Raw genomic sequence first — 56961 nt, forward strand, 5'->3', positions numbered from 1 at the left:
GGAAAGTGTGCCGATCATAGAGGCTGACGGGAGGCCCTATCCAGCGGCGCCGCCGGGCGGCGCGGGGCGGTTCTGCGTGATGACGCGTCGTCGGCCGCGGCCCGGGTGAACGTTTCTGAGTGGTAGTGAGCGCACGGTGCTCCTCATTGATCGTCTGTGACATTCCGTAGCCACGCTCCGAACGGCCGGTGTCACCGGCTTGCCGCACCGCTCACTCGTGTGGGGCAGCGGAACAGGGCGTTGATCTGACAATCACCTCAAGGTGGACGAGATGGGATCAATCCACCACCGGAGGTCGATGTGCCGCGACAGCAGACACCCGGGGGAGTGGACCGCTCCCGCATGCGCAGTGCCGGAGCGGCACTCACCTCGCTGACGGCGCTCGCCGCCATGTCGCTCGTCGCCGGGCCCGCCGTGGCCGTCCCCGGGACCGACCCCTGTGCGCTCACCCGCACGGCGGCCCACCACTCCCTCGGCCTGGACACCTGGAACGGCGCCTACCCGAAGCCCGAGCGCACCCTCCGCGCGGTCATGGTCTTCCTCTCCTTCCCGGACCACAGCCCGGCCCAGGCGCCCGCGGCCATCGCCGCCGACCACTTCCCGGCCACGAGCGAGTTCTTCGAGCGGGCCTCGTACGGCCGGTTCCGCCTGGAGCCGCACCCGGAGAAGCAGTGGACCCGGATGCCCCGGCCCTCCACCGCGTACGGGATACGGCGCGACTGGGCGCCGGAGGACCGGGCGGCCTACGTGCGGGACGCGGTCGCCACCGCCGACCCCCACGTCGACTTCTCCCGCTACGACGTCGTCTACTTCGTCGCCGACCCCGAGGCGCCCGGGGTGGACGCCGACGCCACGAAGGTCGTGAACTTCGACCGCCCGATCCGCGCGGACGGCACGGACCTGCGGCGGATCGTCACGGTCTTCGAGCGCCACCCGCCGGACCGCAACGTGTTGGCCCACGAGACGGGCCACGTCTTCGACCTCCCCGACCTCTACCACCGGCCGACGGACGGCAAGGGCGACTGGGACACGTACGTCGGGGACTGGGACGTCATGGGCAGCCAGTTCGGCATGGCCCCGGACCTCTTCGCGTGGCACAAGTGGAAGCTGGGCTGGCTGGACTCCGCCCAGGTGGACTGCGTGCAGTCGGGCTCCTCGATGCACACCCTGCAGCCCCTCTCCCAGGCCCCGCCGAGCGGCGGCACGGGCGGCACCCGGCTCGCCGTCGTCCGTACGGGCCCCGGCAGCGCCATCGCGATCGAGGCCCGCGGCTCCGCCGGCAACGACGGGGGCACCTGCACGGAAGGGGTGCTGGTCTACCGGGTCCGCAACGAGGCCGCCTCGGGCGGCGGCCCGATCGAGGTGCTCGACGGGCACCCGCGCACGGAGGCCTGCTGGGACCGCTCGGTGTACCCGCCACTGGCGGACGCGCCGCTGGAGGTCGGCGAGACGTACACGGTGCCCGGGGAGCGGATCACGATCGAGGTCGCGGACCGCACCCCGTCGGGCGCGTACACGGTGAAGATCACCACGTAGCGGTCCGGCTCCGCAGGAGCGCACGAAGAAGGCCCCCGCTCCGAGGAGCGGGGGCCTTCTTCCGTCTGTGCGCCGCCAGGGACTCGAACCCCGGACCCGCTGATTAAGAGTCAGCTGCTCTAACCAACTGAGCTAGCGGCGCCTGCTGACGTCGTAGACATTAGCATCCGGATCGGCGGAAGGAAAAATCGATACCCGCAGGTCCGTGAGCGGGTCGGTGCGCGGGTCCGGCCCGGGCCGGGGCGTGCGGGCGGCCCGGACGAAGGCCCACAGCAGCGCCTCCGGCCCCGGCAGCCACGGCGCCCGGGCATCGGGCGCCACCAGCCACCGGGAGGTCCCGGGCGCGGCGGCCAGCGGCGGCACGGTGACGGCGTCGCCTAGGCCGTGGCACAGCGGCGCCGGAGCGGCTCCGCAGCCGCCCCACTCCTCCCAGGCGAGCAGGGCGGGCAGCCGCTGGGCGGTGCCCGGGGCGGCGAAGAGCAGCAGCCGGCCACGGTGCACGGCGACCGGGCCGGAGCCGGGGCCCTCGGTCCACAGCAGGTCCAGGACGCGGCGACCGAGGACGAGCGGGACGTTGACGACGTCGAAGGCGGTTCCGCACGGCAGCGCGGCGGGCGAGGCGGGCCGGGCCTGCCACAGGGCGAGGGTGCGCTGCGGTCGGGCGGAGGCGGAGGCGAGCCAGGCGGCGCCCTGCGGGGTGACGTGAGTGGCGGGTGCGGTGCGCGTGTCGGGGGAGGGGCAGCCGGGAGCCGTCGTCATCGTCGTCATGCCCCAGGTCTACTGGCCGTAGCGTTCCGGTCTCCGGGAGTTACCGAAAACCGGGACAGGGCGGGGCGCGCTGGGGTATGTTGCGCCCCGCATATGCCAGATGCGCGGCCACGGTGCCGTACCGCCGTCCCGTACCGCCGCCCCTCCGGGGCTCGGTCGGCGGTCGTCCGGGCCGCGGCTCAGGGCCCCTCGGCGCCGGCCCCGCGCTGGAGGGACTCGCCGAACTCGATCATCTTGCGGGCGTAGTCCTCGGTCCATTCCGCCCGCTCCGCGATGGCCGCCGGCGCGAGCCGGTCGAACCGCCGCGGATCGGCCAGCTGGGCGGCGGCCATCGCCTGGAACTCCACCGCCCGCTCCTGGGCCGCCCGGAAGGCCAGCGTCAGCTCCGTCGCCCGGGCCAGCAGTTCGCGCGGGTCCTCGATCGACTCCAGATCGAAGAAGTGCTCCGGGTCCGTGGCGGCTTCCGAGGGCTCGAAGAGCAGCGGCGCGGGCCGCAGCCTCCGCTCGGTCCGCTCGGGCTCTGCCATGCGTGTCCTCCTGCTGCGCGTACGGAATGCTGCCGGGCCACCGTCCATTGTCCAACCCCGCGCAAGGGTGCACCGCAGTGGCCGCCGGCCGGTGGGAACGCCCGTACGCACGGCGGTGCCGGGGAGGATCCGGGCCGCTTCCGTGGCGGGGGAGTCGAGCGGGTGACCGACCGGCGCCGCCCCCGGGTCAGGCCGTGACGGCCCGCTCGGCGCGCAGCGCGGCCCGTTCCGCCACCTCGTCGAGCACCCCGGCCCGCTCCCGCGCGAGCGCCTCCGGCGGCCGGAAGCCCTCCGGGCCGATCAGGCCCGTCCGGTGACTACAGTGCCCCCATGAGCCCCTCCGGGCCCCGCTGGCCCACCGAGCCCGAACAGGACGCCCGGTACGCCTGGCGGCGGGTGTTTCCCAGCTGCGCACCCTGGCCGAGGTGGGCGAGGTCCTGCGCGCCCGCGCGGACGCGGCCCGCAAGCGCCAGGGAGTGCCGTCGACGTCGTGTCGCCCGCCCGGAGGCCGGACAGGACTTCGACGACACGACACGACACGACCCGGGCCGTCGCGGTCCGCTCGCGGGCGCGTCGCGTCCGGTCAGGGCCGCCAGGCGATCCGGTGCTCCGCCAGGTGGGCCAGGACCGAGTGGTTGGCCTCCCATCCGTCCGGGAACTTCACGGTCACGCCCAACTGCACCGGCTCCGTCGAGGGATGCTCGTCCAGCAGCTCCGCTATGCCCGCCCGGGCCACCACCACGCAGGCGTGCCGATGCCGGGACGCCAGGACGCACAACCGGCCCGTCTCCAGGTGGAACGCCGTCGCGTCCGGACGCCCCGACAGCGGGTGGAGCACCACCGTCAGGTCGTACTCGCGGCCCTGGAGCCGGTTCGCGGTGTCCACCGTGACCCCCGTGACCCCGAGCCCGGCCAGCGCCGTCCGGATCGCCGCCGCCTGGTCGCGGTGGGCCGTGCCCACCGCGATGCGGTCGGCGGTGAGCGGAGCCGGACCCGGCGACCGCTCGTCGGAGGTCACCGCCCCCCGGTCAAGGGTCCGCCGCACCACCGCGGCCACCGCCCGCACCGCCTCCGGGTCCGTGCGCGGGGTGCGCCGGGCCGGCAGCTCCAGCAGGCCCCAGCCCGACTCGGCGGCCTCGTCCAGCACCCGGTCCGGACCCGAACCGTCCGAGGGGACCCCGTACGCGAGCCGCCGCTCGCCCGGGCCCGTACCGCTGCGGAACTGGGTGTACGGGTAGAAGGCGCGGGAGACCAGCGGCGCGGCCGTCGCCGGCAGCCGCCAGGACACCGGCAGCCGGTGCTGCGGCAGCTGCGGATTGTGCGCCAGCAGCGTGCTCACCGCCGAGGCGGACGGATCGTAGGACAGGCCCGCCCACTGCTCCGCGCCCACCACGCTGAACGGGTCCAGCTGGCCCGGATCGCCCACGAACAGGGCCCGCTCGAACAGCCCGGCGACGGCGAGCAGCGCGTCGGAGCGCATCTGGTACGCCTCGTCGACGATCGCGTGCTCCCACGGCTCCGCGTCCTTGACATAGGCCCACTTCGCGGCCGTGGAGATGGTCACCGGCAGCCCGGCGAGCTCCCCCGGCTTCGCGGAGAGCGTGACCGAGGGCAGCTCGCGCAGCGCCGGATCGAACGCCTCGCCGTCGCTGCTGTGCAGCCGGCCCACCCGCAGCTCCGGGTCCTTCTCGGCGAGCCGCAGCACCAGGTCGTCCACCTGCGCGTTGGTCTGCGCCACCACCATCAGCCGCCGCCCGGCCGCGGCCAGCTCCCGGGCCGCCCGCACCACCAGCGTGGACTTGCCCGCGCCGGGCGGGGAATCGACCACCACGCCCCGCTCGGTCCCGTGCAGGGTGTCGTGCAGGATCGCGGCGGTCGCCCGCGCGGCCGCCGCGCCCGGGTCGAAGGCGGTCGTCACAGGAGGTCCTCGTCGGTCACGGCGTCGGGCGCGGGGGCGGTCGGGGAGGTCAGGTGGGCGGGCGGTCCGCCGTGCGTCCAGGGGGTCCGCTCCGGATCGGGCAGCTTCGGGCCGCCGCGCGCGTCGTGCTCGAACAGCGTCCAGCACACCCGGTCGCCCTTCTCCGGCACCGAGCCCGGCTCCGGGTCCCGGCCGCGGCCCATCTTGTCCAGCAGCCGCAGCACCAGGTGCCCGTCCTCGTCGAACCGGACGAACCGCGCCGACTGCGGCCGGCCGTCCAGCGAGCGGAACACCTTGGCGCCGCCCTCCTCCGAGAGCTGCGGCCGGTCCTCCGTGGCCACCGTCACCAGCGGGCGCGGACTCGGCCGCTTCGCCTCCGTCCACTCCATCACCACCTCGGTGACCTCGCCCGCGAACGCCTCGCCCGCCAGGCGCCGGCCCGCCATCACCAGCGGGTCGTCCAGCGCCTCCTGGGCGTCCAGCCGCACCTGCTCCGTCTCGCGCGTGGCCAGCTTCTGGGCGGCCGTCACCGCGTCGTCACGGCGCGGCTGCGGAGGCTCGCCCGCCCGCACCCGGTCCCGGTGGCCGGTGTACGACCAGCGGTCGCGGGTCCAGCGCTCCTCGGCCCGCTCACCGGCCGGCAGCTCCCGCAACAGCTCCACCGAGCGCCACACCGCGTCCCACGTCGGCCGCAGCTGGGCCTCGACCAGCCGCCGCACCTCCCGCTCGGCGCGCCCGGCCGCCTCCGGGCCGGCCGCGTCGCCCGCGGCCCGCGCCGCGCGGGCCGCGTCGAACCGGGCCATCGCCGGAGCCAGCAGCCGGTTGTCGAAGGCGGGGTCGGTGGCCGGCCCCGCGGGCGGGACCAGCAGCTGCCCGTCCCGGTCGCGGCCCAGCTCGGCGCGCAGGGCCGCCTCCGCGCCCGACTCGCCCGCCGGGGGCGCCACCCAGGCGAGCAGCGCGCCCAGGTGCTGGTCCTCCAGGGTGCTCTGGCCCGTGGCCCAGTGCCGGGACAGCAGGTCCGTCGCCGCGAGCAGCAGCGAGGAGCCCGGCACCCGGGAGCGCTCCCCGAGGTGCGTGAACCAGCGGCCCAGCAGCGGCACCCGCGCGGGCGCCGGGTAGGGGTTCTCCGGGTCCTCCTCGGCCGTGCGCCGGAAGCGCATCGAGCGCCCCAGCAGCCGTACGTACTCCACGCCCGCCCGGCTCGGCACGATCACCTGCGGTGCGTCCAGGCACAGTTCGGCCTCGACCTTCGTCTTGCGACCGGTCTCCGGATCCGTCTCGCCGCGCTCCACGAGCTCGACGGCGTCCGCGTACGCGTCCACGTACGGCAGCACCAGGTCCGCCAGGTCGGCCAGGAAGGACCAGCGCAGGTCGCGGTCGCGCGGCTGCGGGACCACCAACAGCGCCGGCTCCGCCGGATCGGTGCCCACCAGGGCGCCCAGCGGCGCCCCGGCCTCGCCCGCCGTCGTCAGCGGTACGAGGACCAGCGGGCGCGCGGACAGGTGCCGGTGCCGCACCGTGGCCAGCGCCCGGGCCCGGCCCGCCCGGACGGCCTCCAGCCGCGCGAGGGTGTCCAGGAGCGTCATCCGACCGGCTCCAGTGCCTCGGCGCGCAGCAGGGCCGCCCGGTACAGGGCCGCCGCCGTGGGGTCCTCGGCGGCGCCCGGCCCGGCGGCCGCCGCGAGGGCCCCCTCCACCGTGGTCAGCGCACCGAGCTCGCCCCGCACGGACCGCCCCAGGGCGGTCACCTCGTCGGCGGCGCGCGCCTTCTCCCGGCAGTGGAAGGCCAGTTCGCAGGCGGCCAGGCACTCGGGGGCGTAGGCGGCCTCGACCGCGGCCACCGCCGCGGCCCGCTCCTCGGCGGTCCGCTCGGGGCCGAAACCGAGCCCCGCGGGCAGCGCCGCGGCCAGCTCCTCGACGCGGGTCAGCCGCTCCAGCTGCCGGCGGGTCACGGCCCGCTCGCGGCGGACGTCCACCGGGGAGGCGGTGGGCAGGTTGGAGAAGTCCTTGGGGCAGACCAGCAGCACGGTGTGCCCGGCCCGCGCGCCCGGCAGCTTCCCTGCGGTCCTCTCCAGGGCGAGCACGTACACGGCTGCCTGGCGGGCGGCGGCGCCCACCTTCGCGGCGTCCGCCGCCCCGTCGATCATCGGGAACGACTTGATCTCCACGACGGTCCAGCGCCCGTCGGGATGGACCACCACGGCGTCCGGCTCCAGGTAGGCGGGGGTGCCCGCCACCTCCAGGGCCAGCATCGGATGGTCGAGCAGGGTCCACGCCCCGGCGGCCGTGGCTTCGCGCAGGGCCAGCGCGGTACGGGCCGCGCGGCCCTCGGGCCCGGCGGCGCTCAGGTCCGGGACGCGGGCGTCCGGCCCGGGTGCCTCGCCGCCCGGGTCCAGGTGCGCGTGGACCAGCCGCAGCAGCTCGGCCCCGCCGTCGCTCTTGACCTTGGCCTCGAAGGAGTTCCCGCGGACGATCGCGAACTGCGACTGCCCGAACGGGGCGGGGGAGCCGAGCGCCTCCGCCAGGACGGTCTTGTCCACGCCGGCGCCGTCGAGCAGCGCGCGTCTGCCGCACCCCGGGTTGGCGGCCAGGGCCGCCAGCGCCCGGGCGTCGAGCGGACGGGGCGGCACGGCGGGGCCGCGCAGATCGGCGAGCCGCTGCCGCAGACCGGTCGGCTGCGAAGCCTGCTGCGCGCTGCTCTGCGGAGGGACGCTGGGCGGGTAGGAGCTCACCCGCGGAAGTGTCCCATCCGCCACTGACAATCGCGCACTTACCGCGGAATGCGGCCGGTGGGCGAGGGGCCCGTTCCGCTCGGGGACCGGGGTGGGCGGCCCGGTGTTCACGTGATGGATGATGGACGGACGACGGAACCATCGTAAAAACGTACGAACTCTCACGTACCGGGAGAACTCACATGGCCCCCCGCATCCTGCTGGCCCGCCACGGCCAGACGGCGTGGTCCCAGCTCGGCAAGCACACCGGACGCACGGACGTGCCCCTGCTGGAGGAGGGGAAGCGGGGCGCGAAGCTCCTCGGCGAGCGGCTCTCCCGCGACCCGTGGGCGAGCCTGCGCGGCCTGGAGGTGCGCACCAGCCCCCTCGTGCGCGCGAGCGAGAGCTGCGACCTGGCCGGCTTCGGGGCGCAGGCCGATCCCTGGGACTCCCTGATGGAGTGGGACTACGGCGACTACGAGGGCATGACCCCGGCCGAGATCCAGGCGGTCCGCCCCGGCTGGCTCATCTGGCGCGACGGGGTGCCGGGCGGCGAGTCCGTCGCCGACGTCGCCGCCCGCGCCGACGAGGTGGTGGCCTGGGCGCGCTCGGCCGAGCGGGACGTCCTGGTCTTCGCCCACGGCCACATCCTGCGCACCCTGGCCGCCCGCTGGCTCGGCTTCGACGCCTCCTTCGGCGCCCGCATCCGGCTGGAGCCGACCTCCCTCTCGGTCCTCGGCTGGGCCTACGGGGCCCCCGCGCTGGAGCGCTGGAACGACACCGGGCACCTCGACGGGTAGAGCCCGACGGCCTAGGCCGCCGCGTGCCGGGTGAGGAAGGCGCCCACGCGCGGCGATCGCCGGTAGGGGACCAGGGTGCGGGCCGTCTCCGAGAGCAGGGACCGCACCCGGGCGGAGCGGACCTCGGCCAGCAGGTCCAGCACCCGGCCGCCCGCCCAGGCGGCCTCGTCCGGGGCCCCGGCGCGGGCCAGGTCCCCGGCCAGCTCGGCGGCGTAGAGGGCCACGTTCCGGGCGAAGTGCGGGTCCTGGAGGTCGGCGGCCCGGCGGGCGTGCCGGGCCGCGCGGTCGTACTCCCCGAGCGTCGCCCGGCACCGGGACTCCAGGGACTCCAGCTCGGCCTCGCCGAAGAAGGACATCCACTCCGGGTCCGCGTCCCCCTCGCCCCGGGAGAACTCGGTGTGCGCGCGGGCCAGCGCCTCCTCGCAGGCCCGGCGGTCGGCCAGGCCCGCCCAGCCGTTCGCCTCGCGCAGCGCGAGCAGCGACAGCAGCCGGGGCGAGCCGAGCCGCCCGGCGGCCCGGCGGCCCGCCTGCGCGGCCCGTACCGCCTCGCGGGAGCGGCCGCAGTCCCGGGCGAGGAAGGCCATGTTGCTGAACGCGTGCGCCTCCAGCCCGGCGTCACCCGAGACCCGGGCCGTGGCCAGCGCCTCCGCGTAGTGCGAGCGGGCGTCGTCGAAGCGGCCGGAGTCGTGGGCCAGCCAGCCGACGGACACGGCCAGTTCGCCGGCGCCCGCGTGCAGCCGGTCCTCGGTGGACTGCCGGGCGGCCCCGGCGTCGAGCAGCGCGTACGCGGCGCGCAGGGGCTCCGCGGCCCGGCGGTACAGGGCGTCCGCACCGTGCCGGTCGTCGAGCAGCCGGATCTGGCGCACGGCGTCCTCGACGGCCGCGGCCTCGCTCTCGCCGGCGCGGGACGGGACGCGGCGGGTGTCGCCGAGCAGGGTGAGGCCGAGCGTCGCGGCCGCCACGGTCGCGGAGCCGCCCGCCATGAACGCGCGACGCAGCACGTCGCTCTCCTTGGTGCCGTGACGGTGGGGAAGGGGTGCGGGGACGGGGCCGCGCCGGCCGGCGCGGCCGCGGACGGCCTCGCGCGGCGGGAAGCCGAGGTCGGCCAGCGTACGCCCGGGGAACATGTGCAGGAAGACCCGTTCGTACGCGTAGTTGGGGCAGCGGATCTCTCCCGCCTCGACCCGTCCGATGTAACGGGCGTCGCAGGAAACCGTTTCGCCGATCTCCTTCGCCGCCCGGCGCACCAGGGCCGCGAACTCGGCCGGGGAGCGCTGCCCGCGCAGCCTCCGGAACGTGGAGTTGGGTGACTGGGGGGACGCCGCCATGGACGTGGCCTCTCTGGCGAGGAACGCAGCACCGGGGCCGTGAGGGGTGGAGCGGGCGGCCCGGCGCGCACGAACGTACCGCCAGTGACAGGGCGTTCACGCGATGTTTGGCTACAAAACGGATATCTCACCCGCGATCCGCCATGAACTGCCATCCTTTGCGGGCTCTTGCCACCGCACCCGTTGACGTTCCCGTGCGTTGAACCCACGCGGAGCGGGATGCGGGCTTCACCACGGCGCCCCTCCGTGCCCGTACGCGGATCGAGGAGGGGTTCCCTTGGTGGAGGCCGGCATGGAGAGCACTGGAACGAACACCGCGCCGCCCCCGCCCGGCGCGACCCCGCCCGGCGCACCGGACCTGGTCACCGTGCCCACCCGGCAGGGGCTGGAGGCGGTGGACATCATCCGGCGCGCCGCCAGCCTGGCCGGCGGGGTCGGACCGGTGCTGCACGACGGGTCCTGCGACACCCTCGGGTTCCTCGTCCCGCCCGGCACCGCCGACGCGTGGGACGTGCCCGGCAGCGCCTGTACGCAGACCAACGGGCGCGGGATGCGCTTCGGGGACGTGCTCTCGCCCCCGGCGGGCGGCACCGGATGGCTGCTCCCGCCGGAGGCCGTCGAGCCGGTGACCGACCCCGCGGTGCTGCGCGCGGCGCTCGGCGAGGCGGCCCGGTTGATCGAGGCCGCCGACAACTGCCGCTGACGCCGCAGGGCCCCCGACCGGCGACAATGGGGGAGTGGCAGGCAAGGACAGGGACCGGGGCAAGGACAGGCGGCGCGGCCGGGACGGCGCCGGGGCGGTCGTCGGGCAGGTGGACGGCGGCCTGGCGGAGCTGGAGCCGGACCGCGAACGCGCCGACGCCTGGACCCTGTTGATCGACGGGGCCCCGCAGTCGCACGTGGACCTGGCCGACCCGCGGCACCTGGGCTTCGCCTACCAGCGCCGGATCGGCCACCTGATCGACCTCGCGGCCCCCGCCCGGCAGCCGCTGAACGTGGTGCACCTCGGCGGCGGCGCCTTCACCCTGGCCCGCTACACCGCGGCCACCCGCCCCCGCTCCGGCCAGCAGGTCGTGGAGATCGACGCGGCGCTGGTGGCCTTCGTACGGCAGCACCTGCCGCTGGACCCGCAGGCGCGCGTCCGGGTCCGGGCGGTGGACGCGCGGGCGGGCCTGGCCAAGGTGGCGGACGGCTGGGCGGACCTGGTGATCGCGGACGTGTTCCACGGCGCGCGCACCCCGGCGCACCTGACCAGCGCCGAGTTCCTGGACGACGTACGGCGGACGCTGGCGCCCGGCGGCTGGTACGCGGCCAACCTCGCCGACGGGCCGCCGCTGGCCCACCTGCGGGGCCAGATCGCGACGGCCGCGTCCCGCTTCGGCCACCTGGCGCTGGCCGCGGACCCGGTGGTGTGGCGGGGCAAGCGGTTCGGCAACGCGGTCCTGGTGGCGGCGGACCGGGAGCTGCCCGTCGCGGAGTTCACCCGCCGCGTGGCGAGCGACCCGCACCCGGGCCGGGTCGAGCACGGCCGGGCCCTGGCCGACTTCGCCGGCGGAGCCCTTCCGGTCGCCGACGTGTCGGCGGTAGCCTCTCCGCAACCGCCCCCCTCGGTCTTCCGGTAGCGCGGCCCGCCCTCCGGGCGTCGCGCTGCGTGAGCGCACGGACGCACGCCGAAGCGGACCCGGGAGAATCTTGAACAACCCTTGGCACAGGCCTGATCTTGCGTAGCCTTGGACCATCTCGGGGGGGATGCCCTCTATTGACCTGTCAGGAGACGGCCGACGATGTCCCAGAAGCCCGCTGACTCCGGCGCCCCGGCGCCGGCGCCCAGCACCGCCGGATCCGACTACACGCGACGGCTCGCCCGCCTCGAACAGTCCGGGATCAAGCGCCTGCTGCCCACCCAGGCGCCCTACCGGTGGAACCTGCAGCGGCTCCGGCTGGGACGGGTCCTGGACGTCGGCTGCGGCCTCGGGCGCAACCTCCTGAACTGCGGACCCGACAGCGTCGGCGTGGACCACAACCCGCACTCCGTGCAGACCTGCCGCGAGCGCGGCCTGAACGCCTACACCCCGGACGGGCTGGCGGCCGCGCCCGACTGCGGTCCGGGCTCCTTCGACAGCCTGCTCGTCGCGCACGTCCTCGAACACGTCGAGGAGGACACCGCGGCGGCGCTGCTGGAGCAGTACCTCCCGCTCGTACGGCCCGGCGGCAAGGTCGTCATGATCACCCCGCAGGAGGTGGGCTACCGCTCCGACGCCACCCACATCCGCTGGGTCGGTTTCGAGGAGCTGCGCCACCAGGCTGAGCGGGCCGGGATCTCGGTGCGCCGCACCTACTCCTTCCCGTTCTCGCGGCCGATGGGGAAGGTCTTCCCGTACAACGAGTTCGTGCTCGTGGGGAACGTGCCGGCCTAGGCCGTCCCCGGATCGCGCCCGGCCCCGGCGCTACGGATCGACCAGCTCCACCAGCGGCGGATGGTCGTGCCAGGTGCAGAAGACCGACACCTCGCGGCCGTCGCGGCTGAAGGTGACCCGGATCCACACGTCCTGCTTCCACACCTGCATCCGCCAGCCGGGCGCGGGCGTCGCCGACACCAGCTCGGCCGAGGAGGACCCGAGGTCGAAGACGACCCGGCCGCCCGAGACCGGATAGGCCCGCACCGTGCCCGCCCCAGCGTCCTGCGCCTGCCGGGCGGGCGGGCCGCCGGTCGGCTTCGCGGACGGCCGGCCGCCGGTGGGCCCGGCGGAGCCCGGCGCCGACGGCTTCGGGGACGGCGCGGGGGACGGCGGCGCCGGGGAGGACGGCGAGGGCGGCAGGGCCTCGTGGGTCGACGAGGACAGCGGACGGGTGGTCAGCGGCACGGCGAGCGGCGGATCGTAGGCCGTGCCCGACATGACGGTGTGCACGCCCCACCACGACAGGGTCACCGCGGCCCCGGTCGACAGCGTCCACGCCATGGCATGTACAAGTCCTCTTCGCATCGCTGGACATACTGCACCACCCGCCACAAGAGTGGTCCGCCACCTCCCGGGGTCCCTCGAATGGGCTACGGTGCGGGCCATGGCAAGTGTGCTCGTGGTCGAGGACGACCAGTTCGTACGTTCCGCCCTCATCCGGCACCTGACCGAGGCCTCGCACACCGTGCGCAGTGTCGGCACGGCCCTGGAGGCCCTGCGCGAGGTCGCCCACCACCGCTTCGACGTGGTCATCCTCGACCTCGGACTGCCCGACCTGGACGGGTCGGAGGCGCTCAAGATGCTCCGCGGCATCACCGATGTCCCGGTGATCATCGCGACCGCGCGCGACGACGAGGCGGAGATCGTCCGGCTGCTCAACGACGGCGCCGACGACTACCTGACCAAGCCCTTCTCGGTGGAGCACCTCTCCGCCCGGATGGCCGCCGTCCTGCGCCGCTCCCAGGCCGCCGCCGCCGAACCGCCCTCGCGCGTCCTGCGCGTCGGAGGGCTCGCCATCGACCCGCTGCGCCGCCAGGCCGAACTGGACGGCGCCGTACTGGACCTGACCCGGCGGGAGTTCGACCTGCTGGCCTTCCTCGCCGGGCGGCCCGGGGTCGTCGTGGCCCGGCGCGAGCTGCTCGCCGAGGTCTGGCAGCAGTCGTACGGCGACGACCAGACCATCGACGTGCACCTGTCCTGGCTGCGCCGCAAGCTCGGCGAGACCGCGGCGCGGCCGCGCTACCTGCACACGCTGCGGGGCGTGGGGGTCAAGCTGGAGCCGCCCCGGTGAGGTGGGCGCTGGTCAAGGTGTGCCTCGCGGTGACGACCATGGTGGCCGTGGCCTTCGCCGTACCGCTCGGGCTCGTGGTCCGGGAGATGGCCAGCGACCGGGCGTTCTCCAACGCCGAGCGGCAGGCCGCCTCGATCGGGCCGACCCTGTCCATCACCACCGATCCGCTGCAGCTGCGCAAGGCGGTGGAGACCACGCAGACGGGCGCCGCCGGGCGGATGGCCGTCCACCTGCCGGGGACCGGCGACGGCCCGCCCGTGGACATCGGCGAAGGGCGGGCGGACGCGCGGGCCGTCGCCGACACCCGGCGGATCGGACGGGCCGCCACGACCGGTGTGCCCGGCGGCGGTTCGGTGCTGCTCCAGCCTACGGCCCTCGGGTCCGGGGACATCGCGGTGGTGGAGATCTTCGTGCCCCGCAGCGAGGTCGGCAAGGGAGTCACCACCGCCTGGGCGGTCCTCGCGGGCGTCGCACTGGCCCTGGTCGTCGGCTCGGTGGGGGTGGCCGACCGGCTCGGCGCGCGGCTGGTCCGGCCGGCCGCCCGGCTGGCGGACGCGGCGCACCAGCTCGGCGAGGGGCGGCTCGGCGCGCGGGTGCCGGAGGACGGGCCGAAGGAACTCCGTTCGGCGGCCGTCGCGTTCAACGCGATGGCGGACCAGGTGGTCGGACTCCTCGCCAACGAGCGGGAACTGGCCGCCGACCTCTCGCACCGGCTGCGGACGCCGCTGACCGTGCTGCGGCTCAACACGGCCTCCCTGGGCGACGGTCCGGCCGCCGAGCAGACGCGGGCGGCCGTGGAGCAGCTGGAGCGGGAGGTGGACACCATCATCCGTACCGCGCGCGAGCAGCGCCCGGCCACCGGCCCGGTCGCGGCGGGCGCTGGAGCCGGCTGCGACGCCTCCGAGGTGATCCGCGACCGGATGGCGTTCTGGTCGGCGCTGGCGGAGGACGAGGGGCGCGAGGTCCGGCTCGCGGGAGTGGACCGGACGGTGCGGATCCCCGTTGCGCGGCCCGAACTGGCCGCGGCGCTCGACGCGATGCTCGGCAACGTCTTCCGGCACACCCCCGAGGGCACGCCCTTCGCGGTGGACGTCCACGACGCCTCGGACGCGGTCATCGTGCTCGTCTCGGACGCCGGGCCGGGCATCGCCGATCCGGACGCCGCCCTGCGCCGCGGCAACGACGGCGGGCGCGACGGCTCGACCGGACTCGGCCTGGACATCGTGCGCCGGGTCGCGGAATCGACCGGCGGCGATGTCCGGCTGGGGCGGTCGGTGCTCGGGGGGACCGAGGTGCGGGTGTGGATCGGGCTGGACGGGCGCGACCGCGCCGGATCGGGCGGCGACCGGGGCCGACGCGGGCGGCGCAGGCGGCGCGGGGACTGAGCGGGGGCGGGGCGGGGACCGAGTGGGGGCGGGGCGGGGACCGAGTGGGGGCGGGCGGCGCGGGCGGACGGATGGCCGGTCGGGCGGGCGGGTCGGGCGGGTCGGGCGGGTCGGGCGGGTCGGCGGTCCAGGTCAGGCGGCCGGTCCGGCGGTGTCACCCGAGGTCAGGCGTTCGGTCTGGGCCCGGCCGACCTCGGAGGCGCGGCGCAGATAGTCGGCGATGACGGCGAGTTCGGCGTCGGAGTAGCCCTCCAGGACGGCTCCGAAGGCACGGCCGGGGGTGTCCCAGGCCGCGCCGATCCGTTCCCGGGCCTCGGGGGAGAGGGAGACCAGGGAGCGGCGGCGGTCATGCGGGTCGGCGTGCCGCCGGACGATGCCCGCCTTGGCCATCCGGTCGACGAGCCGGGTGGCGGAGCCGGAGGTCAGGCCGGTGAGGCGGGCGATCTCCCCGGTGCTGACGGGTTCGGACTCCAGGCTGAGCAGGCCCACGCACTGGAGGTCGGTGGGGTGCAGGCCGATGTGGTCGGCCAGGGCCTGGTTGAAGAGGGAGTAGTCGGCGTAGTGCCGCTGGCTCCCGGTGACGATGCGCGCGAGCAGCTCCGCGCGGCTCCAGGCCTCACCCGTACGGGGGGAATCGGTTGACATCGGCCTCTCCCTGCCTCAGATTTGACTGTGTGGCGCAGAGGTTGCAGGACGCAGAATCTGTGTCACATGCTCATCCTAGGAAAAGGAACCTGCCATGTCGATTCTCGTCACCGGCGGCCGCGGCGCCGTCGCCCGCGGTCTCACCCGCCTGCTCGCCGAGCGCTCCCTCCCGTACCGCCTCGGGTCCCGCGCGCCGGACACCCCCGGAGCCGTCCCCTGCGACCTGCGCGATCCCGCGACGTTCCGCGGCGCGCTCGCGGGGACCCGCTCCGTCTTCCTCTACGCCGAGCCCTCGGCGATCGAGGCCTTCACCCAGGAGGCCGTGGCCGCCGGAGTCGAGCACGTCGTGCTCCTGTCCTCCTCCTCGGTCCTCGCCCCGGGCGCCGCCGACAGCGCCCTCGCCGCCTCCCACCGGGCGGTCGAGGACGCCCTCGCCGCCGCACCGCTGCGCACCACCCTGCTGCGCCCCGGAGCCTTCGCGAGCAACGCCCTCGGCTGGGCGCGGTCGTTGAGGTCCGGCAGGCCCGTACGCCTGCCGTACCCCGAGGCCCACGGCGACCCGGTCCACGAGGCCGACCTCGCGGAGGCCGCCCTCGCGGTGCTCACCGACCCGGACCGCGCGGGCCGGGCCTACACCCTGACCGGCCCCCGGTCGCTCACCTTCGCCGCCCAGCTCTCGATACTCGGCGAGGTCCTCGGCCGGCCCCTGCCCCACGAGAAGGTCACCGCCGGGGAATGGAAGGCCGGGGTCGAGGGCCACATACCCGGCCCGTACGCCGATGCGCTCCTGGACCTGTGGGCCGCCGCCGACGGGGTGCCGGTCGAGGTCACCGGCGAGGTCGAGCTGCTCACCGGGCACCCCGCCCGCACCTTCGAGACCTGGGCCGCCGACCACGCCGCGGACTTCGGGGCATGACGCGGCCCCGGCGCGAGGTCGTCTCTTTCGGATCTTGTCGGCCGAGCCCGCGGCGTCTGGTGCCGTGCCTGGGCGTGCTGCCGGGGCGCTCGCGTACTGGACGTACGTGGTCGCCTCGGCAGTGCGGCCAGGCACGGTGCCAGGCGTCGCGGGCCCGGCACGATCCGAAAGAGACGGCCTAGAGGACTCCCGTCCGGGCCAGCCGGGCGTACCAGTGGGCACTGGACCGGGGGGTGCGGGCCTGGGTGTCGTAGTCGACGTGGACGATGCCGAAGCGCTTGCTGTAGCCGTAGGACCACTCGAAGTTGTCCATCAGCGACCACAGGAAATAGCCCTCCACCGGGGCACCGTCCGCCAGCGCGCGGTGGATGGCGGCCAGGTGACCGCGCAGGTAGTCGATGCGAGCCGGGTCGTGCAGCTCCGGGGCGTAGGCCGCCCCGTTCTCCGTGACCAGCAGGGGCAGGCCCGGGGCCTCGCGGGCGAAGCGCATCAGCAGGTCGTGGAGGCCGGTCGGGTCGATCGACCAGTCCATGTCGGTCCGCTCGCCGGGCGGCTGGTGGAAGGCGATGTCGTCGGCGGCCGGCCAGGGGGAGTGGGCGGTGGCCCCGTGGCCGTCGGCGCGCGGACCGCCGGGACCGGGGGAGGCCGAAACCACGGCCGGGGTGTAGTAGTTCACGCCCAGGAAGCCCAGCGGCTGATGGATCAGCGCCTCGTCACCGGGGCGCAGGAAGGACCAGTCCGTGACGGCGGCGGTGTCCGCCAGCAGGTCCTGCGGGTAGGCGCCGTGCAGCAGCGGTCCGGTGAAGATCCGCGTCGCCAGGGCGTCGATGCGGCGCCGGGCGTCGAGGTCGGCCGCCGAACCGGTCAGCGGCCGTACCGCGCTCGGGTTCAGCGCGATGCCGACCCGCGCCGAGGAGGGCAGCGCGGCCGCGGCCAGGCCGTGGGCCAGGTTGAGGTGGTGGGCGGCGCGCAGCGCGTCGGCGGGGGAGGTGCGGCCGGGTGCGTGGATCCCGGACGCGTAGCCGAGGAAGGCGCTGCACCAGGGCTCGTTGAGGGTGGTCCACATCTCCACCCGGTCGCCCAGGGTCGCCGCGACCCGCTCCGCGTACGCCGCGAAGGCGTAGGCCGTCTCCCGCTCGGGCCAGCCCCCGGCGGCCTCCAGCTCCTGCGGCAGGTCCCAGTGGTAGAGGGTCGGGCTGGGCGTGATGCCGTGCGAGAGCAGCTCGTCCACCAGCGCGTCGTAGAAGCCGATCCCGCCGGAGAGGACCCGCGGCCAGGACACCGAGAACCGGTAGGCCCCCAGCCCCAGCCCGGCCATCAGCCGGACGTCCTCCCGCCACAGCCGCAGGTGGTCCACCGCCACCTCGCCGGTGTGGCCCCCGTACACCTTGCCGGGCGTCCGGCAGAAGGTGTCCCAGATCGAGGGCCCGCGCAGTTCGGCACCCCCCTCGATCTGGAAGGCCGCCGTGGCCGCGCCCCAGAGGAAACCCTCCGGGAACCGCAGACCGGCACCCGAGTCCGTGTCCGTCATCCCTTCACCGCCCCTTGCATGATGCCGCCGACGATCTGGCGGCCGAAGACGAGAAACACCAGCAGCAGCGGGAGCGTCCCCAGCAGGGCGCCCGCCATGATCACCGACTGGTCGGGGATGTACCCCCGGCCCAGCCCGGTCAGAGCCACCTGCACCGTCGGGCTGCCGCTCTGCGTCAGCGCGACGATCGGCCAGAAGAAGTCGTTCCAGGCCATCACGAAGGTCAGCATCCCCAGCACCGCCATCGCCGGCCGGGCCGCCGGGAACACCACGTGCCACACGACCCGCAGCGAGCTCGCCCCGTCGGTGCGCGCCGCCTCCACCAGCTCCACCGGCAGGGCCTGCGCCAGGTACTGCCGCATGAAGAACACCCCGAAGGCGGAGACCAGCGTCGGCAGGATCACCGCCTGGAGCCGGTCCGTCCAGGACAGCTGGGCGATCAGCATGTACAGCGGGACCACGCTCAGCTGTGGCGGGATCAGCATCGTCCCGACCACCAGCGACATCAGCAGCCGGCGTCCCCGGAAGCGGAGTGTGGCGAACGCGAAACCCGCCAGCGTGGAGAAGGCCACCGTGCCGGCGGCGACGGTGCCCGCCACGATCACGGTGTTCAGCAGTGCCGTGCCCATGTTGGCGTCGGTCCAGGCCATCTGGAGGTTGCGGCCCAGGTTCCCGCCGAACCAGAACGGCGGAGGGGTCTGCGCCAGCCGCGTATTGGTCCGCGAGGCCGCGATGGCCGTCCACACCAGCGGGAAGAGCGAGCCCGCCGTGAACAGGGCCAGCACCACGTAGGTGAGCTTGCCCGCGCGCAGTGACCTCATCGCGCGTCCCCCCGTCCGCGCAGCAGCCGCGCCGCGCCCGCGATCAGCAGAAGGATCAGGAACATCGCCCACGCGATGGCCGAGGCCCGCCCCAGGTGCAGGTTGACCCAGCCCTGCTCGTACAGGTACAGCCCGAGCGTCTGGAACTGGTGGTCCGAGCCGCCCGTGGCACCCGCTCCGCCGTTGAACAGCAGCGGCTCCCCGAACAGCTGGGTCGCCCCGATCGTCGACACCACGCAGGTGAAGAAGATCGTCGGCCGGAGCGCGGGCACCGTCACGTGGCGGAACTGCTGCCAGCGCGAGGCCCCGTCCAGCGCGGCCGACTCGTACAGCTCGCCCGGCACCGCCTGCATGGCCGCCAGGTAGATCAACGCGTTGTACCCGGTCCACCGCCAGATCACGATCGTGGAGACCGCCAGCTGGGAGGCGAAGGTGCCGTTCTGCCAGTCCACCGCGTCGAAACCGACCGCCGACAGCGCCCAGTTGACCATCCCGTAGTCCCGGCCGAACAGCAGCACGAAGACCAGCGTCGCGGCCGCCACCGACGTCGCGTACGGGGTGAGCACCGCGACCCGGAAGAAGGCCGAGCCGCGCAGCCGGTAGTTGAGCACGTGGGCCAGCCCGAGGGCGACGGCAAGCTGCGGCACCGTGGACAGCAGCCCGATGGTGACGGTGTTGCGCAGCGCGTTCCAGAAGAACTCGTCCTCCCACAGCCGGGTGAAGTTCTTCAGACCCACCCACGTCATGGCGCTCGGGTCGGTCAGCTCCACCTGGTGCAGCGCCGCCCAGCCCGTGTACAGCAGCGGGAAGAGCCCGAAGGCGGCGAAGAACAGGAAGAAGGGCGCCACGAAGGCGTACGGGCTCCAGCGCAGGTCCCACCGGTAGCGGCGCGAGCGCCACACCTGCCCGCGGCCGCCCCCCTCCGCCGCCGGCTGCCGGGAGCCGGCGGCGGAAGGGGACAGGACAGCCGTCTCGTCCGTCACCGCCGCCTCACTGGTCCAGTGCGTTGTCGATCGCCTTCACCGCGGCGTCCCAGCCCTCCTGGGGACTGCGGCCCTTCTGGTCGACCTGGAGCATCCCGATGTCCGCCAGGTTCTGCGCGATCACCAGGTCCTTCGGGCCGATCACCGTCACCGGCACCCCCTCCGCCGCCCGCGCGAAGATCTCGCCGATGGGAGCGCCGCCGAAGTAGGCGTGCCGTGCGCCCGACACCGCGGGCAGCCGGTAGGCGCCGCTCGCGCTCGGGAAGCTGCCGCGCTTCTCGAAGAGCTTCGCCTGCTGCTCCGGGGCCGTCAGCCAGGCCGCCAGCTTCGCCGCCTCCTCGGCCCGCTTGCCCGCCTTGGGCACCACGAGGAAGGAGCCGCCCCAGTTGCTGGGCTTGGGCGCCGCCGCCACGTCCCACTTGTCCTTGCCCGCCGGACCGGCCTTGTCCTGGATGTACCCGAGCATCCAGGCCGGGCAGGAGACCGTGGCGAAGGTCCCGTTCGAGAAGCCCTGGTCCCAGGCCGGGGTGAACTGCTGGAGCTTCGCGCTCAGCCCCTCCGTGGCGAACGAGGCCGCCAGGTCGAAGGCCCCGCGGACCGCAGGGTTGGCCTTGTAGACGACCTTTCCCTGCTCGTCGTAGAACCGCTGGGCGCTGCTGCCGGTCACCGCCGCCATCACGCCCGACGCCGAGTCCACGAAGGCCTTCCCGTCCCCGGCCTTCGCCTTGTACGCCTTGCCGGCCTCCAGGTACTTGCCCCAGTCGCCCGCCCACAGCGCCCCGACGGCCGCCCGGTCGGTGGGCAGCCCGGCCGCCGCGAAGAGGTCCTTGCGGTAGCAGATGCCCTGCGGGCCGATGTCCGTGCCGAGGGCGACCGTGGAGCCGTTCTTCGCCGTGCCCTGGGCCCACTTCCACGGCAGGTACGCCGCCTTGTCCACGCCCGGCGCCCTGCCCAGGTCGACGAGCTTGTCCGCCTGGGTGGCGGTGATCTCGGCGATGTTGTTGACCTCGACGGCCTGGATGTCGGCGAGTCCGCTGCCGGTGCCCAGGTGGGTCAGGAGCTGCGGGTAGTAGTTCTCGTTGCGCTCGATGGAGGTCTGCTCGATGCGGACCCCGGGGTTCTGCGCCATGTAGTCGTCGTAGAGCCCGGCCTCCTGGAGGCCGAAGGCACCGAAGACCCCGACGGTCAGCGTCGTCTTCCCCTTGCCGTCGGCAGAGGCGCCCGGCTCGGGCTTGCCCTCCGGGTCCTGTGCGCACCCGGAGAGCAGCAGCGCCGCCGCTCCCACCGCTGTGCCTACCGTGATGAGGGTTCTTCGGGCTCGGGCGTGGGCTCGCATGTGCATCCTCCCTGAAGGACGAAACGTGCCGGGGTGTCGTGTGCCACAGTGTGGGAGCGCTCCCACAGTCGTCAAGGGGTAGATTCACAACCGGGAGGAAACCATGAACGGGCACGGGCGCGGCGGGGGACGGCCGACCCTTGAGGAGGTCGCGGCACGCGCCGGAGTCGGGCGCGGCACGGCCTCCCGGGTGATCAACGGCTCCTCCAAGGTCAGCGAGCACACCAGGGTCGCCGTGGAGGCGGCCGTCGCCGAGCTCGGGTACGTGCCGAACCGTGCGGCGCGGGCGCTGGCCGCCAACCGGACCGACGCCATCGCGCTCGTCATTCCCGAGCCCGAGGCGCGCTTCTTCGCCGAGCCGTACTTCTCCGAGGTGGTCCGCGGAGTCGGCGCCGCCCTCGCCGAGACCGACGTCCAGCTCGTCCTCACCCTGGCCGGCAGCGACCGCGAGCGGCGCCGGCTGGCCCAGTACCTCTCCGGCCACCGCGTCGACGGGGTGCTGCTGGTCTCCGTGCACGCCGGGGACCCGCTGCCCGAGCTGCTGGCCGAGCTCGGCATCCCGACGGTGATCAGCGGCCGCCGCTCGGCCGCGGAGACCCTCCCGAGCGTGGACTCCGACAACCTCGCCGGCGCCGCCGACGCGGTGCGCCACCTCGTGGAGCGCGGGCGCACGGCCATCGCCACCATCACCGGCCCGCCCGACGTGTACGGGGCCCAGTGCCGCCTGGTCGGCTACCGGCAAGCCCTCGCCGCCGCCGGGCACCCGGCCGACGAGCTGCTGGTCGCGGTCGGCGACTTCACCGAGGACGGCGGCCGCCGGGCCATGCGCGAGCTGCTGGAGCGCCGGCCCGCGCTGGACGCGGTCTTCGCCGCCTCGGACGTCATGGCGGCCGGCGCCCGCCGGGAGCTGCGCGCGGCCGGCCGGCGCATCCCGCAGGACGTGGCGCTGGTCGGCTTCGACGACTCGGTGGTCGCCCGGCACATGGACCCGCCGCTGACCAGCGTCCGCCAGCCGATCGAGGAGATGGGCCGGACCATGGCCCGGGTGCTGCTGGAGCGGATCGCGGCCGGCCCGGAGCGCGGGGACGGCGCGGGCGGCGCGGCGGTGGTGCTCCCGAACCGGCTCGTGGTCCGCGAGTCCTCCTGAGGACGCCGGGCACGCAGAAGGCCCCGGTCGGCTTTCGCCGACCGGGGCCTTCTCGCAGGGTGAGTGACGGGACTTGAACCCGCGGCCACCTGGACCACAACCAGGTGCTCTACCAACTGAGCTACACCCACCATGTCCGGTCGGAGAACCGACCGGCCGAAGAAAAGGGTACAGGGTCCTGGAGGGTGCTCGCTCCACCCTTTTCCCGCGCCCCTCTCCGGAGGTGCCGGACGGGCTAGGCGCCCGGTACGACGTGCCGGGCCGCGATGGCCTTGGCGGTGTCCGAGTCGGGCCCGGGCTGCGGCACGAAGACCGCCTCGCGGTAGTAGCGCAGCTCGGCGATGGACTCCTTGATGTCCGCCAGCGCCCGGTGGTTGCCGTTCTTCGGCGGGCTGTTGAAGTACGCCCGGGGGTACCAGCGGCGCGCCAGCTCCTTGACCGAGGACACGTCCACGATCCGGTAGTGCATGTAGCTCTCCAGCGCCGCCATGTCGCGCAGCAGGAAGCCGCGGTCGGTGCCGACCGAGTTCCCGCAGAGCGGCGCCTTGCCGGGTTCCTTGACGTGCTCCCGTACGTAGGCCAGGACCTGTGCCTCCGCGTCGGCGAGGGTGGTCCCGCCGGCCAGTTCGTCGAGCAGGCCGGAGGAGGTGTGCATCGTGCGCACCACGTCGGGCATGGTCTCCAGGGCCGCGTCCGGCGGGCGGATCACGATGTCCACGCCTTCGCCGAGCACGTTGAGCTCCGAGTCGGTGACCAGTGCGGCCACCTCGATAAGTGCGTCGTCCGTCAACGAGAGCCCGGTCATCTCGCAGTCGATCCACACCATGCGATCGTTCATGTGTCCCACCTTATGCGGTGCGCCGGGGCGCGGGCCGCACAAGCGGAAGGATGCCGAAGGTCCCCCGTCGGTGGTGACCGACGGAGGACCTTCGCCTTCGAACCCGTGGTGCGGGTTACGCGTGTTCCCGCAGGACCCGGCCCGGAGCGTAGAGCTCCGTCACCGTCGGCCCCGCCGCGGCCAGCGCGGCCGCCGCCCGTTGGGGCTGCGGGGTGCGCTGGTGCGGCACGGGACCCCCCGAGATCTCGGAGACCTGGGCCACGTCCGCCTGCGGGCGCCGGGCCCGGTAGGCGGAGCGGTAGGCGGCCGGGGAGGACCCCAGCTGCCGTCGGAAGTGCCCGCGCAGCGCGACCGGCGAGCGGAACCCGCAGCGCCCGGCGACCTCGTCGACCGAGTAGTCGGAGGTCTCCAGCAGCCGTTGCGCCTGGAGCACCCGCTGGGTGATCAGCCACTGGAGCGGCGCACTGCCGGTGAGCGAGCGGAACCGCCGGTCGAAGGTGCGCCGGCTCATGTAGGCGCGGGCCGCCAGGGTCTCCACGTCGAACTGCTCGTGGAGGTGCTCCAGCGCCCAGGCGACGACCTCGGCCAGCGGGTCGGCGCCGATCTCCTCCGGCAGCGACCGGTCGAGGTAGCGCTCCTGGCCGCCCGTGCGGCGCGGCGGGACGACGAGCCTGCGGGCCAAGGCCCCGGCCGCCTCGCTCCCGTGGTCCGTGCGCACGATGTGCAGGCACAGGTCGATTCCGGCCGCCGTGCCCGCGGACGTGAGCACGTCTCCGTCGTCGACGAACAGCTCGCGCGGATCGACGTGGACGGACGGGTACCGCTTGGCCAGCGTCGGCGCGTACATCCAGTGCGTCGTCGCGGGCCGGCCGTCCAGCAGACCGGCGGCGGCGAGCACGAAGGCCCCCGTGCACAGTCCGACGATCCGGGCCCCCTCCTCGTGCGCCAGACGCAGCGCGTCGAGCGCCTCCGGCGGCGGCGGTGAGGTGATGGAACGCCATGCGGGCACGACGACCGTCCCTGCCCGGGCGATCGCCTCCAACCCGTACGGCGCGGTCAGTTCGAGTCCGCCGGTGGTCCTGAGCGGACCGTCCTCACCGGCGCACACGAGCAGTCGGTAGCGTGGAACTCCCGCGTCCTGCCGGTCGATGCCGAACACGGAAAGTGGAATGGAGCTCTCGAAGATCGGTCCGCCGCTGAAGAGCAGCACCGCGACGATCTCCCTGCGGCGACGCCCCGCGAGCTTCCGGCCGGCGTCTGTGACGACGGCGGTGGAATCCTGGCTCATGGCGCTAAGCCCCCCTTGGGTGTCGCGACTCCTTGGTCTGGTCGCACCTGCACGTTTCCCCTCGGCCTTGCACGTGGATCCCCCGCCGTAAAAACATGATCGAATCTACTGCGTCCCGTGGTGTCGGCGTGACAAGTTCAGCACGCAGCGCTATGTCGACTTGGCAACTTGGCGAAAAGCATTCGATCAGGAAGCGTTCCACTCCGCTAGCGGGGTGGGAAGTGTGCCGTCCGGCCATGGCCAGTACCCGCAGGGTCGTGGCGCCCCCCGTCCTTCGTCGTCCCTGGTGGTAGGGGGGGTGGGGGGACATTCCGGCAAGACGGGCACCTTGCCGGGAAGTTGGCTGAAAACATGCGGGTGTGGGTGTGCGAATGAGTCAGTCGTGCGGGGAGATCGAGTCGGAGGCGTGGCAGCCGCGGTGGTTTCCGGTGCCGGAGCGCGAATGCCGGCCGCGGTGCGCGGACGGGGTGCGGGCCTCCGCCGGGACCCGGGCCGCGGCCCGGTCGGTCTTCTCCGCGTAGCGCAGCATCGCCCGGCACGCGGCCGTCACGACGACCAGGCCGAGGGTCGCGACGGCCGCGCCGCCGAAGGAGGCCCCGTAGACGACGAGGACCACGGGGACGAGCAGGCAGCTGAAGGCGGCCCAGCGTACGACGTCACCCGCGGGGTCGTCGTGGGGTCGTCCGGCGGGGTGCACGGACGGGTGAAAACCGGATCGGTGCGACGGGGCGGATCGGGCGGGCGGCCGGGCGTGCGGCGGGGCGGGCGGGGCGGACTGGATCGGCTGAGCTGGCTGGACGGGGTGGACCGGATGGCCGGGCACGGCGTACTCCCTGCGGGCTCTTCCTGGGCGGTCGGACGGCTGTCCAACGCCCGGCGCAGCGCGTCGGTCACTGCGCGCACGGGTGGCGCCGCCCCGACTCGTCACTGGCTGTAGGGGGCAGCGGCCATTGCCAAGGGGCGCTCGCTCCGGCATGCTCCCTGGGACGCTCTCCAAGGGCGGCATGCCCTGTGCAGGACAGGAGTGTCGCCGTACCCTGGTGGGTAGGGCTTGGGAAGATGCTTCCCGGACAGAGCTCCGTCACCCTGCGTCGCCGATTTCGTCCCCCTGTTGCTTCCTCCAAGGACCTCTCCGCCGAGACACCATGGCCGGTCACGAATTCTCCGAACCAGCGGACCGCAAGCGCAAACGCGTCGCCGCCGACCCCGCGTCGGCCGCGGACCTGCGCGCGGTGGAACAGACGCGCCTCCCCTGCGACCCGGCCTTCCGGCACGGCGTCGTCGTGGGATTCGACGGCTCCACGTCCAGTGAGCGGGCCCTCGCGTACGCGATCGGGATGGCGCGGCGCTCCGGCTCCGGTCTGATCATCGTCCACGTGGCCAACCGGCTGCCCACCACCGTGTGGGCCGGCTGCGAGCCGCCCGTGTTCGTGGACGTCCCGGACCACCGCACCGAGGTGCTCGGGCTGGAGCTCGCCTGCGCCGACTACCTGGCGGAAGTGCCATGGATCCTGGTCGAGCGGGGTGGGGACATCTGCCATGAGCTGGAGGAGGTCGGCCGGGAGTATTCGGCCGACGCCATCGTGGTGGGTTCCACCCACGGGATCGTCGGGCGGATCTTCGGTTCGGTGGCGGGCCGGCTGGCCAAGCGCGCACAGCGACCGGTCGTTGTCATTCCGTAATCGCGCGTCAGGCGATGGTGCGGTTGTGCACCCGTGTAAAGGGTAGATAAACGCTGCTGGGACGCAGCACACAACTGCAGATCGAAGGGAGCCCGCCGTGGACAACGGTGTCTCTGCGGGAAGCACGGCCTCGACCTCGACCCTCGGGCACATCGCCCTGGGGCTCACCCTTCTCGCGTTCGGTATCGGCCACACCGGAGTGGTCGACGGCGTGAGCGCCGCCGGTTCCGTGGCGCTCGCGACCTACGTGGGCGGTGTCGCCCTCTTCGTCCTCGGGCTCCTCGCCTTCCGCGCCGGAGACGGCTTCGACGGCACCGCCTTCGCGGGCCTCGGCGCCTTCTGGTTCACCTGGGCCGCCGGAGCCGACGCGAAGGTCTCGGCGGACGCCGCCGGGACGTTCCTGCTCCTCTTCGCCCTGCTCGGGATCACCCTCACCGCGGGCGCCGCGAGCGGGCTGTTCGGGCGGGGCGTCTACGGCCTGTTCACCCTCTCCCTGCTGCTCCTGGCGATCGGCGCCTTCGCCGACAGCGGGGTGCTCGGCAAGGCTGCGGGCTGGGTGGCCGCGGTCGCGGGGCTGCTGTCCTGGTACGGGGCGACCGCGGCCCTGGCGCACTGGCCGACGGCGCTCGGCAGGGGAGCGCGCCGCGAGGCGGTCGCCGCGGGCTGAACCCGTCACGACGCACGAGGGCGGCGGCCCCCGGGAGTTCCCGGGGGCCGCCGCCCTCGTGCGTGCGCACCGGTCGGTGGCCGGGGGACTACTCGACGGTGACCGACTTCGCCAGGTTGCGCGGCTTGTCGATGTCCCGGCCCAGGGCCAGGGCGGTGTGGTAGGCCAGCAGTTGGAGCGGGATGCCCATCAGGATCGGGTCCAGCTCGTCCTCGTTCTTGGGCACGAGGATGGTGTGGTCGGCCTTCTCCTGCTCGCGGTGGGCGACGGCGAGGATGCGGCCGCTGCGGGCCTTGATCTCCTCCAGCGCCGCGCGGTTCTTCTCCAGCAGGTCGTCGTCCGGGACGATCGCCACGGTCGGCATCGCCGGCTCGATGAGCGCCAGCGGACCGTGCTTGAGCTCGGAGGCGGGGTAGGCCTCGGCGTGGATGTAGGAGATCTCCTTGAGCTTCAGCGAGGCCTCCAGGGCCACGGGGTAGCCGCGCACCCGGCCGATGAACATCATCGACTTGGCCTCGGCGTACTCGGCCGCCAGCTTCTTGATCTCCTCCTCGCCCTCCAGGATCTCCTGGATCTGCGCGGGCAGCCTGCGCAGGCCCTCGATGATCCGCTTGCCGTCGGTGACCGACAGGTCGCGGATGCGGCCGAGGTGCACGGCGAGCAGGGCGAAGGCCACCACCGTGTTGGTGAAGCACTTGGTCGACACGACGCAGACCTCCGGGCCGGCGTGCACGTAGACGCCGCCGTCGGCCTCGCGGGCGATGGCGGAGCCGACCACGTTGACCACGCCGAGCACGCGGGCGCCCTTGCGCTTGAGCTCCTGCACCGCCGCGAGCACGTCGTACGTCTCGCCGGACTGGGAGACGGCGACGTAGAGGGTGTCGGGGTCCACGACCGGGTTGCGGTAGCGGAACTCGGAGGCCGGCTCGGCGTCCGCGGGGATGCGGGCCATGCCCTCGATGAGTCCGGCGCCGATCATCCCGGCGTGGTAGGAGGTGCCGCAGCCCAGGATCTTCACCCGGCGGATGCCGCGCGCCTCGCGCGGGTCCAGGTTGAGCCCGCCCAGGTGCACGGTGCTGAACCGGTCGTCGATCCGGCCGCGCAGCACGCGGTCGACCGCGTCGGGCTGCTCGGAGATCTCCTTGTGCATGTAGGTGTCGTGGCCGCCCATGTCGTACGAGGCGGCCTCCCACTCCACGGTCTCCGGCGTCGCGGTGGTCGTGGCGCCGCTCGTCGTGTAGGTGCGGAAGTCGTCGGCCTTGAGGGTGGCCATCTCGCCGTCGCCGAGGGTCACGACCTGGCGGGTGTGGGCGACCAGGGCGGCGACGTCCGAGGCGACGAACATCTCCTTCTCGCCGATGCCCAGGACCACGGGGGAGCCGTTGCGGGCGACGACGATGCGGTCGGGGAAGTCGGCGTGCATGACGGCGATGCCGTAGGTGCCCTCGATCGCCTTGACCGCCTCGCGGACCTTCTCCTCCAGGGAGTCGGCCTGGGCGCGGGCGACCAGGTGCACGATGACCTCGGTGTCGGTCTCCGAGACGAAGACGACCCCGTCTGCCTCCAGCTTGGCGCGCAGCTCGGAGGCGTTGTCCACGATGCCGTTGTGGACGACGGCCACCTTGTTGTCGGCGTCCAGGTGCGGGTGCGAGTTGATGTCGCTCGGGGCGCCGTGGGTGGCCCAGCGGGTGTGGGCGATGCCGGTGGTGCCGGCGAACCGCTTGGGGACGCGGGACTCCAGCTCGCGGACGCGTCCCTTGGCCTTGACCACCTTCAGCGCGGTGGCCTTGGGGCTGTTGACCACGATGCCCGCGGAGTCGTAGCCGCGGTACTCCAGCCGCTGCAGGCCCTCCAGCAGCAGCGGTGCCACGTCACGCCTGCCGATGTACCCCACGATTCCGCACATACGGTTCTGCCCCTCCTGAAGTTCGGTTTCCGTGCTCAGCCGTAGACGATGCGGCGCAGCTGCCGGAGCGAGAGCTCCGGGGGCGCCACGGCGCGGTGCGGCAGCTCGGCCGCGATCCGCTCGAAGATCTCCGCGTTCACCGCTCCGCCGGACTGCAGCTCGCGGTGGCGGCGGCGGACGAACTCCTCGGTCGTCTCGTCGAAGTACGCCAGCACGTCGAGCACCACCCGGGCGGCCTCGCCGCGCTGGAGCGCGGTGCTGCGCACCAGGTGGTCGACGAGGTCGTCATGCGACGGGCGGCGATCGAGCACTCGTAGATACTGGCGGCTGGTGCGATCGAATGCAAAGATCCTGCCCGGAATCGGGCAGGATCTCGCTGGTCTGGACCAAGGAGAGGGCGGGGAGCGGTCAGAAGAGCCGAAGAACGAACTGCTCGGCCGCCCCGAACCCGTCCGAGGTGAGGACCCCCGACCGGTTGCGGCTCCCCGAGCTCGCGCGGCGGCCCGGCCCCGTCGTCGCGGCCGGGAACGAAGCGCGGCGGGTCCCTGTCGAAGGTCCGCGTGCCGTCCTTCCGGATGATTTCCGCCGTCCGACGATTCGCGCACCGGCCAGGGTGGCCGGTTGGGTCTATACCTGGGCTCATGAGAGTCCTGCGACGCACGCTCGGCACCCTCCTCGCCCTCGGCGCCCTCGGCGCGGCGGCCTCCTGTACCGACGCCCGCGGCGACGACGCCAGGCCCGGCGACGATCCGCCCGCCGCCCTCGCCCCCTTCGAACGGCTGCTGCCCGCCCCGGTGTCGGCCCGCGCGGAGGGACCCGGCTACCCCTTCGGCCCCGGCACGGTCATCCGTACCGGCCCGGACCCCGACCAGGAGGTCCGGCGGGTCGGGGAGATCCTCGCCGAACAGCTGCGCGGCCCGACCGGGCTGCCGCTGCCGGTGGTCGACGGGGCGGACGGGGACGGGGTGCGGCTGCGGCTCGACGGGGACGCCGAGGGCGTGGGCGACGAGGGCTACCGGCTGGAGTCGACCCCGGGCGGGGTCACCCTCACCGCGCGCAGCGCGGCCGGGCTCTTCCACGCCGGCCAGACGCTGCGGCAGTTGCTGCCGGCGGCGGGCCCGGGCACCGTACCGGGCGGGACGGTCACCGACCGGCCGCGGTTCGCCTACCGCGGCGCGATGGTCGACATCGCCCGGCACTTCTTCACGGTGGAGCAGGTCAAGCGGTACGTGGACCAGCTCGCCCAGTACAAGGTCAACACGCTGCACGTGCACCTCACCGACGACCAGGGCTGGCGCCTGGCGGTGGACTCCTGGCCGCGCCTCGCCGCGTACGGCGGCGGCAGCGAGGTGGGCGGCGGACCGGGCGGGCACTGGACGAAGGAGGAGTACCGCGAGCTCGTGCGCTACGCGGGCCGGCGGTACGTGGACGTGGTCCCGGAGATCGACATGCCGGGCCACGTGAACGCGGCGCTGGCCTCCTACCCGGAGCTGACCTGCGACGGGAAGGCGCCCGCGCGCTACACCGGGATCAAGGTCGGCTTCAGCTCGCTGTGCGTCGGCAAGGAGCGGACGTACGAGTTCGTCGACCAGGTGCTCGGGGAGCTCGCCGAGCTGACCCCGGGCCGCTACCTGCACATCGGCGGCGACGAGGCCCACTCGACCCCGGCCGCGGACTACGCCGCCTTCATGGACCGGGCGCAGGAGGTCGTCGGACGGCACGGCAAGACGGTGGTCGCCTGGCACCAGCTGGCCTCCGCCCGGCCCGCCCCGGACGCGGTGCTCCAGTACTGGGGCCACGACCGGACCCCGGCCGCCGACAAGGCGGCCGTCGTCGCGGCGGCGAAGGCCGGGCACCCGGTGATCCTGTCGCCGGCCGACCGGCTGTACCTGGACATGAAGTACGACGCGGCGACGAAGCCGGGGCTGGCGTGGGCCGGGCTGGTCCCGGTGAAGCGGGCGTACTCCTGGGACCCGGGGGCCTACCTGGCCGGGCTGCCGGAGAGCGCGGTGCTCGGGGTCGAGGCCGCGCTGTGGACCGAGAACGTCGCGAACCGGGCCGACTGGGAGCTGATGGCCTTCCCGCGCGTGCTCGGCCTCGCGGAGCTGGGCTGGTCCCCGGCCGGCGCCCTGGACTGGGCGTCGTACGGCCGGCGGCTGGCTGCGCAGGGCCCGCGGCTGGAGGCGCAGGGCATCGGGTACTTCCGGGCGCCGGACGTGCCGTGGAGCTGAGCGGCCGCGTCCCGGTGGCCAGTGGCCGGGCGGCGGTTCCGAGGGACCGAGGCAGGACAGCCGGAACTCCTCCGCGAACAGGTCGTAGCGCTCGTAGCGCTCCGCCGGCTGCGGCATCGACTGCTGGTAGGCGCGGGCGCGGTCGGCGGGTTCCTCGCGCATGGAGGAGGCGTGGTCCAGGCCCGCGCCGGCCGTGAAGGTGGAGACGTCCTTGCGGGCGGCCACCCACGCCAGGTGCACGGGGCTCGCCGCCTCCGGGGCGTACGCGCGCGGAGAAGGGCAAGGGCCCCGGCGTCGTGCCGGGGCCCTTCTCGGTGCCCGCTCCGTGCGCGGGCGGACGCGCTACAGCTCGGAGGCCGGGTCCTCGCTGGGCGCCCTGCCCGCGGAGGCCTCGGCGAGGAGCTGCTCCTCGCTGGCGCCGAGGCGCCAGTAGCCGGTGAAGCGCACGCGCCGGCGGTCCACGGCGCGGTCCCGCACGAAGTGGCGGCGCACCGCGCGGACGGTGCCGGCCTCGCCGGCGAGCCAGACGTACGGGCCCTCGGACCGGGGCGGTTCGGCCGCGCGCAGCACGTCAAGCACCCGTTCGGCCCGGTCGCGGCCGGCTCCCTCGCGCACGATCCAGGTGATGTCGGCGTCGGCGGGCGTCGCGAGGGCGAGCCGGTCCTGCGCGTGCGGCACCTCGAACCAGGCCCGCACCCGGGCGTCCGCGGGCAGCCGTTCCAGGATCGCGGCGGCCGCCGGGAGGGCGGTCTCGTCCGCGTACAGGAAGAGCGCGTCGGTGCCGGGCGGCGGCTGGAACCGCACGGACTTGTTCTCCGCGACGGCCGGGCCGATCGCCAGGACGCGGTGGCCGGCGGCCGCCCGGCCCGCCCAGCGGGAGGCGGGGGAGGCGTCCCCGTGCAGGACGAAGTCGATGTCGACCTCGTCCCCGCCGCCGGGGCCGCGGCGCTGCTCGCGCACGGTGTAGGACCGCATGACCGGGCGCTGCTCCGGCGGCATCGCGCGCCAGGCGGCGAACCAGGTGTCCCCGGCGGTCGACGGGAGCTCGGTGTGCTCCCGGTGGGCCGGCGGCAGGAAGAGCGAGAGGCTCTGGTCGAAGCCGCCGGAACGGAAGGCCGCGAGCGACTCCCCGCCGAACGTCACCCGCAGGAACGAGCGGCCCAGGCGCCGGGTGCGGAGCACCTCCAGCGCGAAGAAGCGGAAGTGCGCGACGGCCGGGGCGCCGGGTGCGGTGGCGGTCATGCGGAGAGTCCCCCCTCGGGTCGGTTCCGGCGCCGGGCGGCGCCGGGGGTCAGCTGACCTTCTTGGCGCTCTGGAGGGCCTTCGCGAGGTTCTCCAGCAGCTGGGCGCACTTGTCGTAGGAGTAGACCGGCTCGGTCACGCGCGGGGTGATCTGGCCGGCCTTGACGGCGGGCATCCCGGCCCAGGTGGCCTTCGCCTTCAGCTCCTCCGGCTGGAGGGTGCCGGTGCGGTTGTCGAGCATGACGAGGTCGGCCTGGTACTTGCCGGCGTTCTCCCAGCTGAGGGACTCGTAGAAGCCGCCCTCGTCCGTCTTCTCCGGGGTGACGAACTCGACGCCCAGGGACTGGAAGTACCTGAGGTCGGCGGAGGTGGCCGGGGTGGAGACGTAGAACAGGTCGGCGGAGCCGGAGCCGACGAGCACCTTGATGCCCGGGTTCGCCTTGGCGGCCTCGCGGACCTTCGCGGCGGCGGCCTCGAAGCGGGCCTTGGCCTCGACGGTGGCCTTGGCGTTCATGTCCGCGCCCAGGGACTGGGCGAGCTCGGCGGTGCGCTGGAGGGACTTGTCCATGGTGGCGTCGCGGCCGACACCGATGGCGACGGCCGGGGCCAGGCCGAGGATCTTGTCCTTGGAGGCCTCCGGGAGGTACCAGTACGAGCCGTCCCAGGTGTTGGTGACGAGGAGGTCGGGCTGGAGGGCCGCGTACTTCTCGACGTTGAACTGGTCGTAGACGTTGCCGAGGATCTCGACCTTGGAGATGTCCATCGAGCCGGCCTGCACGTCGGGCTTGCCGTCGGCGGTCTTCGTGGGGCCGAACACGCCCTTGACCGGGACGCCGTAGTCGTACAGCGCGGCCGCGGTGCCGGTGAAGGCGACGATGTTCTTCGGCTTGGCCTTGGTGCTGACGTCCTTGCCGAGGTCGTCCTTGAAGGTCCAGGGGCCCGAGGCCGCCGCGCCCGTGTCCTTGCCGCCCTCGCCCTTCGAGTCGTTGCCGCACGCGGTGAGTGCCGCGACGAGGCCGAGGGCGCCGCCGGCCGCGATCAGGCCGCGACGGGTCAGGAGGGAGGATCGGGACTTGGGCATGTCGATGTCCGCTTTCGTGCGTGCGAGGGTGGCCGCTGGGCCATTCGCAGGGAAGGCTAGCCTAACCTTGACCGAAAGTGGTAAGGCATGCCTTATCTCCGCAGGTGGCAGTCCTGCCGTACGGGCCCAACGCCCGCTGCCCCGGGCCGCGTACGGACCGGGGCAGCGCGACGGACGCGTCCGGACGGGTCCGGACGCGGGGTCAGGAGGAGAAGCCGAGCTCCCGGGCGATCAGCATGCGCTGCACCTCGCTGGTTCCCTCGCCGATCTCCAGGATCTTGGAGTCCCGCCACATGCGGGCCACCGGGTACTCGTTCATGAAGCCGTAGCCGCCGTGGATCTGCGTGGCCTCGCGGGCGTTGTCCACGGCCACGGTCGAGGAGTACAGCTTCGCGATGGCCGCCTCCTTCTTGAACGGCTCGCCCGCCACCAGCCGGGAGGCCGCGTCGCGCCAGCCCACGCGCGCCATGTGGGCCCGCATCTCCATGTCGGCCAGCTTGAACTGGAGGGCCTGGTTGTCCCCGATGGCCCGGCCGAAGGCGTGCCGCTCCCTCGCGTACTTGACCGACTCGTCCACGCAGCCCTGGGCGAGGCCCGTCGCGAGCGCGGAGATGGCGATCCGGCCCTCGTCGAGGATGCGCAGGAACTGGGCGTAGCCGCGGCCCTCTTCGCCGACCAGGTTGGCCAGCGGCACCCGTACGCCGTCGAAGGACAGCTCGCGGGTGTCCGAGCAGTTCCAGCCGACCTTGGAGTACGGGGCGGCCACAGTGAAGCCCGGGGTGCCGGACGGGACGATGATGGAGGAGATCTCGGGGCGGCCGTCGGCCTTGCGGCCGGTGACGGCGGTGACGGTGACCAGTCCGGTGATGTCGGTGCCGGAGTTGGTGATGAAGCACTTGGAGCCGTTGATCACCCAGGCGTCGCCGTCCCGGACGGCCGTGGTCCGGGTGCCGCCCGCGTCGCTGCCCGCGCCGGGCTCGGTCAGGCCGAACGCGCCCAGGATCTCGCCCGAGCACATCCGGGGCAGCCACGTGCGCTTCTGCTCCTCGGTGCCGAAGAGGTAGAGCGGCATGGCACCCAGCGAGACCCCGGCCTCCAGGGTGATCGCGACCGAGGAGTCGACCCGGGCCAGCTCCTCCAGGGCGATGCCGAGGGCGAGGTAGTCCCCGCCCATGCCGCCGTACTCCTCCGGGAAGGGCAGCCCGAAGAGGCCCATGCGGCCCATCTCGCGGACGATCTCGTACGGGAACTCGTGCCGCTCGTACAGGTCGCCGATCTTCGGGGCGATGACGTCGTGCGCGAACTCCTCGACGGTGCGGCGGAGTTCCTCGTGCTCGGGGGTGAGCCGGTGGTCGAGGGACATGGTGTGACTACTCCTTGTGGGAGAGGGCGCGGACGGTGCGGGAGGGGCTGGGGCGGCCCAGCCGTTCGGCCATCCACACGCTCGTGGCGGTGAGGGCGGCCAGGTCGACCCCGGTCTCGATGCCGAGGCCGTCGAGCATCCACACCAGGTCCTCGGTGGCGAGGTTCCCGGTGGCGCTCTTCGCGTACGGGCATCCGCCGAGGCCACCGGCGGAGGCGTCGACCGTGGTGACGCCGTGCCGGAGCGCGGCGAGGGTGTTGGAGAGGGCCTGCCCGTAGGTGTCGTGGAAGTGCACGCCGATCCGGGCGGTGTCGACGCCCGCCGCGTTCAGGGCCTCCAGCAGGGCCTGGACGTGGCCCGGGGTGGCGACGCCGATGGTGTCGCCGAGGCTCAGCTCGTCGCAGCCGAGGCCGAGCAGGTCCACCGCGACGGAGACCACCCGGTCGACCGGGACCGGACCCTCCCACGGATCGCCGAAGCACATGGAGAGGTAGCCGCGGACGTGCGCCCCCGCCTGCCGGGCCCGGCCCACCACCGGCTCGAACATGGCGAGGGACTCGGCGACCGTGCGGTTGAGGTTGCGGGCGGCGAAGGTCTCGGTGGCCGAGCCGAACACGGCGATCCGGGTGGCCCCGAGGGCGAGCGCGCGGTCCAGGCCGCGCTCGTTGGGCACCAGGACGGGCAGGTCGGCGCGGACGTCGGAGAGCAGCGGGAAGAGCTGCTCGGCGTCGGCCAGCTGCGGCACCCACTTCGGGTGGACGAAGCTGGTGGCCTCGATCGTGGTCAGGCCCGCCGCCGCGAGCCGGTGCACGAACTCGGCCTTCACGGCCGTCGGCACGGCCGTCTTCTCGTTCTGCAGGCCGTCGCGGGCGCCGACCTCGTGGATGCGCACCCGGGCCGGCAGGCCGGCGGCGGGGACCTTCATGGGCAGCCCGTTCACGCGGCCCCCTCCTCTTCCTCCGGAGCGACCACGGCCAGGACCTGGTCCATGGCGACGGTCGAGCCGGGGGTCACGTCGAGCTCGGTGACCGTGCCGGCGTGCGGGGCGGAGATGACGTGCTCCATCTTCATCGCCTCGACGACCAGCAGGCTCTGCCCGGCCGCGACCAGGTCCCCGACGGCCACCTTGACCACCGTGACCGTGCCCGGCATGGGGGCGGCGAGGGTGCCGGCGCCGGTGTGGCCCCGGCCGCCGAGCGCCGCCGCCACCGGGTCGTGGGCCTGGACGTGCCAGCCGTCGCCGTCCCGGCCGAGCCAGGTCCCCTCCGGGGAGGCGGCGTGGGCGAACCGGTGCGTGACGCCGTCGATCTCGACGGTCACCGCGTCGGCGCCGCGGGCCACGATCCGGCCGCGGACCGGCTCCGGTTCCCCGGCGGGCGCCCCTGCGTCGCCGACGAGGACCTCCGTGGCCGCGCCGCGGGGGCGGGTGCGCACCGCGACCGGGTCCTGGCCCGGGAGGCGGAGGTGGCGGACCGTCCAGGCGGGGGTGCCGCCCAGGCGCCAGCCGTCGGCGGCGTCGAACGGGTCCGCCCAGGCCCCGGCGGCCGGGGCCGGAGCCGCGGCCGCCAGCAGGGCCGCGACCGCGTACACCTCCGGCGGGACCCCGGCCGGGAGGAGGGACGGCAGGTCGCGCTCGACCAGGCCCGTGTCCAGGTTCCCCGAGACCACGTCCGGGTGGGCCAGCAGCCGGCGCAGGAAGCCCGCGTTCGTCTGCACGCCGAGGATGACGGTGTCCGCCAGCGCCCCCCGCAGCACCCGCAGGGCGGTGTCCCGGTCCGGCCCGTACGCGATCACCTTCGACAGCATCGGGTCGTACGTCGAGCCGGTGTCCACCCCGGCCACCAGGCCGGAGTCGGTGCGCACGGCCCCGCCGGACGGCTCCGACAGCGCCAGCACCGTGCCCCCGGAGGGCAGGAACCCGCGCGCCGGGTCCTCCGCGCACACCCGGGCCTCGATCGCGTGCCCGGTGAGGACGACCCCGGACTGGTCGAAGCCGAGCGGCGCCCCGGCCGCGACCCGCAGCTGCTGCTCCACCAGGTCCAGGCCGGTGACGAGCTCGGTCACCGGGTGCTCGACCTGGAGGCGGGTGTTCATCTCCATGAAGTAGTACGAGGACGGGTCGCCGCCCGGCACGATGAACTCCACCGTGCCCGCGCCGACGTACCCGCAGGAACGCGCCGCCTCCACGGCCGCCGCGCCCATCGCGGCCCGCAGCTCCGGCGTCAGCAGCACCGAGGGGGCCTCCTCGACCACCTTCTGGTGGCGCCGCTGGAGCGAGCACTCCCGCTCGCCGAGGTGCACCACGGTGCCGTGGGCGTCCGCCAGCACCTGGATCTCGATGTGCCGGGGCCGGTCCACCCACCGCTCGACCAGCAGGGTGTCGTCGCCGAAGGAGGAGCGGGCCTCGCGCCGCGCGGCCGCGATCTCCTCGGCCAGCACCGCCTCGTCGCGCACCAGCCGCATGCCCTTGCCGCCGCCGCCCGCCGACGGCTTGAGCAGGACCGGCATGCCGATCTCGCGGGAGGCGGCCACCAGTTCGGCGTCGGACAGGCCGCTGCCCGAGGAGCCCGGGACCACCGGGACCCCGGCCGCCTTCACCGTCTCCTTGGCGCGGATCTTGTCGCCCATCAGGGAGATCGCCGACGCGGGCGGCCCGATGAAGGCCAGCCCGGCGGCGGCGCAGGCCCGGGCGAAGTCCGCGTTCTCGGCGAGGAAGCCGTAGCCGGGGTGCACGGCCTCGGCGCCGGTGCGGCGGGCCGCGTCGAGCAGCCGCTCCACCGACAGGTAGCTCTCGGCGGCCGCCGCCGGGCCGATCCGGACGGCCGTGTCGGCCTCCCGCACGTGCCGGGCGTCCGCGTCCGCGTCGCTGAAGACCGCGACCGAGCGCACCCCCAGCGCGCGCAGGGTGCGGATGACCCGGACCGCGATCTCGCCCCGGTTGGCCACCAGAACAGTGCTGAACATCTGCATGGTCCTCACGTCACATACGGAAGATGCCGAAAGCGGAGTCGCCCAGGGGGGCGTTCGCGCAAGCCGTCAGGGCCAGACCCAGCACCTGCCGGGTCTCCAGGGGGTCGATGACCCCGTCGTCCCACAGCCGGGCCGTGGCGTAGTAGGCGTTGCCCTGTTCCTCGTACTGGGCGCGCACCGGGGCCTTGAAGGACTCCTCGTCCTCGGCCGGCCACTCCTGGCCCGCGCCCTCGATCTGGTCCCGCTTGACGGTGGCCAGCACCGAGGCCGCCTGCTCCCCGCCCATCACGGAGATCTTGGCGTTGGGCCACATCCACAGGAAGCGCGGCGAGTACGCCCGGCCGCACATCGAGTAGTTGCCCGCGCCGTACGAGCCGCCGACCACCACCGTGAGCTTGGGGACCCGGGTGCAGGCCACGGCCGTCACCATCTTGGCGCCGTGCTTGGCGATGCCGCCGGCCTCGTAGTCGCGGCCGACCATGAAGCCCGAGATGTTCTGCAGGAAGAGCAGCGGGATGCCGCGCCGGTCGCACAGCTCGATGAAGTGCGCGCCCTTCTGGGCGGATTCGGAGAACAGGATGCCGTTGTTGGCGACGATGCCGACCGGGTGGCCGTGGATCCGGGCGAACCCGGTGACCAGCGTCTGCCCGAACTCCGCCTTGAACTCCTGGAAGCGGGAGCCGTCCGCGATCCGGGCGATGATCTCGCGGGCGTCGTAGGGGGTCCGGGAGTCGACCGGCACCGCGCCGTACAGCCCGAACGGGTCCGCCTTGGGCTCCTCGGGCGCCTCGACCGCCCACGGCAGGGGCCCGCGCGCGGGCAGGGTCGCCACGATGTTCCGTACGATCCGCAGCGCGTGCGCGTCGTCCTCCGCGAGGTGGTCGGTCACCCCGGAGACCCGGGAGTGGACCTCGCCGCCGCCCAGTTCCTCGGCCGTGACCACCTCGCCGGTGGCGGCCTTCACCAGGGGCGGGCCGCCCAGGAAGATCGTGCCCTGGCCGCGCACGATGACGGCCTCGTCGCTCATCGCCGGCACGTACGCCCCGCCGGCCGTGCAGGAGCCCAGGACCGCGGCGATCTGCGGGATGCCGGCGCCGGACATGCGGGCCTGGTTGTAGAAGATGCGGCCGAAGTGCTCCCGGTCGGGGAAGACCTCGTCCTGCATGGGGAGGAAGGCGCCGCCCGAGTCGACCAGGTAGAGACAGGGGAGACGGTTCTCCAGCGCCACCTCCTGGGCCCGCAGGTGCTTCTTGACGGTCATCGGGTAGTACGTGCCGCCCTTGACGGTGGCGTCGTTCGCGACGATCACGCACTCGCGGCCGCTGACCCGGCCGATGCCCGCGATCACCCCGGCGGCGGGGGCCGCGCCCCCGTACATGCCCTCGGCGGCCAGCGGGGCCAGCTCCAGGAAGGGCGATCCCGGGTCCAGGAGGGCGTCCACCCGGTCGCGCGGGAGGAGCTTGCCGCGGGCCGTGTGGCGGGCGCGCGCCTTCTCGCCGCCGCCGAGCCGGGCCGCCTGCAGCCGGGCGCGCAGGTCCTCGGCCAGCTCGCGGTGGGCGGCCTCGTTGGCCCGCCAGGCCCCGGACGCCGGGTCCGCGGCGCTCGTCAGCACTGGTGCCTGCTGCATCGGTCGGGCTCCCTTGCTCGGTGCACGCTGTTAATGAGCGTTAACGCTTGTGGCGCCTAGGTTAACGACCGCTAACGGCCCTGTCTAGAATGGCTTCCCATGAGCACCAGAGCCGCCGCCCCGACCCGGCGCGAGCAGATCCTCAGCGAGGCCGCCCGCCTCTTCGCCGCGCGCGGGTTCCACGGCGTGGGCGTCGACGAGATAGGGGCCGCCGTGGGCATCAGCGGCCCCGGCCTCTACCGGCACTTCGCGGGCAAGGACGCCATGCTCGCCGAACTGCTCGTCGGCATCAGCGAACGGCTGCTCACCGGCGGCCGGCACCGGGTGGCCGGGGCGGCCGGGGACCCGGCGCGGGTGCTCTCCTCCCTCATCGACGGGCACATCGACTTCGCGCTCGACGACCGGGCGCTGATCACCCTGCACGACCGCGAGCTCGACCGGCTCCGCGAGGCCGACCGCAAACGCGTGCGCCAGCTCCAGCGCCAGTACGTCGAGCTGTGGGTCGACGTCGTACGGGAGCTGCACCCGCAGGTCGGCGAGGCCGAGGTACGGGTCTGCGTCCACGCCGTCTTCGGCCTGCTGAACTCCACCCCGCACCTGGCGGCCCTGGGACGCGGGGCCACCGAGTCTCTGCTGCGCAGACTCGCGCACGGGGCGTTCGGGGCGCTGTCGGCATGACCCGGCGCGTCCGCCGACCGAGATGGACGGGACGCCTCCGCCCGCGCGGCGGCAGAATGGGGCGCATGCCGAAGCCGATAGAGACGCCCGTACCCAGCCGCGCCGAACTCGTCGACCACCTGGTGCGCACGCGCATCGCGGGGCAGGTCGCGACCCCGCGCGACAACAACCTCAGTCACTACCGCAAGCTCGCCAACGGCGACCGGCACTACTGGCTCGGCCTGGAGCTGGGCGACCGGTGGACGGACGAGCAGGACGTCCTCGCCGTGATGGCCGAACGCTGCGGGGTCGTGGACGACCCCGGGCACCGCTCCGGCCAGGACACCATCGACCCGGAGCTGACCGTCTCCGGCCTGGAGCGGCTGGCGGCCCGGCTGCGCAAGGCCGCACTGGACCGGCAGAGCGTGCTGCTGGCCACCGGCCACCCGGGCGGACTGCTGGACGTGCACCGGGCCACCGCGGACGCGCTGCGGGCCGCGGGCTGCGAGATCGTCGTCGTCCCGGCCGGCCTGACGGCCGACGAGGGCTCCGTGTGGCAGTTCGCCGACGTCGCCGTACTGGAGCGGGGCGCCACGCTGTGGCACACCCACTCGCCGGAGCCCATGGCGGCGATCCTGAACGGGCTGGCGGCCGAGGGCCGCCCGCTGCCCGACCTCGTCGTCGCCGACCACGGCTGGGCGGGCTGCGCGGCCCAGCGCGGCCTGGACGCGGTGGGGTACGCGGACTGCAACGACCCGGCGCTCTTCCTCGCCGAGGCCGAGGGCACCCTCCAGGTGGCGGTCCCCCTCGACGACCACGTCCGCGACCCGCGCCACTACGACGCGATGGTCGCCTACCTGCTGTCCCAGGCCGGGCTGCTGTAGCGGTGCAGCCGGGCCGGCGGCGGCCGGCGCGGTCGGGGGCCTCCGGCGCGGTCGGGGCGTCACCGCTCCACGCACAGCGCCGTCTCCCCGAGCGGGTGCGTCCGCCGGCGGGCGGATCGCCCAGGTGCCGGGTCACCGCGGGCGACGGACCGAGGACGAGGTCACCCGCGATCGGCGTGCCGCCGGGCCGCAGCAGCCGGTGCAGCCGCGCGACGACCTCCGGGGTCGGGGTGGAACCGTCGAGGAAGGCCAGGTCGTAGCCGCCCGCGTCCAGCCCCGTCAGCACCTCCTCGGCCGCCCCGCACAGCACGCCCACCCGGTCTCCGAAGCCACGCCGGGCGATCTGGGCGCGCGCCAGCCGGACGTGGCCCGGGGGCGCCTCGATGGCCTCGACGTGTGCGCCCGGGGCCGCCGGTCCGGGGCGGTCAGCGCGGGACGCGGACCACGCCCTCCTGGATGACCGTGATGGCGAGGCGTCCGTCCCGCGTCCAGATCCTGGCCTGGCCCATGCCGCGCCCGCCGTGGGAGGTGGGGGACTCCTGGTCGTACAGCAGCCATTCGTCGGCGCGGAACGGCCGGTGGAACCACATCGCGTGGTCCAGCGAGGCGCCCACCACGTCGCCGACCGCCCAGCCGCCCCGACCGTGCGCGAGCAGCACCGAGTCCAGCAGCGTCATGTCCGAGACGTAGGTGGCCAGGCAGGTGTGCAGCAGCGGATCGTCGCTCTCCAGCTTCCCGGCCGTCCGGAACCACACCTGCGAGCGCGGCTGCACCGGCGCGCCGACGCTGCCCCACGGCGGGACCGTCGCGTACCGCAGGTCCACCGCGCCGCGCGCCTCGATCAGCCGCTCCACCGTGCCCGGGTCCCGGAAGACCGCGCGGTGGGCGGGGAGCGCCTCGGCGGCGGTCGGCAGGGTCTCCGGGTCCGGGGCGTCGGGCATCGCGGCCTGGTGGTCGAGCCCGTCCTCGTACGTCTGGAAGGACGCGGAGAGGTGGAAGACCGGCTGGCCGTGCTGGACGGCCACCACCCGGCGGGTGGTGAAGGAGCGGCCGTCGCGGATCCGGTCCACCGAGTACACGATGGGCGCGCCCGGGTCCCCGGCGCGCAGGAAGTACGAGTGCAGCGAGTGCGCGGTGCGGTCCCCGGGGACGGTCCGGCCGGCCGCGACGAGGGCCTGGGCCGCGACCTGCCCGCCGAACACGCGCGGCACCAGCGCCGACCGGCTGGTACCGCGGAAGATGTCCTCCTCGATCTGCTCCAGGTCGAGCAGGTCGAGGAGGGTCGTCAGTGCCTCGTTCACGGGAGGGCCGCGCGTCCTTCGGCCGCCTACAGGCCCATCGACTTGGCGATGATGGACTTCATGACCTCGCTGGTGCCGCCGTAGATGCGGTTCACGCGGTTGTCGGCGTACAGGCGGGCGATCGGGTACTCGTTCATGTAGCCGTAACCGCCGTGCAGCTGGAGGCACTTGTCGATGACGCGGTGGGCGACCTCGGTGCAGAAGAGCTTGGCGGAGGCGGCCTCGGCGGCGGTCAGCTCGCCGGCGTCCAGGGCCTCCAGGGCGCGGTCGGCGACGGCCTCGGCGGCGTCCACCTCGGCCTGGCAGGAGGCGAGTTCGAACTTGGTGTTCTGGAAGTGCGCGACCGGCTTGCCGAAGACGGTGCGGTCCGTCACGTACTGCTGGGCGAACCGGACGGCGGCCTTGGCCTGCGCGTAGGCACCGAAGGCGATGCCCCAGCGCTCGGACGGCAGGTTGGCGCCGAGGTAGGAGAAGCCCTTGTTCTCCTCGCCGAGCAGGTCCTCGACCGGGACCTTCACGTCGACGAACGCCAGCTCGGCGGTGTCGGAGGTGCGCAGGCCGAGCTTGTCCAGCTTGCGGCCGACGGAGTAGCCCTCGGACTTGGTGTCCACGGCGAACAGGGAGATGCCGAAGCGGCGGTCGTCCTCGCGCGGGGCGGAGGTGCGGGCGCAGACGATCACGCGGTCCGCGTGCACGCCGCCCGTGATGAACGTCTTGGAGCCGTTGAGGACGTAGTGGGTGCCGTCCTCGGAGAGCTTCGCGGTGGTCTTCATGCCGGCGACGTCGGAGCCGGTGCCCGGCTCGGTCATCGCGAGCGCCCACATCTCCTCGCCGGTGACGAACTTCGGGAGGTAGCGCTTCTTCTGCTCGTCGGCGGCGAGCATCTTGATGTAGGGCAGGGCGAGCAGCACGTGCACGCCGGAGCCGCCGAAGTTCACGCCCGCGCGCGAGGTCTCCTCGTAGAGCACGGCCTCGAACTTGTGCGTGTCCAGGCCCGCGCCGCCGAACTCCTCGGGCACGTTGATGCCGAAGACGCCCAGCTCGCCGAGCTTGTAGTAGAAGTCGCGGGGCGCCTGGCCGGCCTGGAACCAGTCGTCGTAGACGGGCACGACCTCGGACTCGATGAAGTCCCGGATGGTCTCGCGGAACGCCTCGTGGTCCTCGTTGAAAACGGTACGGCGCACGGCCGGCTCCCTTCGGTCGCGGCGGTCCGCCGCCTGTGGCTAAGCGCTTGCTCATCTTAAGTTACCGGCGGGTTGTCCGTCCTGTCCAGAGCGGGCGCGCCGGGCCCGCGCGGCACCCGTCACGGCTCGGGCCGCCACCCGTCGAACACCCAGCCTGGACAGGCGGCGCGGAGGCGGGGCAGGTGCCCGGCCCAGTCCGCGGGCGCCAGCGCCCGCACGGCGTGCGGCGCGACACGGCCGTCCGCGCCGACGCCGAACCCCCACGAGAAGCCGGCCACCGGCAGGACGCGCCGTTCGGTCTCGTCCAGCGGCGTCCACGCGAGATAGCTGTGGGCCGTCCAGTCGAGCCGCTGCCGCGGGTCGCGGGAGGGCGCGTCGAAGAGGGTGGGATTGACGCCGAAGAACGCGTACGGCGATGGCGCGTCCTCGAACAGGCAGAAGGGGTCCATGTCGAAACCGTCGCCGGCCGAGGAGTTGTCCGTCGACCGCACCAGCTGGACCCAGCCGAACAGGGCCCGGTACCCCGGGCCCGGGTAGTCCACCACGGCCGTGCAGCTCGGGAAGCCGCGCGTCGACGGGTGCTTGCCGATCGCGGCGGGGTCGTCCACCTGCTCTACGGTCACCGTCACCGAACCTCTGAGGCCGTCGCGCGAGAAGGAGGCGATCACGCCTCGACCCTGCCGCCCGGAGGGCCTTCTGGGAAGGGGGCGGACGCGACGGGATGCGGCGGGAGCCCGGTCGCCGGTCGCCGTTCGCCCGTCACCGCAGGGCGAACCACAGCTCCATGCGGGTGTCCGGGTCGTCCAGGTCGGCCTCCAGCAGCGCGGCCGTGCGGGCGATGCGCTGGCGGACGGTGTTGCGGTGCACGCCGAGGGCCGCCGCCGTACGGTCCCAGCTGCCGTGGTGGGCCAGCCAGCGGCGCAGGGTCTCGCGCAGCGCCGGGGACAGCGGTGCGAGCAGGGCCTGCGCGTACGCCCGCGCCTCCGCCGGGTCCAGGAGCGCCGCCAGACCCCCCTGCGCGTGGCGGGCCAGCGGGGCGCGGGCCGCCTCGGCGCGGTCCAGGGCCCGGCCGGCCTGCGCGTCGGCCGCGGGCAGTCCGCCGGGCGCGGCCGGGGCGCTCACTCCGAGCCGCCAACCGGGCTGCGGGCCGGGGGCCCGGTCGGTGACCAGGCGCACCCGGTGGCCGCGCCGGTCGAGCAGTACGGTGCCCAGCGCCGCGGCCAGCGCCCCCGGGTCGCCCGCTCCGGCGGCGTGGACCGCGTACCAGGGGCCCGGGGCCAGGGCCTCGGCCGGGGAACCGCCGAGCAGCAGCCGGGTCAGCGCCCCGGCCGCGTCCCCGGCGGGCCGGGGTGCGGTGAGCAGGGTCAGCAGGACCGCGGCGACGGAGGCGATGGTGTGGTCCCCGGGCGCCCGGCCGGGGGTCGCGCGGGCGAGGCTCCGGCCGTCGCCCAGGGCGTAGACCGCGAGGTGGAGGCCGCCTACGGTGTCGGTCGCGGTCGCGGTCGTGGCGCCGGCCGCCGGGGCCCCCGCGGCCGCGGGGGAGTCCGCCGGGCCGGGCGCCACCCGGCGGGCCAGGGCGGCCACCGCGGCCAGCACCTCCGCCGAGGGCGTGGGCCCGGCACTCGGCCCCGGTGCCGCACCCGCACCCGTGTCGGAGTCCGGGTCCGGGTCTGGGCCCCGGGAGGGCGTCTGGAGGGCCGACCAGCCGCCCAGGGCCGCGGTGAGGCGGCGGAGCACCGCCTCGACCGCGTCCGGCCGGGCCGCCGCCGCGGCCAGGGCCTGCTGGGCCTCGGTGATCCGGCGGAGTTCGGCCGTACGGGCCTGGGCCATCAGCCGCCCGACCGTGCGGGCCACGGCCGTGAAGGGGGTCCCGGGCGGGACCTCCAGCAGCGGCAGCCCGGCCCGCCCGCACGCCTCCGCCAGCCCGGCCGGGACCGCCGCGTGCACCGGGGCCAGGCCGAAGCCCAGGGCGGCCACCCCGGAACGGACCAGCGAGGCGACGTACTCCCCGTACCGCCCGGGCCCCGCGCCCGCCGTGAGCAGCAGTTCCCCGCCCAGCAGGTACGGCGTCGGATCGGCCATCTCGGAGGCGTGCACCCCGTGGACGTCGGCCTCGGCCGGTCCGGCCAGGTGCCGCAGGCCGAGCGACCGGTCGCGGAGCAGGGCCCCGAGCGGAGCGGGGGGCACGGGGGGCACGGCCGACGGGCCCGGCTGGATCGGCTCCATGGATACTCCGTACACATCACGAGGGCTTGATGGAGGAAACGTACACTTCGCACCCCGCGGACGCCCGCCTACGCTCGAAGGCACCGCACCCGCACCCGCACCCGCACCCGCAGCACCGCACCCGTCCCCGCGGGAGCGGACCACCAGAAGGGCACCCCTCATGAGCACGCAGCCGCGCGGCCCCGTCGACTCCTCCCGCATCCCGCGCTACGCGGGCCCGGCGACCTTCGCCCGGCTGCCGCGCCTCGACGAGGTCGGCTCCGCCGACGTCGCCGTCGTCGGCGTGCCCTTCGACTCCGGGGTCTCCTACCGGCCCGGCGCCCGCTTCGGCGGCAACGCCATCCGCGAGGCCTCGCGCCTGCTGCGCCCGTACAACCCGGCGCAGGACGCCTCGCCCTTCGCCCTCGCGCAGGTCGCGGACGCCGGCGACATCGCCGTGAACCCCTTCAACATCAACGAGGCCGTCGAGACGGTCGAGGCGGCCGCGGACGAGCTGCTCGGCGCCGGCTCCCGCCTGATGACCCTCGGCGGCGACCACACCATCGCCCTCCCGCTGCTGCGCTCCGTCGCCAAGAAGCACGGCCCCGTCGCCCTGCTCCACTTCGACGCCCACCTGGACACCTGGGACACCTACTTCGGCGCCGAGTACACCCATGGCACCCCGTTCCGGCGCGCCGTCGAGGAGGGCATCCTCGACACCGAGGCGCTCTCCCACGTCGGCACCCGCGGCCCGCTGTACGGCAAGCAGGACCTGACCGACGACGCCAAGATGGGCTTCGGCATCGTCACCTCCGCCGACGTCTACCGGCGCGGCGCCGACGAGGTCGCCGACCAGCTGCGCCAGCGCATCGGCGACCGCCCGCTGTACATCTCCATCGACATCGACGTCCTCGACCCGGCGCACGCCCCCGGCACCGGCACCCCCGAGGCGGGCGGCATGACCTCGCGCGAGCTGCTGGAGATCCTCCGCGGCCTGTCCTCCTGCAACCTCGTTTCCGCCGACGTGGTCGAGGTCGCCCCGGCGTACGATCACGCGGAGATCACCTCGGTCGCGGCCTCGCACACCGCGTACGAGCTCACCACGATCATGAGCCGGCAGATCGCGGCGGCGAAGACCGCCCCGTGACCGCGCCGGCCGACCCGAAGGGCGAGTAAGCGCACGTGACGCACGACCACGACCTGGTACTCCGTCCCACCGAGGCCCAGACGGCCGCCGCACTGGCACCGCCGCCGGGGCGCACCGGCGGGGACCTGGTCGTGGAAACGCTGCGCTCGCTCGGCGCGACCACCGTCTTCGGACTGCCCGGCCAGCACGCGCTGGCCGTCTTCGACGCGGTGGGCCGCTCCGACCTGCGGCTCGTCGGACTGCGGACCGAGAACAACGCCGGCTTCGCGGCGGACGCGTACGGCCGGATCACCGGCGAGGCCGTCCCGCTGCTGCTCTCCACCGGACCGGGCGCCCTGATGGCGCTCCCGGCCCTCCAGGAGGCGGCCGCGGCCTCCGCGCCCGTCCTGGCGATCTCCTCGCAGGTGCCGGTGGCGGGCCTCGGCGGCGGTCGCCGCGGCCACCTGCACGAACTGCGCGACCAGGCCGCGTCCTTCCGGGAAGTGGTGAAGTCGGTCCACACCGCCCGCACCCCCTCCCAGATCCCCTCGGTGATCGCCGAGGCCTGGGAGTCGGCCCTGACCACCCCGCACGGGCCGGTCTGGGTGGAGATCCCCGAGGACGTCCTGCGCGCGGAGACCCTCATCCCGCAGGTGACCGGGACGGACGCCACCCCGCACGAACTGGCCCCCCGGCCCGAACTCACCGCGCTCGCCGCCCACTGGCTGGGCCGGGCCGAACGCCCGGTGATCGTCGCGGGCGGCGGGGTCATCCGCGCGGACGCGGCGGGCAAGCTGCGGCAGCTCGCCGAACGGCTGAACGCGCCCGTGGTCACCACCTTCGGCGGGAAGGGCGCGTTCCCCTGGACCCACCCGCTCTCCCTGCGGTCCTGGCTGGAGGACCGCCACACGACCGACTTCCTGGAGGACGCGGACGTCCTGCTGGTCGTCGGCTCCGGCCTCGGGGAACTCTCCTCGAACTACCACACCTTCTTCCCCACGGGCCGCGTCGTTCAGATCGAGGCGGACCTCGGCAAGCTGGAGTCCAACCACCCGGGCCTCGGCATCCACGCCGACGCCCGGCTGGCCCTCCAGGCCCTGCTGGAGACGGTGCCCGAGCGCCCGGACCCGACCGCCGCCGAGCGCGTCCGGCTGCTGCTCGCCGACGTCGAGGCCCGCCTGGCCGCCCAGGACGTCGCACTGGAACGCGGCCTGCTGGCGTCGATCCGTACCGCCCTGCCCGCGCGCTCCCCGTCCTTCTGGGACATGACGGTCCTGTCCTACTGGGCCTGGTCCGACTTCGACCCGAAGCACCCCAACACCATGCACTCGGCCCAGGGCGCGGGCGGCCTCGGCTACGCCTTCCCGGCGGCCCTCGGCGCCTGCGTCGCCGAACCGGGCACCCCCGTGCTGGCCGTCTCCGGCGACGGCGGCGCGATGTACTCCCTCGCCGAACTGGCCACCGCCCGTCAGCACGACCTCGACGTCACCTGGCTGATCGTGGACGACGGCGGCTACGGCATCCTCCGCGCGTACATGACCGACGCCTACGGCACCCCGGTCGGCACCGAGCTCACCCGCCCCGACTTCGTCGCCCTCGCGGCCTCCTTCGGCGTACCCGCCACCCTGACGACCCCGGAGGGCCTGTCGGCGGACCTGAGGAAGGCCCTGGCCGCCCCGGGCCCCTCCGTGGTGGTCCTCCCGGCCACCCTCCGGATGTTCGCCCCGACGCACCTCTAGGCCGTCTCGCGCCGCACACCCGGCGCACACCCGGCGCGCACGGCTCGCGCACGCCGTCCGCACAGTCCTGCACACCGGGTCGCGCAGGGTTTGGGGCGCTCCCGACAGCTCGTTAGGGTGGGCTGCGACCAGCACGCACGGCCCGGGGGGCCGAGACCGAACTCGCAGGGGGAACAGTGTCGTTCGAGCAGGAGTGGGGCCTCCACCGGCAGTCCGCGGTCGAAGGCCCGGCGAGGATGAGGCTGAACCAATTGCCCGGCGACCAGGGCGGCGCCCCGACGTCCGGCGGCGGCCCGGGGGTGCTGGCGACGGCGCCTCCCGAGAAGAAGAAGGCGGCCAACACCATCGAGAACGTCCTGCAGCCGGGCACGACCAAGGCCGCGGACGCCGCCGACGAACCGACGAAGACCGCCGTCAAGGCCTTCACCGGCTGGGACACGGGGGCGGGCCTGTCGAAGGCGCACACCCACTGGGGCGACCAGGTCAAGCGCCTGATGGGCCGACTGAACTCGGAGAAGACGGCGCTGCGCGGCGCGTCGAACCTGTTCACGGGCAACGACCAGCTGACGGGCGGTAGCTTCCAGCCGGTGCAGTCCAAGATCGCCGGCCTGTAGGGGGAGGGACGCCATGCCGAGCTACGCCGAGATCATGAGCACGGACCTCTCCGCGCTCACCACCGCCGCCGAGGGCTGGAAGTCCATGGCGGGGCAGTTCAAGACGATGGAGGACGTCTACAAGGACGAGGTCCAGAGCGTCTCCGCCGGCAACGGCTGGCTGGGCTCCAGTGCGAACACCGCCGCCACCAACTCCTCCATGACCCGCAGCGAGTTCGCCTCGGCGCAGAAGGAAGCCCTGGCCATGGAGTCGCTGCTGCGCGACGCCCATGCCCGGTTCACCGACCTCAAGGGCCGGGTGAAGTCCGCCGTGGCGGACGCCGAGACCGCCGGAATGAAGGTTTCCGACGCCGGCATCGCGAGCTACGACTTCTCCAAGGCCGACCCCGCCAGCGCGAAGGCGATCCGCCACGACCCGGACCTTCCGGAGGTCGAACGCTCCTGGACGCGCCGCATCGGCGACGCCGTCAAGGCGGTCACGGAGTTCGACGCCGACGTCAAGACCGCCCTGCTGAACGCGTCGGGCGCCGACGGCACCGCGATGTTCGGCTTCAACGCGAAGCCGGTGGGCGACGTCGAGGCGGTCGAGGCCCTCGCCCTCACCCACCGGATCCGCGACGGCAAGGCCTCCCCGGAGGAGCTGGACCACTACAACGACCTGCTGAAGCAGAACTCCGGCGACGAGCACTTCGGCCAGGCCTACCTGAACGCGCTGGGCGCCAAGGACACCCTGCTGCTCGCGGACCAGATGCACCTGGCGTCGAACGAGCGCGGAGCGTCGGCGGCGGACAAGAAGCTCTACGAATCGATCAGCACCGGCCTCGCCGGGACGATCGCCTCGGGCACCCGGGACCCGGACGGCTACGCGTACAAGCCCTTCGTCAGCGGGCTGAAGGAACACGGCGGGGAACTGGTCGCGGACGGCCTGCGGCCCACCTACGGCTACCAGGCGCTGGTCACCCTCATGGGACACGGCGACGGCTACGGCAAGCAGTTCCTGAACGACCTCGGCGACGGCATGATCGAGGCCGAGAAGTCCAAGCCGCACATGTACGACCACGCCTACGACTCCCAGCGCCCCGACCTGGTCTCCGACCCGCTGGACGGCCTGCTGGGCATCATGGCCGAGGACCCGGACGCGGCGACGTACTTCCTCGACCCCGAGGCGCCCGGCAACAAGAACGAGCACCTGAAGTACATGCTCACCGACCGGGACATGCCGGACCCCTGGATCTCCACCGGCGTCGGCCAGCCGATCGAGATGCACGGCGACAAGACGCCCGGCCTCGGCGCCGCCCTCCAGGCGGCCGCGACGGGCCACACGGACGGCGAGAAACTCGGCCCCCCCGGCCCCCACACCGAGGGCCAGGCCCGCGTGATGCACCACGCCATCCGCTACCTGGACGACGAAATGGGCGGCGACGAGTTCCCGAAGGACCTGGAGGGCCTGCGCCAGCCGATGGCGAAGGCACTGGTGGACTACGTGGGGGACACCCACCTCATCCTGGGCGGCCAGGAATCCGACCTCGGCGGCGTCGGCGGCAGCCCGTCCATCCACGGCTCGGGCGACCAAGCCCACCTTGCGGTGGGCCAGGGCAGCCTGGTCCGCGTCATGCGCGGCATCGCGGACGACGGCCCGTCCTTCGCGCTGCTGTACGAGGCGGAGCGCGCGTACTCGGCGGACCAGCTCGCGACGGCCGCCCCGTACAAGGGTGACTCCATGCACGGCGTGAGCGCGGACTGGGACAACCGTGCCCACGACATCGGTGCGGCCACCGGTGCCCTCAACGGCATCGGGGGGGACGTCTACAAGGACAAGGGAGACGATCAGGTGAAGTGGGCCGAGAGCACCTCTGAGCACACGGCTGCCGTCGCGAACGGACTCATCGGCGAGATCCCCGTCGTGGGCACGGTCGGAGGCTCGCTGATCGACTCGGTCAAGTACGAGTGGGTCGAGGGCGTCAAGGACGAGGCCGAGGAGCAGGGGAAGAAGGACTCCAGTGGCAACTACGGCAAGGGCATGGACGGAACCAACAAGCTGTTCGACGCGTGGGGTGCGGAGCGGCAGGTTCAGAGCGATCCCGCATTCGTGCACGCCAAGGACACTGCGGGGACCGCGTACACGACCGGACGGGATGCCGCCCGTGCACATCTCGGCTGACGTGCGCAAGGCTCTCGCGCGGTCGACGGTTGCGGTTCTCAGCGTGCTGTTGCTGTCGTCCTGCGGCGCCGGCGACTCCGAGGTGAAAAGCGCGAGCCTGTGCGAGACGGCAGCTTCCTCGGAAGAGGGGGCGCTTCTGCGGAAGGTGCTGCGCGCAGACGACTTCGAGACCCAGATCAGCAACAATACGAGCCGCTTCGCGAAAGATCTGGGCCGCGAACTGGCGGAGATGGGGCCTGCGCAGGAGACACTGCCGTCGTACGCGTGCGCGTATCGCCCGGGTCCGGGCGTCGAGCGCGTGACGTTCGGCTTCGGGTGGGTCCCCCGCGCCTCGAAGGATGTGGATCGGCCGCTGCCCAAGGGCGTCGCGTACGAGATGAATGGTGTCGCCGGTGCGACCAACGACACCGTCACGAGGCTGCGGGTCCCGTGCGACATGCCCGGCGGGCTCGGGGAGGCGTCGAAGTCGGCATGGCTTTATGCGGACGCCTCTTACACGGTCAACATCGGCCGGTCGGACGTCGACCAAGCAGCCCTGGACCGGCAGACGACCCTCACCTACCTCATGACCCGCCGGGTGGCCGATGCGCTGGGCTGTGAGAACAAGCCGCTGGAGAAGGCTCCCGTGGTGAAGCCGGCGCCTACCCCGTGACCCGCCGGCCGCTCCCGGGCGCCGCGACCTCGGCCCAGACCACCTTGCCGATGCCGTGGGCCCGGGGGGACCACCCCCATCGCACCGAGAGGGCCTCCACGATGGCGAGCCCGCGTCCCCGTTCGTCCGCCTCCGCCGCCCGGTGCGGTGCGAGCGGGACCACGGGCCCCGCGTCGGCCACCTCCACGCGGAGCACACCGCCGTAGCGGGCCAACCGGACCCCGATGTCGCGACCGTGCGGAGCCCGGGCGTGCCGGACCGCGTTGGTGACCAGCTCCGAGAGGAGCAGCTCGGCGGTCTCGCATGCTTCGGATTCGATCTGCCACTCGGCGAGCTGGGCGCGGAGGAGCACCCGGGCTCCACCTGGTGCGCGAGGGCCGCGCGGCACGATCCAGTACACCTCGTCGGCTGGAGCCATTACCACGTGAGCCTCACTTATCTAGACATCTGCCTGCCCTAGTGAAACGTGTGACGGGTGCCTCGCGCCTAGATGTCTAGATACGTTCGATGTCGACGGGTGTTGAGCGAGAAGGTCCGGAGCTGCTCGGTGGGCCCCTAGGGTGTTCCGAGATGATCAGAGAGGGGTCGCATGGCGAATGACGCCGTGGGACGGCAGCCCAAGTACCAGCACATCGCCGCCGAGCTCAAGGACGCCATCGCGTCCGGGGAATACGGGCCGGGGGCACGGCTGCCCGGCGAGAGTGACCTGATGAGCCGTTACGGCGTGGCGCGGATGACCGCACGTCAGGCCTTCGGCGTGCTTCAGGCGCAGGGCCTGGTGGAAGCGCGCAAGGGTGCCGGGGTCTTCGTGCGGGAATACCAGGTCGTCATCAGACGGCGGGGAATCCAGCGGTTGGCCGTTGAGGTCTGGGGCGCCGGAGGGGCCATCTGGGACGTGGACGGGAAGGGCCGGGCTCCCGTCGTCGAGTTTCTGAGCGTCACAGAGGAGCGACCATCGGGTGCCGTCGCGGCCGCGCTCGGCCTGGCCGACCGCGCCCCCGTCGTCGTGCGCCGCCGGAGGTACCTGCTCGACGGGAAGCCCGTGATGCTCGCGACCTCCTACCTCGACGCCGCCCTCGTGGCCGGTACGGCCGTCGCCGAGCCCGACAGCGGGCCCGGCGGGATCTACGCCCGCCTCGCCGAGCTGGGCCACGGGCCGCGGCGCTTCCGGGAGGAGATCCGTTCGCGGATGCCGGGCCCCGAGGAGACCGCGCGGCTCGGGCTGGCCGCGGGGACACCGGTCGTGCTGGTCTGCCGGACCGCTTACACCGCCGAGGGGACGCCGGTCGAGGTGAACGAGATGGTTCTCGATTCGTCGGCCTACGTCCTGGAGTACGCCTTCGACGCCCCCTAGCCGGCCGCCGGCCTAGGCCGGCGCGAACCAGCCCGCCAGGAAGAGGTCCTCCTCGGGCGGGGCCTCGCCGTCCGCCGGGTGCGCCGGGGCGTTCAGGCCCGGCGAGGCCGCGGCGGCAGCCCCGGGTGCCGGTGCCCCGCGGGCCCACGGCGCCGTGTCGGCGTCGGTGTCGGTGGCGGGGGCCGTGTCCTTGATCGTCATGGGCCGAGTATCGCCGGGTCCCGCACCGGTCCCGCACCGCGCCAGCCCCCGGTGCCCCCCCGGTGCCCCCCCGGTGCCCCCATGTGTCCCCCGCGCCCGTCCCGACCCGTACGGCCCACCCCGGCTCGCCCGGCAGCGCGTAAACCCGTTCGATTGTTGCGGCGGGATGAAATCCGCCGGTCGGCGCGTTGGGGGAGGCGGCAGGACAGTTCGAACGGGGAGGCACCACGTGGCGGCGGCAGAGACGGCGGCGGGCGAGGAACAGAGCTGGGGCAGGCGGCTCACCGCCTACACCTGGCGCTACAAGGCGAACGTGCTGCTCGCGCTCGGGTCCTCGCTGGCGGGCATGGCCGTCATGGCGCTCGTCCCGCTCGTCACCCGGGTCATCATCGACGACGTCATCGGGGACAAGACCAAGAGCATGGCGCCCTGGGCCGGCCTGCTCATAGCCGCCGCCCTCCTCGTGTACGTGCTCACCTACATACGCCGGTACTACGGCGGCCGCCTCGCCCTCGACGTGCAGCACGACCTGCGCACCGACATGTACCGCGCCATCGCCCGCCTCGACGGGCGCCGCCAGGACGAGCTGTCCACCGGCCAGGTCATCGGCCGGGCCACCACCGACCTCCAGCTCATCCAGGGCCTGCTCTTCATGCTCCCGATGACCATCGGGAACTTCCTCCTCTTCGGGATCTCCCTCGGCATCATGCTGTGGCTGTCCCCGCTGCTGACCCTCGTCGCGCTGCTCATGGCCCCCGCCCTCTGGTTCATCGCCAAGCGCAGCCGCAAGCGCCTCTTCCCCGCCACCTGGTGGGCGCAGGGCCAGGCCGCCGCCGTCGCCTCCGTCGTCGACGGGGCCGTCACCGGCGTCCGCGTCGTCAAGGGCTTCGGCCAGGAGGAGCAGGAGACGGGCAAGCTGCGCGCCGCCGGCCGCCGGCTGTTCGCCGGCCGGATGCGGACCATCCGGCTCAACTCCCGCTACACCCCCGCCCTCCAGGCCGTACCGGCCCTCGCCCAGGTCGCCATGCTGGCGCTCGGCGGCTGGATGGCCACCCGCGGCCAGGTCACCCTCGGCACCTTCGTCGCCTTCTCCACCTACCTCGCCCAGCTCGTCGGCCCCGTCCGCATGCTCGCCATGGTCCTCACCATCGGCCAGCAGGCCCGCGCCGGCGTCGAGCGGGTCTTCGAGCTCATCGACACCCGGCCGGTGATCGAGGAGGGGACCGGCACGCTCCCCGCCGACGTCCCCGCCACCGTCGAGTTCGACGACGTGTCCTTCGGCTACGACCCCGAGCGGCCCGTCCTCGACGGGTTCTCGCTCTCCCTCGCCGAAGGCGAGACCGTCGCGCTCGTCGGCGCCTCCGGCAGCGGCAAGTCCACCGTCTCGCTCCTGCTGCCCCGCTTCTACGACGCCGACCGCGGCGCCGTCCGGGTCGGCGGGCACGACGTCCGCGAGCTGACGTACGCCTCGCTGCGGTCCGCCATCGGCCTGGTCCCCGAGGACTCCTTCCTCTTCTCCGACACCATCCGGGCCAACATCGCCTACGGGCATCCCGAGGCCGGCGAGGAGCAGATCCGCGCCGCCGCCCGCGCCGCCCAGGCCGAGGGCTTCATCGAGGCGCTCCCCGACGGCTACGACACCACGGTCGGCGAACAGGGGCTCACCCTCTCCGGCGGCCAGCGCCAGCGCATCGCACTGGCCCGGGCCATCCTCACCGACCCCCGCCTCCTGCTCCTCGACGACGCCACCTCCGCCGTCGACGCCCGCGTCGAGCACGAGATCCACGAGGCCCTGCGCGCCGTCATGGCCGGCCGCACCACCCTGCTGATCGCCCACCGCCGCTCCACGCTCGCCCTGGCCGACCGCATCGCCGTGCTCGACGGCGGCCGGCTGGCCGACCTCGGCACCCACGAGGAGCTGGAGCGCCGCTCCGCGCTCTACCGCCGCCTCCTCACCGACCCCGACGCCCTCGGCGCCGGCTCGCCGCGCACCCCCGACGCGTCGGCGATGGCCGCGTTCGAGCGGGAGATCGACCGCGACATCGAACGGGACATCGAGCTCGAAGCCGAGATCGACTCCGAGCCCGTCAACGCCAAGCGCCGCGTCGCCGGCACCACCACCCCCGAGCTGTGGCGGCGCCGGGACGAGGCCGCCGAGGGCGGCTCCGCGCCCGCCGCCGGGACCGGCGCCCCCGGAGCCGGCCACTCCATGGCCGGGGCCGTGGCGGGGATGCCCGCCACCCCCGAACTGCTCGCCCAGGTCGCCGCGCTGCCGCCCGCCACCGACGAGCCCGACGTGGACGAGCGGCGGGCCGCGGGCGCCGAGGAGAGCTACGGGCTGCGCCGGCTGCTCCGCGGGTTCTGGGCGCCGCTCGCCGTCAGTCTCGGCCTGGTCGCCGTCGACGCGGGCGCCGGACTGCTCGTGCCCGTGCTGATCCGGCACGGCATCGACCAGGGCGTGGAGAAGGCCGCCCTGGGCGCGGTCTGGGCCGCCTCGGCCCTCGCCCTCGTCATCGTCCTCGCCCAGTGGGCCGCGCAGTTCGCGGAGACCCGGATGACGGGCCGCACCGGCGAGCGCGTGCTGTACGCCCTGCGGGTCAAGATCTTCGCGCAGCTCCAGCGGCTCGGCCTCGACTACTACGAGCGCGAGCTCACCGGCAAGATCATGACCCGGATGACCACCGACGTGGACGCCCTGTCCAGCTTCCTGCAGACCGGGCTCGTCACCGCCGTCGTCTCCGTCTTCACCTTCCTCGGCATCCTGGTCGCCCTGCTCGTCCTCGACGTCGAGCTCGCGCTGATCGTCTTCGCCACCCTCCCCGTGCTGGTGCTCGGCACGGTCTTCTTCCGCCGCAAGTCCGTCGCCGCCTACGAGCTCGCCCGCGACCGGGTCAGCCTGGTCAACGCCGACCTCCAGGAGTCCGTCTCCGGCCTCCGCATCGTCCAGGCCTTCCGCCGCGAGGGCTCCGGCGCCGTCCGCTTCGCCGAGCACAGCGACGCGTACCGGCAGGCCCGGGTCCGCGGGCAGTGGCTGATATCCGTCTACTTCCCCTTCGTGCAGCTGCTGTCCTCGGGCGCCGCGGCCGTCGTGCTGATCGTCGGCGCGGGCCGGGTCGAGGCCGGCACCCTCACCACCGGCGCCCTGGTCGCGTACCTCCTGTACATCGACCTCTTCTTCGCCCCGGTCCAGCAGCTCTCCCAGGTCTTCGACGGATACCAGCAGGCCACCGTCTCCCTCGGCCGCATCCAGGGGCTGCTGCGCGAACCCACCAGCACCCCCCGGCCCGCCGACCCCCGGCCGGTCCCGGAACTGCGCGGGGAGATCGCCTTCGAGGACGTCCGCTTCCAGTACGGCACCGCCGAAGAGCGCGGGGAGAAGGGCGAGGCACTGGCCGGAATCAGCCTGCGGATACCCGCCGGGCAGACCGTCGCGTTCGTCGGCGAGACCGGAGCCGGCAAGTCCACCCTGGTCAAGATGGTGGCCCGGTTCTACGACCCGACCTCCGGGCGGGTCACCGCGGACGGCGCCGACCTGCGGGAGCTCGACCTGACCGGCTACCGGCACCGCCTGGGCGTCGTGCCCCAGGAGCCGTACCTCTTCCAGGGGACCGTGCGCGACGCGATCGCCTACGGCCGGCCCGGGGCGGACGACGCCGAGGTGGAGGCCGCGGCGCGCGCGGTCGGCGCCCACGCGATGATCGCCACCCTCGACGGCGGCTACCTGCACACCGTCGCCGAGCGCGGCCGCAACCTCTCCGCCGGGCAGCGGCAGCTGATCGCGCTGGCCCGCGCCGAGCTGGTCGACCCGGACGTGCTGCTGCTCGACGAGGCCACCGCCGCGCTCGACCTCGCCACCGAGGCCCAGGTCAACCAGGCCACCGACCGGC

General features: G+C 73.9%; 50 protein-coding genes and 2 tRNA genes (1 of these 52 running past the window's edge). 21 read left to right on the plus strand and 31 right to left on the minus strand.

Features of this window, described 5'->3' with window-relative positions:
• Nucleotides 1-300: 300 nt before the first annotated feature.
• Nucleotides 301-1536, plus strand: a complete 1236-nt coding sequence (locus tag CP968_RS21145) for a M6 family metalloprotease domain-containing protein (protein ID WP_150519487.1) — start codon at nt 301-303, stop codon at nt 1534-1536.
• Between the two features lie 68 nt (nt 1537-1604).
• On the opposite strand, the gene CP968_RS21150 is transcribed toward CP968_RS21145, so the two are convergent.
• From CP968_RS21150 to CP968_RS21175, 6 genes are all read right to left on the minus strand, one after another.
• Nucleotides 1605-1678 (minus strand) — tRNA-Lys (locus CP968_RS21150).
• Entirely contained in the window at nt 1669-2295 is a 627-nt protein-coding gene (locus CP968_RS21155) for a bifunctional DNA primase/polymerase (protein WP_229886602.1), read from the minus strand. The genes CP968_RS21150 and CP968_RS21155 overlap by 10 nt, the downstream gene beginning before the upstream one ends.
• Before the next feature lie 188 nt (nt 2296-2483).
• The gene (locus tag CP968_RS21160) at nt 2484-2831 is read right to left on the minus strand and encodes a hypothetical protein (RefSeq protein WP_150519489.1); all 348 of its coding nucleotides are present in this window, start codon (nt 2829-2831) and stop codon (nt 2484-2486) included.
• Between the two features lie 583 nt (nt 2832-3414).
• Entirely contained in the window at nt 3415-4749 is a 1335-nt protein-coding gene (locus CP968_RS21165) for an AAA domain-containing protein (RefSeq protein ID WP_150519490.1), read from the minus strand.
• Complete coding sequence (locus CP968_RS21170) at nt 4746-6335, minus strand: hypothetical protein (RefSeq protein ID WP_150519491.1); 1590 nt, start codon at nt 6333-6335, stop codon at nt 4746-4748. The genes CP968_RS21165 and CP968_RS21170 overlap by 4 nt, the downstream gene beginning before the upstream one ends.
• Nucleotides 6332-7480: a hypothetical protein gene (locus tag CP968_RS21175; RefSeq protein WP_150519492.1), complete on the minus strand. Its 1149-nt coding sequence runs from the start codon at nt 7478-7480 to the stop codon at nt 6332-6334. Before CP968_RS21175 ends, CP968_RS21170 begins: the two co-directional genes overlap by 4 nt.
• Nucleotides 7481-7662: 182 nt before the next feature.
• On the opposite strand from CP968_RS21175, the gene CP968_RS21180 reads away from it, so the two are divergent.
• Nucleotides 7663-8259, plus strand: a complete 597-nt coding sequence (locus CP968_RS21180; protein ID WP_150519493.1) for a histidine phosphatase family protein — start codon at nt 7663-7665, stop codon at nt 8257-8259.
• 11 nt (nt 8260-8270) lie between these two features.
• Here the strand turns inward: CP968_RS21180 and CP968_RS21185 are convergent, their stop codons facing one another.
• Complete coding sequence (locus CP968_RS21185; RefSeq protein WP_150519494.1) at nt 8271-9587, minus strand: NsdA family TPR-like regulatory protein; 1317 nt, start codon at nt 9585-9587, stop codon at nt 8271-8273.
• Between the two features lie 292 nt (nt 9588-9879).
• Between CP968_RS21185 and CP968_RS21190 the strand changes: the two genes are divergently transcribed.
• The 3 genes from CP968_RS21190 to CP968_RS21200 all read left to right on the plus strand — a co-directional run bounded on the left by CP968_RS21190 (nt 9880) and on the right by CP968_RS21200 (nt 12004).
• Entirely contained in the window at nt 9880-10290 is a 411-nt protein-coding gene (locus CP968_RS21190; RefSeq protein ID WP_150519495.1) for a hypothetical protein, read from the plus strand.
• A gap of 34 nt (nt 10291-10324) precedes the next feature.
• Complete coding sequence (locus tag CP968_RS21195; RefSeq protein WP_150519496.1) at nt 10325-11209, plus strand: spermidine synthase; 885 nt, start codon at nt 10325-10327, stop codon at nt 11207-11209.
• Nucleotides 11210-11371: 162 nt separating this feature from the next.
• Complete coding sequence (locus CP968_RS21200) at nt 11372-12004, plus strand: class I SAM-dependent methyltransferase (protein ID WP_150519497.1); 633 nt, start codon at nt 11372-11374, stop codon at nt 12002-12004.
• A 30-nt stretch (nt 12005-12034) separates the two neighbouring features.
• Here CP968_RS21200 and CP968_RS21205 read toward each other — a convergent pair whose 3' ends face one another.
• A complete protein-coding gene (locus CP968_RS21205; RefSeq protein WP_150519498.1) occupies nt 12035-12571 on the minus strand; it encodes a hypothetical protein in 537 nt (178 codons plus the stop codon).
• A gap of 79 nt (nt 12572-12650) precedes the next feature.
• Here CP968_RS21205 and CP968_RS21210 point away from each other — a divergent pair, with 79 nt between their 5' ends.
• Nucleotides 12651-13337, plus strand: a complete 687-nt coding sequence (locus CP968_RS21210) for a response regulator transcription factor (RefSeq protein WP_150519499.1) — start codon at nt 12651-12653, stop codon at nt 13335-13337.
• On the plus strand, nt 13334-14722 hold the full coding sequence (locus CP968_RS21215; RefSeq protein ID WP_150519500.1) for a HAMP domain-containing sensor histidine kinase: 1389 nt from the start codon (nt 13334-13336) through the stop codon (nt 14720-14722). Before CP968_RS21210 ends, CP968_RS21215 begins: the two co-directional genes overlap by 4 nt.
• Before the next feature lie 132 nt (nt 14723-14854).
• On the opposite strand, the gene CP968_RS21220 is transcribed toward CP968_RS21215, so the two are convergent.
• Nucleotides 14855-15367 carry a MarR family winged helix-turn-helix transcriptional regulator gene (locus CP968_RS21220; RefSeq protein ID WP_150519501.1) on the minus strand — a complete coding sequence of 171 codons (513 nt, stop codon included), beginning with the start codon at nt 15365-15367 and terminating at the stop codon, nt 14855-14857.
• 94 nt (nt 15368-15461) lie between these two features.
• On the opposite strand from CP968_RS21220, the gene CP968_RS21225 reads away from it, so the two are divergent.
• Entirely contained in the window at nt 15462-16283 is an 822-nt protein-coding gene (locus tag CP968_RS21225; RefSeq protein WP_150519502.1) for an NAD(P)H-binding protein, read from the plus strand.
• A 178-nt stretch (nt 16284-16461) separates the two neighbouring features.
• Here the strand turns inward: CP968_RS21225 and CP968_RS21230 are convergent, their stop codons facing one another.
• The 4 genes from CP968_RS21230 to CP968_RS21245 are packed head-to-tail and all read right to left on the minus strand — an operon-like array spanning nt 16462 to nt 20954.
• Entirely contained in the window at nt 16462-17814 is a 1353-nt protein-coding gene (locus tag CP968_RS21230) for a GH1 family beta-glucosidase (protein ID WP_150519503.1), read from the minus strand.
• On the minus strand, nt 17811-18635 hold the full coding sequence (locus CP968_RS21235; RefSeq protein ID WP_150519504.1) for a carbohydrate ABC transporter permease: 825 nt from the start codon (nt 18633-18635) through the stop codon (nt 17811-17813). The genes CP968_RS21230 and CP968_RS21235 overlap by 4 nt, the downstream gene beginning before the upstream one ends.
• The gene (locus CP968_RS21240; RefSeq protein ID WP_373304127.1) at nt 18632-19597 is read right to left on the minus strand and encodes a carbohydrate ABC transporter permease; all 966 of its coding nucleotides are present in this window, start codon (nt 19595-19597) and stop codon (nt 18632-18634) included. The genes CP968_RS21235 and CP968_RS21240 overlap by 4 nt, the downstream gene beginning before the upstream one ends.
• Nucleotides 19598-19625: 28 nt before the next feature.
• On the minus strand, nt 19626-20954 hold the full coding sequence (locus CP968_RS21245; protein ID WP_150519506.1) for an ABC transporter substrate-binding protein: 1329 nt from the start codon (nt 20952-20954) through the stop codon (nt 19626-19628).
• A gap of 103 nt (nt 20955-21057) precedes the next feature.
• Between CP968_RS21245 and CP968_RS21250 the strand changes: the two genes are divergently transcribed.
• On the plus strand, nt 21058-22101 hold the full coding sequence (locus CP968_RS21250) for a LacI family DNA-binding transcriptional regulator (RefSeq protein WP_150519507.1): 1044 nt from the start codon (nt 21058-21060) through the stop codon (nt 22099-22101).
• 58 nt (nt 22102-22159) lie between these two features.
• Here CP968_RS21250 and CP968_RS21255 read toward each other — a convergent pair.
• The 4 genes from CP968_RS21255 to CP968_RS21270 all read right to left on the minus strand — a co-directional run bounded on the left by CP968_RS21255 (nt 22160) and on the right by CP968_RS21270 (nt 24924).
• A tRNA-His gene (locus CP968_RS21255) sits at nt 22160-22232 on the minus strand.
• A gap of 104 nt (nt 22233-22336) precedes the next feature.
• Entirely contained in the window at nt 22337-22939 is a 603-nt protein-coding gene (gene orn, locus CP968_RS21260; protein WP_150519508.1) for an oligoribonuclease, read from the minus strand.
• Between the two features lie 115 nt (nt 22940-23054).
• A complete protein-coding gene (locus CP968_RS21265) occupies nt 23055-24227 on the minus strand; it encodes a helix-turn-helix domain-containing protein (RefSeq protein ID WP_150519509.1) in 1173 nt (390 codons plus the stop codon).
• Nucleotides 24228-24603: 376 nt separating this feature from the next.
• Nucleotides 24604-24924 carry a hypothetical protein gene (locus CP968_RS21270; RefSeq protein ID WP_150519510.1) on the minus strand — a complete coding sequence of 107 codons (321 nt, stop codon included), beginning with the start codon at nt 24922-24924 and terminating at the stop codon, nt 24604-24606.
• A gap of 448 nt (nt 24925-25372) precedes the next feature.
• On the opposite strand from CP968_RS21270, the gene CP968_RS21275 reads away from it, so the two are divergent.
• Together CP968_RS21275 and CP968_RS21280 are read left to right on the plus strand one after the other, a co-directional pair.
• Nucleotides 25373-25909 (plus strand): universal stress protein, encoded by a 537-nt coding sequence (locus CP968_RS21275; RefSeq protein ID WP_150519511.1) that lies wholly within the window; start codon nt 25373-25375, stop codon nt 25907-25909.
• A gap of 97 nt (nt 25910-26006) precedes the next feature.
• Nucleotides 26007-26576, plus strand: a complete 570-nt coding sequence (locus tag CP968_RS21280; RefSeq protein ID WP_150519512.1) for a GPR1/FUN34/YaaH family transporter — start codon at nt 26007-26009, stop codon at nt 26574-26576.
• 88 nt (nt 26577-26664) lie between these two features.
• On the opposite strand, the gene glmS is transcribed toward CP968_RS21280, so the two are convergent.
• Nucleotides 26665-28482 carry a glutamine--fructose-6-phosphate transaminase (isomerizing) gene (gene glmS, locus CP968_RS21285; RefSeq protein ID WP_150519513.1) on the minus strand — a complete coding sequence of 606 codons (1818 nt, stop codon included), beginning with the start codon at nt 28480-28482 and terminating at the stop codon, nt 26665-26667.
• Nucleotides 28483-28517: 35 nt separating this feature from the next.
• Nucleotides 28518-28793: a hypothetical protein gene (locus CP968_RS21290; RefSeq protein WP_030008735.1), complete on the minus strand. Its 276-nt coding sequence runs from the start codon at nt 28791-28793 to the stop codon at nt 28518-28520.
• Between the two features lie 330 nt (nt 28794-29123).
• On the opposite strand from CP968_RS21290, the gene CP968_RS21295 reads away from it, so the two are divergent.
• Nucleotides 29124-30713 carry a beta-N-acetylhexosaminidase gene (locus CP968_RS21295; RefSeq protein WP_150519514.1) on the plus strand — a complete coding sequence of 530 codons (1590 nt, stop codon included), beginning with the start codon at nt 29124-29126 and terminating at the stop codon, nt 30711-30713.
• Between the two features lie 342 nt (nt 30714-31055).
• On the opposite strand, the gene CP968_RS21300 is transcribed toward CP968_RS21295, so the two are convergent.
• The 6 genes from CP968_RS21300 to CP968_RS21325 all read right to left on the minus strand — a co-directional run bounded on the left by CP968_RS21300 (nt 31056) and on the right by CP968_RS21325 (nt 38996).
• The gene (locus CP968_RS21300; protein ID WP_150519515.1) at nt 31056-31955 is read right to left on the minus strand and encodes a siderophore-interacting protein; all 900 of its coding nucleotides are present in this window, start codon (nt 31953-31955) and stop codon (nt 31056-31058) included.
• Nucleotides 31956-32004: 49 nt separating this feature from the next.
• Nucleotides 32005-33036 carry an ABC transporter substrate-binding protein gene (locus CP968_RS21305; protein ID WP_150519516.1) on the minus strand — a complete coding sequence of 344 codons (1032 nt, stop codon included), beginning with the start codon at nt 33034-33036 and terminating at the stop codon, nt 32005-32007.
• A gap of 202 nt (nt 33037-33238) precedes the next feature.
• A complete protein-coding gene (locus CP968_RS21310; protein ID WP_150519517.1) occupies nt 33239-34399 on the minus strand; it encodes an acyl-CoA dehydrogenase family protein in 1161 nt (386 codons plus the stop codon).
• 7 nt (nt 34400-34406) lie between these two features.
• On the minus strand, nt 34407-35324 hold the full coding sequence (locus CP968_RS21315; RefSeq protein ID WP_150522043.1) for a hydroxymethylglutaryl-CoA lyase: 918 nt from the start codon (nt 35322-35324) through the stop codon (nt 34407-34409).
• Nucleotides 35325-35335: 11 nt separating this feature from the next.
• On the minus strand, nt 35336-37363 hold the full coding sequence (locus CP968_RS21320) for an ATP-binding protein (protein WP_150519518.1): 2028 nt from the start codon (nt 37361-37363) through the stop codon (nt 35336-35338).
• Between the two features lie 16 nt (nt 37364-37379).
• Nucleotides 37380-38996 carry a carboxyl transferase domain-containing protein gene (locus CP968_RS21325; protein WP_150519519.1) on the minus strand — a complete coding sequence of 539 codons (1617 nt, stop codon included), beginning with the start codon at nt 38994-38996 and terminating at the stop codon, nt 37380-37382.
• Between the two features lie 99 nt (nt 38997-39095).
• Here CP968_RS21325 and CP968_RS21330 point away from each other — a divergent pair, with 99 nt between their 5' ends.
• Together CP968_RS21330 and CP968_RS21335 are read left to right on the plus strand one after the other, a co-directional pair.
• Complete coding sequence (locus tag CP968_RS21330) at nt 39096-39674, plus strand: SACE_7040 family transcriptional regulator (protein ID WP_150519520.1); 579 nt, start codon at nt 39096-39098, stop codon at nt 39672-39674.
• 56 nt (nt 39675-39730) lie between these two features.
• Nucleotides 39731-40537 carry a phosphatase gene (locus CP968_RS21335; RefSeq protein WP_150519521.1) on the plus strand — a complete coding sequence of 269 codons (807 nt, stop codon included), beginning with the start codon at nt 39731-39733 and terminating at the stop codon, nt 40535-40537.
• Nucleotides 40538-40962: 425 nt separating this feature from the next.
• Here CP968_RS21335 and CP968_RS21340 read toward each other — a convergent pair whose 3' ends face one another.
• From CP968_RS21340 to CP968_RS21355, 4 genes are all read right to left on the minus strand, one after another.
• Complete coding sequence (locus CP968_RS21340) at nt 40963-41838, minus strand: acyl-CoA thioesterase (RefSeq protein WP_150519522.1); 876 nt, start codon at nt 41836-41838, stop codon at nt 40963-40965.
• Between the two features lie 26 nt (nt 41839-41864).
• A complete protein-coding gene (locus tag CP968_RS21345) occupies nt 41865-43022 on the minus strand; it encodes an acyl-CoA dehydrogenase family protein (RefSeq protein ID WP_150519523.1) in 1158 nt (385 codons plus the stop codon).
• A 119-nt stretch (nt 43023-43141) separates the two neighbouring features.
• Nucleotides 43142-43645 (minus strand): hypothetical protein, encoded by a 504-nt coding sequence (locus CP968_RS21350; RefSeq protein ID WP_229886860.1) that lies wholly within the window; start codon nt 43643-43645, stop codon nt 43142-43144.
• 136 nt (nt 43646-43781) lie between these two features.
• Nucleotides 43782-45248, minus strand: coding sequence for a PucR family transcriptional regulator (locus CP968_RS21355; protein ID WP_150519525.1), 1467 nt, complete (start codon nt 45246-45248; stop codon nt 43782-43784).
• Nucleotides 45249-45408: 160 nt separating this feature from the next.
• Here CP968_RS21355 and speB point away from each other — a divergent pair, with 160 nt between their 5' ends.
• The 5 genes from speB (at nt 45409) to CP968_RS21380 (ending at nt 51519) form a co-directional block, all read left to right on the plus strand.
• The gene (gene speB / locus CP968_RS21360; RefSeq protein ID WP_150519526.1) at nt 45409-46374 is read left to right on the plus strand and encodes an agmatinase; all 966 of its coding nucleotides are present in this window, start codon (nt 45409-45411) and stop codon (nt 46372-46374) included.
• A 35-nt stretch (nt 46375-46409) separates the two neighbouring features.
• On the plus strand, nt 46410-48092 hold the full coding sequence (locus CP968_RS21365) for a thiamine pyrophosphate-binding protein (RefSeq protein WP_150519527.1): 1683 nt from the start codon (nt 46410-46412) through the stop codon (nt 48090-48092).
• Nucleotides 48093-48328: 236 nt separating this feature from the next.
• Complete coding sequence (locus CP968_RS21370) at nt 48329-48706, plus strand: hypothetical protein (RefSeq protein WP_150519528.1); 378 nt, start codon at nt 48329-48331, stop codon at nt 48704-48706.
• 13 nt (nt 48707-48719) lie between these two features.
• On the plus strand, nt 48720-50867 hold the full coding sequence (locus CP968_RS21375; protein WP_150519529.1) for a DUF6571 family protein: 2148 nt from the start codon (nt 48720-48722) through the stop codon (nt 50865-50867).
• Nucleotides 50851-51519: a hypothetical protein gene (locus CP968_RS21380; protein ID WP_150519530.1), complete on the plus strand. Its 669-nt coding sequence runs from the start codon at nt 50851-50853 to the stop codon at nt 51517-51519. The genes CP968_RS21375 and CP968_RS21380 overlap by 17 nt, the downstream gene beginning before the upstream one ends.
• Here the strand turns inward: CP968_RS21380 and CP968_RS21385 are convergent.
• Nucleotides 51509-51871, minus strand: coding sequence for an ATP-binding protein (locus CP968_RS21385; RefSeq protein ID WP_244330579.1), 363 nt, complete (start codon nt 51869-51871; stop codon nt 51509-51511). The genes CP968_RS21380 and CP968_RS21385 overlap by 11 nt on opposite strands.
• A 237-nt stretch (nt 51872-52108) precedes the next feature.
• On the opposite strand from CP968_RS21385, the gene CP968_RS21390 reads away from it, so the two are divergent.
• The gene (locus tag CP968_RS21390; protein ID WP_150519532.1) at nt 52109-52873 is read left to right on the plus strand and encodes a GntR family transcriptional regulator; all 765 of its coding nucleotides are present in this window, start codon (nt 52109-52111) and stop codon (nt 52871-52873) included.
• A 12-nt stretch (nt 52874-52885) separates the two neighbouring features.
• On the opposite strand, the gene CP968_RS21395 is transcribed toward CP968_RS21390, so the two are convergent.
• On the minus strand, nt 52886-53074 hold the full coding sequence (locus CP968_RS21395) for a hypothetical protein (RefSeq protein WP_150519533.1): 189 nt from the start codon (nt 53072-53074) through the stop codon (nt 52886-52888).
• Between the two features lie 229 nt (nt 53075-53303).
• On the opposite strand from CP968_RS21395, the gene CP968_RS21400 reads away from it, so the two are divergent.
• Nucleotides 53304-56961, plus strand: partial view of an ABC transporter ATP-binding protein gene (locus CP968_RS21400; protein WP_150519534.1) — the 5' portion only. The gene runs 191 nt beyond the window's last position; the window shows 3658 of its 3849 coding nt (coding positions 1-3658); its start codon is at nt 53304-53306; the stop codon falls past the right edge of the window.

It is taken from the genome of Streptomyces subrutilus (assembly GCF_008704535.1).
Lineage (GTDB): Bacteria > Actinomycetota > Actinomycetes > Streptomycetales > Streptomycetaceae > Streptomyces > Streptomyces subrutilus.

Coding starts and splice junctions, on each gene's coding strand:
- CP968_RS21155 (WP_229886602.1), bottom strand. CDS start 2,295: ATGACGACGGCTCCCGGCTGCCCCTCCCCCGACACGCGCACCGCACCC.
- CP968_RS21160 (WP_150519489.1), bottom strand. CDS start 2,831: ATGGCAGAGCCCGAGCGGACCGAGCGGAGGCTGCGGCCCGCGCCGCTG.
- CP968_RS21170 (WP_150519491.1), bottom strand. CDS start 6,335: ATGACGCTCCTGGACACCCTCGCGCGGCTGGAGGCCGTCCGGGCGGGC.
- CP968_RS21180 (WP_150519493.1), top strand. CDS start 7,663: ATGGCCCCCCGCATCCTGCTGGCCCGCCACGGCCAGACGGCGTGGTCC.
- CP968_RS21185 (WP_150519494.1), bottom strand. CDS start 9,587: ATGGCGGCGTCCCCCCAGTCACCCAACTCCACGTTCCGGAGGCTGCGC.
- CP968_RS21190 (WP_150519495.1), top strand. CDS start 9,880: ATGGAGAGCACTGGAACGAACACCGCGCCGCCCCCGCCCGGCGCGACC.
- CP968_RS21200 (WP_150519497.1), top strand. CDS start 11,372: ATGTCCCAGAAGCCCGCTGACTCCGGCGCCCCGGCGCCGGCGCCCAGC.
- CP968_RS21205 (WP_150519498.1), bottom strand. CDS start 12,571: ATGCGAAGAGGACTTGTACATGCCATGGCGTGGACGCTGTCGACCGGG.
- CP968_RS21210 (WP_150519499.1), top strand. CDS start 12,651: ATGGCAAGTGTGCTCGTGGTCGAGGACGACCAGTTCGTACGTTCCGCC.
- CP968_RS21220 (WP_150519501.1), bottom strand. CDS start 15,367: ATGTCAACCGATTCCCCCCGTACGGGTGAGGCCTGGAGCCGCGCGGAG.
- CP968_RS21225 (WP_150519502.1), top strand. CDS start 15,462: ATGTCGATTCTCGTCACCGGCGGCCGCGGCGCCGTCGCCCGCGGTCTC.
- CP968_RS21230 (WP_150519503.1), bottom strand. CDS start 17,814: ATGACGGACACGGACTCGGGTGCCGGTCTGCGGTTCCCGGAGGGTTTC.
- CP968_RS21235 (WP_150519504.1), bottom strand. CDS start 18,635: ATGAGGTCACTGCGCGCGGGCAAGCTCACCTACGTGGTGCTGGCCCTG.
- CP968_RS21245 (WP_150519506.1), bottom strand. CDS start 20,954: ATGCGAGCCCACGCCCGAGCCCGAAGAACCCTCATCACGGTAGGCACA.
- CP968_RS21250 (WP_150519507.1), top strand. CDS start 21,058: ATGAACGGGCACGGGCGCGGCGGGGGACGGCCGACCCTTGAGGAGGTC.
- orn (WP_150519508.1), bottom strand. CDS start 22,939: ATGAACGATCGCATGGTGTGGATCGACTGCGAGATGACCGGGCTCTCG.
- CP968_RS21265 (WP_150519509.1), bottom strand. CDS start 24,227: ATGAGCCAGGATTCCACCGCCGTCGTCACAGACGCCGGCCGGAAGCTC.
- CP968_RS21275 (WP_150519511.1), top strand. CDS start 25,373: ATGGCCGGTCACGAATTCTCCGAACCAGCGGACCGCAAGCGCAAACGC.
- glmS (WP_150519513.1), bottom strand. CDS start 28,482: ATGTGCGGAATCGTGGGGTACATCGGCAGGCGTGACGTGGCACCGCTG.
- CP968_RS21295 (WP_150519514.1), top strand. CDS start 29,124: ATGAGAGTCCTGCGACGCACGCTCGGCACCCTCCTCGCCCTCGGCGCC.
- CP968_RS21300 (WP_150519515.1), bottom strand. CDS start 31,955: ATGACCGCCACCGCACCCGGCGCCCCGGCCGTCGCGCACTTCCGCTTC.
- CP968_RS21305 (WP_150519516.1), bottom strand. CDS start 33,036: ATGCCCAAGTCCCGATCCTCCCTCCTGACCCGTCGCGGCCTGATCGCG.
- CP968_RS21310 (WP_150519517.1), bottom strand. CDS start 34,399: ATGTCCCTCGACCACCGGCTCACCCCCGAGCACGAGGAACTCCGCCGC.
- CP968_RS21315 (WP_150522043.1), bottom strand. CDS start 35,324: ATGAAGGTCCCCGCCGCCGGCCTGCCGGCCCGGGTGCGCATCCACGAG.
- CP968_RS21320 (WP_150519518.1), bottom strand. CDS start 37,363: ATGTTCAGCACTGTTCTGGTGGCCAACCGGGGCGAGATCGCGGTCCGG.
- CP968_RS21325 (WP_150519519.1), bottom strand. CDS start 38,996: ATGCAGCAGGCACCAGTGCTGACGAGCGCCGCGGACCCGGCGTCCGGG.
- CP968_RS21330 (WP_150519520.1), top strand. CDS start 39,096: ATGAGCACCAGAGCCGCCGCCCCGACCCGGCGCGAGCAGATCCTCAGC.
- CP968_RS21335 (WP_150519521.1), top strand. CDS start 39,731: ATGGGGCGCATGCCGAAGCCGATAGAGACGCCCGTACCCAGCCGCGCC.
- CP968_RS21355 (WP_150519525.1), bottom strand. CDS start 45,248: ATGGAGCCGATCCAGCCGGGCCCGTCGGCCGTGCCCCCCGTGCCCCCC.
- speB (WP_150519526.1), top strand. CDS start 45,409: ATGAGCACGCAGCCGCGCGGCCCCGTCGACTCCTCCCGCATCCCGCGC.
- CP968_RS21370 (WP_150519528.1), top strand. CDS start 48,329: ATGAGGCTGAACCAATTGCCCGGCGACCAGGGCGGCGCCCCGACGTCC.
- CP968_RS21375 (WP_150519529.1), top strand. CDS start 48,720: ATGCCGAGCTACGCCGAGATCATGAGCACGGACCTCTCCGCGCTCACC.
- CP968_RS21390 (WP_150519532.1), top strand. CDS start 52,109: ATGGCGAATGACGCCGTGGGACGGCAGCCCAAGTACCAGCACATCGCC.
- CP968_RS21395 (WP_150519533.1), bottom strand. CDS start 53,074: ATGACGATCAAGGACACGGCCCCCGCCACCGACACCGACGCCGACACG.